The organism is Candidatus Poribacteria bacterium, from assembly GCA_028820845.1.
Lineage (GTDB): Bacteria > Poribacteria > WGA-4E > WGA-4E > WGA-3G > WGA-3G.
Genome location: JAPPII010000033.1, coordinates 1 through 57,671 on the forward strand (window position 1 = coordinate 1; position 57,671 = coordinate 57,671).

The following is a 57,671-nucleotide window of genomic DNA, read 5'->3' on the forward strand; positions in this document are numbered from 1 at the left end:
GGTCTTGCTGCTCTTGCTCATAGTGCCACACATAGTCTTTTTCAACGGTGCCGAGCTGTTCTGCTTTCGGGATATCGCCCACCTCAAGTTCAGTATTCATCACAATTTGCCCATGCCTCCCGTGCAGTCCGAACAATAACACAATATCCAACTTGACATCCTCGTATTGAATCATGTGCGGGTTATCCAATCCATAGAGCTCGAAACTGAAACCTGTAATATCGGGATTCATTTTAAACAATTCGGTGATTTGCTGGTATTTGCGAAGGATATGCTCCCACATCCTTATGTAGCGACCTCTCAAAAACGGGAACAGGCGCACTTTGAACGTGATGTATTCCATCCCGTTGTTTCTGTAACGGTACATAAAAATGTTGGTGCCGTCGTACTTGCGGAAACGGTAAATCCGTTCCGCACTCGGAAACCGGTAATTATGCCCTAATCCGAACGGATAAGCAAGTTTCGGCGTGCCGAAGATGAGCGGCTGATCAGTAGATTCACCATTGATCTTTCTTATCAGCAGCCCGCCATAGCGTTTGTCTCTACTGAAACTGATTTGTCCCTCAACGTAGTTTTGCGGGTTAAACGGGTCTGTCGCGCTAAATTGGGCATAGTCTGAATCTAAGACTTGTTGGCCCCTTTTTATTTTTTGTTGAGTCACTGCTGTCCTCCAAGGGGTCCAGTAGATTATCCATTCTAAACTTAGTGCCTGTTCGTAGTAGCGCAATTCATTGCACTCTAACCCTCATTTTCAGATGAGCAGAGAAAGTCAATCTGCACGCCTTCTCGTTCAAGTGCTTTTTGGAACGGTTCCCATTTTCTATCTAATGCCTGCAAGATAGTTGCTTTTTTAGCATGGTCCCGCTCGTATGCGATAGCGACCGCAATAAATTTTCTCTTGTCTTGCCACGATTTGAGGTTTTTCACTCGTATATGCGTAATCATTTCCCTGCCTCCATGTTAATGCTATTATACGAAGTTTTATAGGGAAATTCAAGACAAATCCAGATCACAAAGAGGCATCAATTTCGGGGGAATGCTCCTTAAAATCCGCGTCATCCGCGCAATCCGTGATAATCCGCGATTCAGACAGACACAACCGAATTTTTGTTTGATTACAAACCTAAAATAAGATAAACTACTTCTTGTATCTCATCTTAATACTGAAAAAAAATATAGCATGGAAAAGGAGACAACCCTTGGAAAAGATACGTGAACTGATGTCACTGCTGGAATCTGGGATTGAGGACTACGACGCTCAGATGAAGGCACTACAGGCAGAACGGTTAAAATACATTCGACTCTCAATAACCGAGGGGTTCGGCTCGGAGGAAAGCGATTCTCAGCAGTCGTGGCTCCTACACCTTAAGCAGCTTGAGGATTCCCTGACGACCCGCCGGAACAGCATACGACAGGCGATTCGGGAAGCAGCGGACGCTATCCAGAAGGAGGAAAACGCGTAATGTCAAGAAAATACTTGCACTGCATATTGCTGCTGATATACTTTTTTGCTGTCTGCACGGTGACGGCACAGGAGATGAATACTTCGCAAATTATTGAAGAAGCGATCCGATATCAGAATTTAGGGTTGGCGTATCTTGAAGAATCGCAACCCTCGAAAGCAGTTGAAGCGTTCACAGAACTCGTGGAACTACTCCCCGATGAGGCGATCGGATACGGTAACCTCGCCGTCGCACATCTGCGATTGCAGCAAGCCGATACCGCTGAAGAGTGGGTCAAGCGTGGAATTGCCGTTGCACCAACAGAAAGCCAGTTACACTTCATCTTATCCGAGGTCTACCAATTACAAGGGCAGACCGAATTAGCCGTAGAGGCGATGAAGGATGCTGTCCGGTTAAATCCCGACGAATTGGAGTTCCGCTACAAGTTGGTCCGGCACTACCTCGGACAACGGAACGATCCGGTAGCACAGCAAGAGGCGGTTGGGCATCTTCAAGAACTTCACACTCGGTCGCCGGTGAATATTGTCGTGCTATTGAAGTTAACGCAGGGGTTGTTGGCGCAGGAACAGTTAGAAGATGCAGCGCGTCTCAGTCAAGAATTAATGCGGCTTTTGGGGGACACGGATGCAGAAAAACTTGCATACCTCACACAAGGGATAGAGGCAATACAGCAGGTGGACTTGGCACTTGCTACGCGAAATATCCGTATTTTCGAGAACTTACACCGGGCAAGTCCGCGCTATCAACAGGGCATCGGTGAGTTGGTGACCAACATCCTTGGGCATCCCATAGAGACGTTCAGTCAAGAATTTAAGACACGCATCGCTGCCGAAAGGACTCCACCGATTGATGTGGAGTTTGTGGATGTTACGGAACAAATCGGACTTGCTGTGAAACCGCCTTCACCCCTAAAAATGCCTATGGCTGTATCGCTTGTGGACTACGATAACGACGGAGACATGGATCTGTATACAAGTGCTAACGGTTTGATGGTGTATCGGAATACTGGGGGACACTTTGAAGCTATTGAAGCATTTATAGGGGAACAAGATACCTACATTACTGCTGCTGATTTGAATAAAGATGGTATGCAGGAATTCCTCATGGAAGTTGTCAATGGAATGTTGTATTTACCGTATTCCTGGACGATGGAGCCAGGACAGAATCTGGAAGTATCTTCCATCGTTGACTATGAGCAAGCCAGACCAGAAACCGGACTACTCCACCCAGTCGATTTTGACCACGACGGCGATCTAGACATCTTTTCAGGTCAATCTCCCACCACGATGTATCGGAACAACGGCGAAGGAACTTTCACCAATGTTGGGGAACAGACCTTTGTAATAACTGATACAGAAAACGTATCTGTAGGACAAGGTGTTCCGGCTGAAGCATTCTCGGCTGATTTTGATGATGACGGGGATATAGACATTTTTGTCACGCATAGTGAGACAGGATGCACCCTCTACGACAACCTCCGACAAGGAAAACTCCACGCCGTTACGACTGAAATAGGGATTCCACAGGATGTCCATTATACCGCAGCGGTTGCTGGTGACTACGACAACGACGGTGATTTCGACCTCTTCTTGGCGACAACAGATCGCCTCCATTACTATAGGAATATGGGGGACGGAAGTTTCGTTGATGTGTTGGGTCCAGAGGCAGGTGTGGGAGGTCTACCCCCTACTTTTTTGAGAAATATAGATTACGATAACGACGGGTTTCTTGATGTCTGGGTCGGGGGCGAAAAAGGTATGTTCCTGTTTCGGAATGACGGTACTGGTGATTTTGCAGAACCTTATCCAATTCTTGACTCGACAACGCTCACAGGTGAGCTACGTCTTGAGAACGCAGTCGCCGGTGCAGTTGGGGATTACGACAACGATGGCGATCTCGATCTCTTTTTTATCAATGCCGACGGACAGTTGCGCGCACTGCAAAACAACGGTGGAAATCAGAACAATTGGATACAGGTCCGACTGGAAGGGATTACTGCCGGAAATAACAAAGTCAATAGAGACGCTATCGGATCGAAGTTGGAGGTGAAAGTCGGCGACCTGTATCAATTGCGGTATGTCTCCGAACAGGTGTCCCATTTCGGCTTGGGCGCGCATGATGCTGCAGATGTCGTCCGAGTCGTCTGGACGAATGGCGTTCCACAGAATGTCGTTGAACCGCGGGCGAGACAGCGGGTTCTGGAGAAACAGGTGCTGAAAGGTTCCTGTCCGTTCCTATATGTCTACAACGGCGAACAGTATGAATTTGTGACCGATCTGCTCTGGCGCGCCCCGTTGGGACTTGTCACTTCAATGGGGTTCGTCGCGCCTGACGAAACAAGGGACTTTGTGAAAATATCAGGGCAGAAGATGCAACCGAAGTCGGGTAAATATTCTATTCAGATTACCGAGGAATTGTGGGAGACCGCCTATTTTGATGAAGTGAAACTCATAGCCGTCGATCATCCAGCAGACACCGACATCTTCGTGGACGAACAGTATATCCCACCGCCGTTCGCGGAATTCAAAGTCTATGGGGTCGCTGAGAAAAAATACCCGAAGTCAGCAGTCAATCATCGCGGTGAAGAGGTCTCCCATGCCTTAAAAGCGTTTGATTACCGCTATGCTGTGGAACACGCACCCGGTGCCTATCAAGGCGTTGTGGAACCGCATGCTATTGTTCTTGACCTTGGAGATGTCCCTAATGATGCCCCCGTGACGCTATTCCTAACGGGCTGGATTTTTCCGACTGACACGAGTATCAATATTGCCCTATCCCAAAATCCGACGATCAACCCGAGTTTCCCTTCGGTCTCTGTGAAGGACGTAACGGGTGAATGGAAAACCGTTATTGAGATGATTGGGATACCCGCAGGCAAAAACAAAACGATTACTGTTGATTTGACCGGCAAATTCCTATCGAATGATAGACGGGTTCGGATTGAAACGGATATGCAGATTTATTGGGACATGGCGTTTTTTACTGTTGGAGCGCAATCCGTGCCGATGGAGATGACGATTTTGAATCCAGATAGTGCCGATTTACACTACCGGGGTTTCTCCGAGATGTATCGTCCGAATCCACACGCGCCACACCTGTTTGACTATCAAAAGGTAACGAAGGAACCGCAGTGGCGTGATCTCGCTGGATACTACACCCGCTACGGTGATGTTAATGCGTTGTTGCAGGAAGTCGATGATATGTACGTTATCCTGAATGCTGGAGACGAAATCACGGTAGAATTTGATGATGCGCGCCTTCCTGCCTTAAAAACGGGTTGGGTGCGCGATTTTATCCTTTACAGCGATGGATGGGATAAAGATGGCGACATTAATACCCTCACATCGCAGACGGTTAAACCGCTACCCTTTCATGGGATGTCTGCCTATCCGTATCCTGAAACTGAACACTATCCAGACGATGAAGCACATCAGGAGTATCGCCGTAAATACAACACACGACGCGTCGAACACCGACTGCCGCCGTTGGGAAATGGCATAGTAAAGTGAAGATATTTGCTTAGCTGGGTTTTGATAGTCACGAGACCCGCACCACTTCGCCTCCAATGCGGCGTAGCGGGATATACAGGCAGAGGGTCGCTATTACCAAAACGCCTGCCAGAGCCACGTAAGGGTCGGTTCCTTTTTCGTAAAGCCAGCCAGCGAGGAGGGGACCCAAAATACGTCCGAAGCTTAAAAAGGCATCCATGATGCCGATAGCCGTTCCTTGACCGATTTGGGTTTCCTTGGAAATCCACGACGAATTGGTTGGACGGATGAGTTGATTCCCGATACCGGTGATGGTAATATAAACCGTGAGCGTTGCGAAGGAGAACGCATTCGGCAAAAGTGCCAGACCGAGTGCGTTGAGGCATAGCCCGACGAGGATGATCCGCCGTTCCCCAAATTTGTTGATAAGTCTGCCGAGTAAGATACCCTGCATTGGCACAACAACTGCGCCCATAATCATGAACATCCAACCCATTTCCCTTTGTCTGTAGTCCCAACCTTTTTCAATAAAAAGCGGAAAGGTTGCCTCCAATCCGGCGAAACTGAAAGTTGAGAAAAATGCAACAAGAAAAAGGGAGTTGAACGGCGATTTGAGTGTTGTCCAACGGAATATTTCGCGTGGCGAAACCCATTCGTGGTGTTCTTCATGCCCTTCAGGAGTGTCGATTTTCTGTAGTGATTCGGGTAGTAGCGCGAGGACGAAGAGGAAGTTCACCAAGGAGAGACCACCGGCGACAAAAAAGGGGATATCATGACTGCCCATGATACCGCCGATCGCTGGTCCGAGAATGAAACCGAGTCCCATCGCGGCACCCATGAGTCCCATGCCTTTCCCGCGCTCCTCGGATGTCGTTACGTCAGCGACGTAAGCCATGACGCTCGGCAGCACTGCCGCTGAAGCGATGCCTGCAGCACTCCGCGCAATCATAAGCCATACGTAATCCTTTGCCAATCCAAACCCGATTAAGGCGAAGGCATTCCCAAGCAGTCCGAGTAAGATTGCCGGTTTTCTGCCGTATCGGTCTGATAACCTGCCCCAGATTGGCGCGAATAGCAATTGCATCCCCGAATAGATGGACATTAATATGGCGATTTGGGTGGGAGTTGCACCGATATCTTGGGCGTAATAAGCGAGATTTGGAATGATGATGCCAAACCCAAGCATCACAAGAAATTGGGTTAAAAATAGGAGAAGAAGTCTTGATTTTTTCATCTAATTGCGTGTGAAAACCGCAATAAAGCGTTCGTACCTTTCAATTCTGACAGATCGCGTTTTAATGGCATGGTCCGAGAGCAATCTAAAAATATAATATCGTCTATTATAGCAAGTCTGAGTGGCGGGTGTCAAATTAAAAGAAGCCCTTGGGCATCAGCAGTCGGTAGTCGGTGACCAAGAGGTTTAGATGAATCTGTCCGCTTTTTGGAAAATTTACTATAGAAATTTTGACCTGTTTTTGATATAATAAAATTGGTTTCATCATTATTGACAAGAGACTCAACAATCGCACTTATAAATAAATATTGGAGGAAGCATGGCAAGGGAATTTGTGCATCTACATAATCATAGCGAGTATAGCATGCTCGACGGTGCGTGTCGTATCGCCGATATGGTAAAGTGGGCGGTCGAAAATAGTGCCCCCGCTGTTGCCCTTACTGATCATGGAAACATGTTCGGGGCATGGGAATTGTATAGTAAAGCAAAGGACGCAGGTGTCAATCCAATCGTCGGATGTGAGGTGTACGTAGCACCTGGCGACCGAAAGACACGCGGGAAAGAACAGGGCGGTCCCTATCATCTTACGCTGCTTGCAGAAGATGCAACCGGTTACCAGAACCTCCTAAAATTGGTGTCGCTTGGCTATACAGAAGGTTTTTACAGCAAGCCGCGCATTGACATGGATATCCTCCGCGAATATCGTGATGGCATTATCGCACTCACAGGATGCATCCAAGGACAGGTGCCACAACTTCTTTGCTCGAATAGACGGGAAGAAGGTGTGCAGAATTTCAAGACGTTGATGGAGATAATGGGGCAACGCAACCTTTACGTTGAGGTCCAGAATCACTACATTGACAAGGAACTTGAAGCGTATCCGATAATGGTACAGCTCGCGAAAGAGTTCAATCTTCCGCTTGTGGGTACCAACGATTGTCACTATCTCCGCAAATCTGACCACATGATGCACGACGTTCTTCTCTGTATCCAAACGAAGAAAACCGTCAACGACCAGCAACGGCTGCGGTTTGAGAATCACTTCTACTTTAAAAATGTTGACGAGATGCGGGAGGTGTTGAAGAATTATCCGCCGGAAGCCATCAGCAATACGCTTGAAATCGCGAATCGGTGTAACCTTAAACTTGACTATGGCAAAAACCTGATGCCAGAATACGAGGTGCCTGACGGACACACAAATGACAGCTACCTCAAAGAGCTCTGCTATCAAGGTTTGCGCGAAAAATACGGCACGGAACTCTCCGAACCTGTTCGTCAAAGGTTGGATTACGAACTTGATGTTATTAGTAAAACCGACTATTCCGGTTACTTCCTCATTGTGTGGGATTACGTTAAATACGCTCATAAACAAGGATACCCGCTCTGTGCACGCGGATCGGCTGCCAGCAGTCTCGTGCTGTATGCGTTGGATGTCATTACCTTCAATCCGATGGATTACGACTGTCTCTTTGAGCGGTTTCTGAATCTTGAACGCATCAGTCCACCCGATATTGATATTGATTTTGCCGATCGTGCCCGTGAACACGTCATCAACTATCTTGTAAACAAATACGGCGTAGATTCAGTCGGTAAGGTCGCTACCTTTGCCACACTCGGCGCGAAAGCTGCAATCACGGATGTCGGACGCGCCCTTGAGATGCCTCTTGAGAATGTCAAGGACTTGACACAACGGATTCCAAGCACCCCGGGTATCACGATTGATGAAGCTTTGGAACAGGTCCCTGAATTTCGGCAACGCGCTGAACTCCCTGCAAATAAAGAGTTAATGGATCTTAGCAAAGCCGTTGAGGGTATGAAACGGCACGTTTCGTGCCATGCCTCAGCGATTGTCATTTCAAATGGACCCCTCACCAATTACGTCCCGTTGTTCAAAGATAAACACGACCAGGTCGCAGCACAATTTGAAGGTAAAACCGTTGAAGATGTTGGTATCGTTAAGTTTGATTCGCTCGGTGTGCGAAGTCTTACCGAGATATCCGACTGTATTCAGATGATTAAGACAACCAAGGGGACAGACCTCAAATTAGAGGATATTCCGTTTGATGATGCACCCACTTATGCATTGCTTAGCAGGGGGTTGCTTAGCGGATTGTTCCAACTGGATGCTTCGCCGGGTATGTTTCGAGTTGTGACGCAGATGCGCCCAGATACCTTTGAGGAATTTTCTACAATACCTGCACTCTATCGCCCAGGTCCGCTTGAAAGCGGCACTATGCAAGAATTCATTGATCGGAAAAACAAGTTAAAACCGGTGCAATATATACACCCCTCGCTTAAAGATGCACTCAAGAACACCTATGGGGTCTGTGTATATCAGGAGCAGGTGATGCAAATCGCGCGTGATATGGCTGGTTTTACCCTCGGAGAAGCGGACATCCTCCGCTCCGCAATGGGAAAGAAGGATCCTGAACTTCTCAAAGCACAAAGGGAGAAATTCGTTGAAGGTGCTGTCAAAAACGGCATCGCGAAACGGGAAGCAGAAGATGTATTTACGCAGTTGGAGCCTTTCGCTGGCTATGCCTTCAATAAGTCACACACCGTCGCCTACTCCATGTTCGCCTACCGGATGGCGTATTTGAAAACGCACTATCCGCATGAATTCATGGCGGCGATGATGACGGGAGAGGCGGGGGATTCGGCGAAGATTACACGGTATCGCGCAGAGTGTAAGAAACTCGCCCAGTTCCTGGACGTAGAAATCAATCTTTTACCACCGGATGTTAACAGCAGCAGGCGGGAATTCACGGTCGATGGAAACGATGTCTGCTTTGGACTGGTCGCAGTGAAAGGGGTCGGTGATGGTGCGATAGATGCGATCATTGAGGCGCGGGAACAGAGCGGTTCGTTCAAATCTTTGGAGGATTTCTGTGAACGCGTGGATCTCAAACAGGCTAATAAACGTGCTGTTGAAAGCTTAATCCTGAGTGGCGCGTTTGATTCGCTTGAAGGACATCGCGCACGGCACATGGTGAACTTGGAAAACATCATGAAAGCGGCACAGACTGCGCAAGCAGAACGCGATCGTGGGCAGATGAATCTCTTCGGTGAGGCAACAGAAGTGATGCCGATAACGCCAACGCTTACAGATGCGCCGGAATATGATCCTTTAGAGCGGCTTAAGCAAGAGAAAGAGCAGCTCGGCTTCTATGTTTCTGGACATCCACTTGAAGAGTATAGCGATATTATTGAGTATTATACAACCGCGAGTACACAGACACTCGTTGAGCACCCGATTGATGCTGAAGTTTTCGTGGCAGGGATGATAACGGAAGTTAAAAACCTGACTACGAAGAAAGGGGACCCCATGGCGGTGATTGGGTTTGAGGATCTGGAAGGATCGGTCGAAATTGTTGTTTTCCCTGAAGCGTATAAGACCGCCGGGGATCTCGTTGAAGGTCGAGTCGTTTGGATCCGCGGGAAAGTCAATCAGAACAGTAGGAATCGGAAGTCTGAGGATGAAGTGCAACGGGAACAACGTCAGATACAGGCTGAGCACATCGTGGATATTGAATCTGTCCCTGAAAAACAGACCTCTGCGCTTGAGGTGACGATCCCTGAAACGGATCTTGAGAACACCGAGAAACTGGAAGCACTCCAGAAAATTGCCCGCGCCAACAGAGGACGGAACGATCTGATTTTACGACTCATGACCCCGCGTTACGGCGAAGTCATCGCACGGTGTGCTCAGAAATACAAGGTCGCCTATAAACCGCAGGTTATTAAAGAGGTAGAGCAATTGTTTGGCGAGAATTGTATCAAACCGAGCAATCGGACGATACGCGGCGGTAAGAGCCGCGGCTCATATACAGATTTTGTTTAAAAAAAGGAAGTTACTATGCAGTATCGCACACTCGGTAAAACAGGACTCAGCGTATCGGAGATTGGTTACGGCGGTGGTAGAGTCCGTCCGGAACACGATGAGGCGACACTCGTTAAGATGCTTCACTACGCCATGGATTGCGGTCTCAATTACTTCGACACCGCACCTGACTACGGCAGCGGTTACAGCGAAACGATTATCGGTAAGGCGATTGCTGGACGACGGGAATCGTGTATCGTTGCGACTAAAACGGAGGAATACGATCCAGACGGTATCGCGACGGATGTAGAGGGCAGTCTACAACGACTCGGAACCGATTACATTGATGTCCTGCAGTTTCACGGTGGTTGGTTCTATGCCGACGATGTTGACATAATTCTCAATAAAGGGGGGTTGGACGCATATCTAAAGCTAAAGGCTGACGGAAAAGTCCGCTTTATCGGGTTTTCGGCGGATGGTCCCTCCGGCGGCGCGGAGCAGTTGATTGCCACCGGTGCGTTTGACATGATACAAACCCATTATAACCTCATGTACCAGAGCACCTGTGATGCGTTCGGCAGGCGCGGCATTATTCCTGACGCGGTTGCGCAGGAAATGGGGATTGTGCTAATGCGCTCCACGACGAGTAATGCGTTCCAGAATCTCATGAAGCACTGCTTTCCGAATGAGATGGCGAATGTTGATGTGGACAGCTTTCTGCTCAATTATTCCCTCTCGAATCCGCTAGTAAATGTTGCACTGATGAGCCTGCAGAGCATTGACGATGTGGATTGGACGAACGCTGTTTCGGACAATGTTGGTGCCCGATTGGATTTGCAGGCAGTTCATGGGAGGTAGGCGGCACCTACGGTTTTCGCGGTGGTTTCTCATCTACTGATGCCGTCTCCTTGCTTATCACCTCTATGAGATGATAGGCGTACTGTCCTACATCCTGGATCTCTGTGCCCCGGTCCTCCAGTCTGACTTTGAGGGTGTAGATGTACCCGGGTTCAAAGTCAAACCCTTGTATACTTTCATAGAAAAATTCCCACTCTTGGCTTTCCTCATTGAATTCAAGATAGCACTGCTGCTCGATGAATCCTTGGCAGGTTTCGGTATAGGGGCCGATGATGAGGGTTTCTATATGATTGTCCCGACCGCATCCCATACTGAGCGCGATGAGGAATGAGGCGATTGGAATAAACAGTTTTGTTGGAAATGGCATGTTTTTCTTCGCTTGCAGCTCTCAGCAGACGCTTGACAAGTGCGCTGGCATCAGAGTAAAAATAATACACAGTTATGGATCGTAGGTTTTAGATGTGCTGTAGAATCACTTCTTAATGTCACCCCACCGAATAGCCAATTTTCCTCGAGGTTCTACCTCCTGCGCAATCCTCAACGTCTCTACCAAACCTTTCTCCGCAGCTGTCTTCACATCTTCAGGTTCAATCGCTGCGTTGCCAATATACACTTCGTCAATTAATCCCTTGTAGGGGGACGCCCAATTATCACTGGAATTTGTGGGGTTCCGGGATCAATGGTGCGGTGGGAAGACCGCACCATAATTGGGAAAATCTGTTAAGCGGACAAGAAGTTCCGAATAACGTAGTCGAGAATCCCACCGTGTTTGTAGTATTCTACCTCCACCGGTGAGTCGATTCTGATTCGCAGCTCGGTTGTTAGGATCTCACCGTTTGCCCGAACGATTTTCATCGTTGCCATCTGTCCGGGTTCGAGGGTGTCCGCAAATCCTGTGATACTGATAATCTCACTGCCGTCGAGGTTGAGCGTCTGAACGTTTTCACCGGCTTTGAATTGCAACGGCAAAACTCCCATGCCGATAAGATTGCTCCGATGGATCCGTTCGTAACTTTCCACAACCACGGCTTTAACACCAAGGAGTTTGGGGCCCTTTGCTGCCCAGTCGCGTGAGCTACCCATACCGTAATCCTGTCCGGCGAAGATAACAGTCGGAATCCCGTTTTCACTATAATTGAGTGCTGCTTCATAGATGGTTGTTTGTGTGCCTTCGGGATGCTGAACAGTGTATCCACCTTCAACATCAGGTGTCATCAGATTCCGAACGCGGCGGTTAGCAAACGTGCCGCGACTCATCACGCGATCGTTGCCACGTCTGGAGCCATAGGTATTGAAATCTCGCTGTTCAACGCCGTGTTCTTGTAGGTACGCGCCTGCGGGACTCGCTGCAGCAATCGCGCCCGCTGGGGAGATATGGTCAGTGGTGACGGAATCTCCGAAGATGCCGAGAACGCGGGCATCTATGATGTCTGATATAGGTGCAGGTTCGCGGGCGAAACCTTCAAAGAACGGTGGATGTTGGACGTAGGTACTCCGCTCATTCCACGGATAGAGCACACCCGTCGCGCCAGCGAGTTCTTCCCATTCCGGTGCCTGATTCCCGATCGCTTCGTACATCTCCCGGAATGTCTGCCGATCGACCGCTGCGCCAATCATCTCAGCGATTTCCTGTCGTGTGGGCCAGATGTCCTTCAAATAGACGGCTTCACCGGCATCGCTATGTCCGATGGGTTCTGTTGCAAAGTCGATGTCAATCCGTCCTGCCAGTCCATAAGCGACAACGAGCGGTGGTGACATGAGAAAATTGGCTTTTATCTCAGGATGCACACGCGCCTCAAAATTCCGGTTCCCACTCAAAACACTGGCAGCAACGAGGTTCCCCGCATCAATCGCTTCTTGAACAGCATCGTCAAGGGGACCGCTGTTACCGATACAGGTTGTGCAACCGTAGCCAACGACGTTGTACCCAAGTGCTTCGAGGTAAGGCAACAAACCCGTGTTCTGTAGGTATTCAGTTACGACACGTGAACCCGGTGCTAAACTGGTTTTGACGTGATCGCGGACACGCAGCCCTTTTTCGGCAGCTTTCTTGGCGAGAAGTCCTGCGCCAATCATAACGGACGGGTTGCTTGTGTTTGTGCAACTTGTAATTGCTGAGATGACAATCGATCCGTGTGTTATGCCATCGTTATCGGTATCCGCTGCTGTCACGCCGAACCCGTCTTCTGCGACCGGACGCGTGAGCAGTTCAGTGAAGGTCTCTTTGACATCCGACAGCGCGATCCGATCTTGCGGACGTTTCGGGCCAGCGATGCTCGGTTCTATATCGCCGAGATTGATTTCAAGGACATCTGAATATTCGACTTCACCGAGACGTGGAATGCCGAACATGCCTTGTGCTTTAAGGTAGGATTCCACCAAATCGACGTGTGCTTCATCGCGTCCCGTGAGACGGAGATAGCGCATGGTCTCTGCGTCTGGCGGGAAGAATCCGATAGTCGCCCCGTATTCGGGACACATATTGGAAAGTGTTGCGCGATCGGGTAAGGAAAGTACTTCTACGCCTTCACCAAAGAATTCAACGAATTTATCGACGACTGCAGCGGCTCTGAGACGTTGCGTCACGGTCAACACGAGATCTGTCGCCGTTACGCCTTCTCGCAATTTGCCTGTAAGGTGGACGCCAAGAACTTCAGGGGTCAGGATATAAACAGGTTGCCCTAACATCGCGGCTTCTGCTTCAATGCCACCGACACCCCACCCGACGATACCTAAGCCGTTAATCATCGTGGTGTGTGAATCCGTACCGACAACGGTATCTGGATAAGCGAGGGAGTTCTCTGTCATAACGACTTTCGCGAGGTATTCCAGATTCACCTGATGCACGATGCCAATGGAGGGCGGGATGATATTGAACTTTTCAAACGCCTGCTGTCCCCATTTCAGGAACTCGTAGCGTTCTTTGTTGCGTTCAAATTCCCGTTGGGTATTGAACTGGAATGCGTCTGCTGAGCCGTAAGCATCGACTTGGATGGAGTGGTCAATAACCAAATCAACGGGGACGAGTGGCTCTATCATACGTGCATCGCCGCCGAGTGCTGCGACAGCGGAACGCATTGCGGCAATATCGACGACCAGCGGTACACCCGTGAAATCTTGTGCGACGACGCGTGCGGGTTTGAACGGAATCTCCTCGGCTTTGGGGGATTGCGCGTTCCAGTTTGCTAAGTTTGAGACATCCGTTTCAGTGATTTGGTGTCCATCGTAATTTCGCAGTAACGACTCTAATAGGATACGGAGACTGACGGGGAACTTTGCGATTGACCCGATACCGGCTTCTGATAGGGCAGGAAGTGAATAGTAGGTACACTCCTGTCCTCCGCTTTCGAGTGTTCGGCGTGTATTGAACAGATTGTGAGCAGGGTGGGGCATCTGTTAACTCCTTTGTTTTGTAGAAACTTTTCTATTATTTTAACACAAGTCGGTGTTGTATTTCAATTTTTCCCTTAAAATAAGTAGGCGAGGTTAGGAAACCTCGCCAGCAGTGTGTTTTGTCTCTATTGTACCAGTTCTCAGCGTTTAAGGGCTGCCCAACGGGTTGTCAGTTTGCCTTGGGGTTCCACTGCCAAGAACGTCTCAACGCTATCCATTATCAGATTAATTTCGTCTGCATCTAACGCACGGGAGAAGACGGCGTAATCGTCCATTAGACCGGCAAAAGTCTCGCCACCGGAACCACCAATACGATAGGTGGCATTCGCACCATCGGTTTCTTGAAAGTCCGTCTCAGCGACTACTTTACCGTCTGCGTAAATTTTGAATTTATCACCATCGCCTGTAACGGCTACGTGTATCCACTCATCCGCTCAAATTCTATTCTTCAATTACATCTTCCACAATCATGTAGGTAAGCCTCACAGTTTCATCTGTCCATGCGACTAAAATTTCGAGAGGACCTGGCGTGAAGGGGCCATCAATCTTAGCTGTTCTTCCATCAACTGTAACCTTACCCGCACTTGACGTTAAATTAATCGGCACGCCATCGAAAATAAGCGTAAGGGTAGTATTTGCCGAAATGGATTCACCACTACGTGGCGTTACATTCACAAAATGTACTGGTGCCTCTCCATATTCATAGTCGTCAGGAACACAACCATAAACAGCGAGTAAACCCGCAAGTAATGTAGATAATATCCTGAGCATATTATTTGGTTTTTCCTATCCTAATTCCACCTTAGTAACGTGGTTTGGGTTGTAATCTAATGCTGTTCCTTTTTTGATGGTTGAACAATTTTAACATAAACTCCATGCAGCTTCTCGCCGATGCTTCGCCAATCGTAATCCTGCTCCACGCGGGCGCGACCGTTTTCACCAATCCTACGACGGAGTTCCGAGTTTGTGAGCAGTCGGGTAACCGCATCAGCAAAATCGGTTGGCACATCGGCAATGAGAATCTCCTCGCTATCTCTGAGGTCTAACCCCTCCGCACCGACACTCGTAGAGACAATCGCTTTCCCCATTGCCAATCCTTCGAGGATTTTTAGACGGGTCCCACTTCCGATCCGCAACGGCACAACAAAGACCGTCGCTTCAGCGAAATAGGGTTTGATTTCCGGCACACGTCCGGTGGCAACAATGCCGTCTCGCGCTGCCAGCTTTTGCACCCGTGCCGACGGATTTCCACCGACAATCGAGAACGCCACATCGGGGAGCTTCTCCTGAATCCGAGGTAAGACTTCATCAGCGAAGAAAGCGACAGCATCCTCGTTCGGATACCAATCCATGCTCCCGATATAGATGAGATGTGCGGGTGCTTCACTGGTAAAGTCGGGATGGTAGTGTGTGATGTCCACACCGTTCGGGATTATCTCGATAGCACCTTCTGGACAGTGCTGCGCGAAAACCGCTGCGTCTATGTCGGAAGTACAGGTAACGGCATTGAACTTCGGACTCAGCAGACGTTCATAGCGTTGAAATGCGAGTTGTTGTGTCCAATAGGCGAATTTATAGAACGGGTTGGCTGTTTCGCTGCAGAGCCTGCGCCAGATGGCGGAATCGACATTTTGTTGTGAAAGCACACCGGGTAGGTGCGTTTCTGTATAGAACTGTGCTACGTGGAACATCTCATAGTGGACGAGATCAAAGGTTTCGTTTGCTAATAGTGCTTTCAGTTTCCGACGGTAGGCAGGCACATCGTAGCGTGCGACGGTGATGGGTTGTCTTTTGAGAAACGCCTTGGCAAGTGTACCTAACGATACGCGTGGGAGGGTCGACGCGTGTGGGACGAGATGGACCTGGATACCTAACTTTCTGAGTTCAGCAACCCCGTCTGCATCTGTCGGTTGGGTCTCCAAGGCGAGCAGCGTTACGTCGCTTTTTTGGGCAATCTGTTTGAGGAGGTTATAAACCCGGATACGTCCGCCATCGGTGAGTGGAAACGGCACGGTAGGGGATAGAAAGAGAATCTTCATTCTTTTAAAATCAGGTGTTTGTAACTGCTGCTTCGTTGATAGCAATTTCCTGTTTAGTTGAATCAATGCGAGCCTTCATGCCTATCGGAAGGACGAACATCGGATCCGTGTGCCCGAAATCCATATTGGTGACAATCGGCATATCGCTTAACCCGTGTTCCTCGCGAACCGCGTTACAGAGGGCATCGTCGTACGCGTGGAAGGTATTGGGATCGACACCTCCGCCGGGTCGTCCGAATAGAATGCCCGCCAATCCCTCAAGAATACCCATTGCGCCGAGGCATCTCACGAATTCTGTTAGGAACGTGGGGGGTGGTGCATCTTCAGAGGTTTCCAAGAAAAGTACAGCCCCATGAAGATCATCAGCAGAGAAATAGTCAGTCCCGCGGAGCCAGTCCAAAACTTCGACACAGCCCCCAAAGAGTAGTCCCTCAACGATACCTGCTTGCTGATGGAATCTCCAACCCGTGCAGGGGTTCAGTTTCCGGCGAATAGATTGGTTTTCGGGGTTCTCCCACGGTAAATATTCAACCGTCCATCCTGCTCGGTTCGGCGCAATAACGCCAGTCGGTTCGGCAGAGAAAAGGGTTCGGCGGACGGAATTCGCCATATATGGGAACATCCCGCCGTTTTCAGCAAAACCCGCCATAAACGAGGGACCATAAAATGAGACGATACCGGCTTTGAAACAGGCAGCGTGCGAGATAGTGGTATCCGAAAAACCCATAAAGACCTTCGGGTTGTTCCGAATCAGGTCTAAATCGAGATATGGCAGCGTCCGGATTGAATCTTCACCACCAATTGTCGAGATAATTCCGTCGATTGTCGCATCAGCGAAAGCCCCCATTAAATCGTCGGCACGCGCTTTTGGGTTCTTAGCAAGCCAATCTGGATCGCGTAAGGCGTGTTCCGTTTCGATGACCGTTACATCGAATTCTTCTTCAAACTGCTGTTTACCAATCTGGTAACGGTAGGGGACAGTACCGGGACCACCCCAAGAGAGCGAAATCGCCGCGATACGGCTACCGGGACGTAACATTTTGGGCTTAATTTTCTGCATTGGCTCTCCTGATCTGGTCTTTTACTCTGTCAATAAGAACGAGCAGGCGTTCTTTGGCTTGTTGGCGTGAACTCAAGGTCGGTGGCGGTGGCGTGAAAACGGTGCCACGCGCGCTTTGGACCCAACCTTCTGTTTCGCCATCAATCTTGACGCGAAGCCACTTGCTGTCAAGATTCAGATAGACCTTCAGCCGATTGTTCTCACTCAGGATGTCATATTTTAGGGGCGGACTGCTTATCATCCAACCCTCAGCGTCTTTGTCGGCGGATACCTGTGCCCGTCGGGACACAGGCATGTTTTCCTTCACGAATTCTTGGATGAGTTTTGCCGGTAGTTTGCCCGCTGCAAGCGATGACTCATAAACTGAATCCGTCTCAAATAGGAAGGTAAGAATTTCAAATTTTGATTGCTGATAGACGTGGAGTTTCCCTTCGGCACTCCGAATGTTGTAAGCTTGTTTATATTGGTTGTCCTTGATGAGCCAGTGTCTGTTTCTCTCTTCGGTCGATATTTCCAAATCTGTGGAAAGCCCGATTTTGTTGGCATCAAAAGCCTCTTTGAGGTCGGGTAGATAAACGCCAACTGTGTCGTCGGTTCTGACGATTGTGTAGGCAGCACCGGAGGCATCCCTGAGTCGCCACTCCTCACCGCTGAGCAGGACTTCAATTGGAGATCCGCTCGGACGGAATCGGATGTCTTTTGTTAAATCGGCGAACATCTTTTGCCAATCCGTTGCTGTTTTCAATGCCGTGTCCAAACGTTGCGCTTTCAACGTTGCGCGGTGTCCCAGTGAGGCGTTAAACACGAGTTCGCGCGCCAATTTACGACTGTTCAAATTGCTGATATATTGCGAATCGAGGCTAAACCGATAGACATCTTTGGTGTATACAATCGGTTTTGAATCGACTGTGGGTCTGCCGCGGAGTGCTGTACGTTTATGAATTTGGAGTTTCGGGACCCCTTTCTGCTCGACCGGAGGGGCTTGAAGGAGGTAGAGACAGATGCCGGCACCGATTACGATACTGAAGATAATGAGATATGTTAGGCTTTTCAGAAGTGCTTTCATGTTTGCTCCTGTTGCCGCCGTGCGTATTATTTTTTATCAATCTTCCCGTCAAGACCCCTGCTTTAGCTTGCGGGATGTAGGCGGGTGTTGGATTTGTGTGAAAAATAAACTTGACATCAATCCAAAATTGTGGTATAATTCTTGCATCAGGCTGGCAGACATGCAAAGCATTGTCGCTTGACAATGTGTCTGCCTACCCACTTTGCAGGGGTTAAAAGTCTGATGTCTGATATACCATGAAAACATACAAGTATAAGTTCGGGAATCCATCTAATTTGATACGTCTTGGCAACCTGCTTGATGATATGTGGCAAGTGCATGAATACTTCCATAAGTGGCAGCGACAACGCTATAAAGACGGTTTGCCGTATGCGAACTATAACGCGATGGCTGCACACTTGACGGAATGCAAGCGAACCACGTATCCACATTGGAACGCCTTGCCGAGTCAAGCTATGCAAGAAGAATTGAGACGTATTGATGCTGCGTATCAGCGTTTTTTCAAGAAACTTGGCGGTAGACCACACATCAAGCCGAGACATAAATTCAAGTCCTTCACGCTCAAACAATCGGGTTGGAAAATCAGAGAGAATCGACTCACGATAACCTTGCGGCATTGGGACGCTGGCAAGTGGAAACGCGATCCTGTGCCCTATACCTTTTTCAAACATCGTGAGTTTCATGGGAATATCCGTCATATCACAATCAAGCGCGATGCGTGCCATGACTATTGGCTGTGTATCACAACCGACTTTCAAGCAACCGAACCTTTGCCAACAACCGGTGAAAACGTTGGGGCAGACTTTGGTATGAAAGACGCATATTTGACACTTTCGACGGGTGAGAAGATCCAACACCCACAACCGTTGAAACAGTCTTTGAACAAACTGCGGTCTCTCAACAAAAGCCTTTCGCGTAAAGTCAAAGGGTCTAACGGTTGGTGGCGTGCCGTCCGGGACCTCGCACGCCTCTATCGCAAAGTTGCTAATCAACGCCTTGATTTTCAGTCGAAACTGGCGGCCGACTTGTGCGAGCGATTTGATACGATCGTGCTTGAAACGCTGAACCTTGACGGCATGAAACGCTTGTGGGGACGTAAGGTCTCTGACCTCGCTTTTTACCAGTTTGTTGAGATATTGAAGTTCAAGTGTTTCAAACATAAGCGTGAGTTCCGTCAAGTCGGACAGTGGACTGCCACAACAAAACCGTGTTCGGATTGTGGGCATCCCAACGAAAATCTTTCTCTCTCTGATAGACAGTGGACGTGTCCTGAATGTGGTTCACACCACGATAGAGACGTAAACGCTGCGATAAACATTTTGCAGGCAGGGATAGCTGCCTGACGGTGGAGACGGCATCAGACGGTCGACTCTTTGAGGAAACCGCACTGTCTACGAAGCCGAAGCCCCAACCTTTAGGTTGTGGGTGCTATCACTCCCTATCTGAGGCTTTAAAGCGAGTGGCTCGACTCACGAGATGCATGAGTTCGTCCACCTGCTCGTTGTGGATTCGGCGTGTGATACCTCTAAGACTTTGCGATACCGCTGCCAAACTTCCATCCCGTGCCCAAGGACTCTCACGCAGAATTTCTGCGAATTCTGCTACAGTCGCTGCGAGTTGAAATTCAGCGGATGCCGCTTCAAAGGTACGGTTCGACTGTGTTGTGGAAATTTCCTTGTTAATTTCCGAGGGACGATGGGTATCTGGATCCTTGTAGCGTATAGAGACAGTCGCCAAATGTCCTCTGGCACCTTCAGAGAGTTCAATTTCATAGAGTGCCGTGACGCTATGACCTGCGCCGATTTCTCCACCATCTGCCCTGTCATCTCGGAAGTCTTCATGGTCGAGGCGACGGTTTTCATAGCCGATCAGACGGAAACGGTTGACGACTCGTCGATTGAATTCGACTTGGACCTTTGCATCTTTGGCAATGAGTTGTAACGTTCCCGTCAGGTTCTCAACAAAGACGCGTTTCGCTTCGTTGAGGGTATCCACATAAGCGTAACTACCGTTGCCGTTATCGGCGAGTTGCTCCAAGAGGACATCGTTGAAATTCCCCATGCCGACCCCGATTGTTGTGAGCGTAATCCCTTCTGCAACATGCCCGCGAACTTTTCTGAGTATAGCATCAGCGTCCGTTGCGTCAACGTTGGCAACGCCGTCGGAGCAGAGAATCACGCGGTTGATACTGCCAATCTTTGCATCGCGCAAGGCGAGACTATACCCAAGACGAAGTCCTTCATCAACATTGGTCGAATCCTCTGGTACGAGAGAATGGATTGCTGCCAGAATTCCCTCGCGTCCCTCGATACCAGTATGTGGGAGGACAATTCGCGCTCGGGTACTGTAAGCAACAATAGCCACCTTATCCCTCGGACGGAGCTGTTCAACCAAAAGCGTTAGGGCACCTTTCACCAATTCTAACCGATTTTCGATAGCCACTGAACCGGAGACATCAATCACGAAAGTCAACAGAGCGTCCTTGCGGTTTTCTTCGGAAACCTTGCGACCTTGGATACCGATGCGCAGCAATTGGAATTGCTCACCATCTCGCGGCACTCGGAGACGTTTGCGATCTGGCGGCACTCGGAGTTGTTCGCCTCCACCAAATCGGGAGGGCACGCCCTCAATGTGAACGGCGAATGTTTCATCCCACGGTGATGGATAGTTGTAATCAAAAGCGTTAACAAATTCCTCTACCCGAACGGCTTCCGATGGCGGAAGGTATCCATCTTGGAGATAGCGTCGTGTGATGGAATAGGAGGCGGTATCAACATCCATACCGAACGTCGAAAGGTGGTCATCCCTTGTATTAATAAATTGATTCGTGCCGTAATCCTTAAAGAAAACATCATTATAGGCGACATCGTTTGGTGGTGTCAATCCGCCGTAAGAGGAATATACCCCTGCTGACTCTGCCTCCATACTATCTTCAGCATCACCACCCCCGCAGCCCGTGTAGATAAAGAGCATCAATCCGTACATCATGAAGACAACACTTAATGTGTATACTGTTTTAAATTCAGTTTTCATCAGAAATAACTCCCTTTATTCACGCTGCTGAACCTGCCTCAACTATTTTTCCGGTATTCCTATATGCAATATATAACGAGTATCGGTGGAAAATGGTTGACATTAAGTTAGTGGCAGTCCACAATTACAAATAAGGTTAGTAATCAATTATGCCGTGGTTTTGAATGTGCGATAATGCACGTCGCATGAATCAGAATCAACGGTATGAATGCCGTATGGCATTCACCGGGTATTCATGCCTTAGTGGCATGAACCGGGGCGAGTACGCCGCAGAATCGCACGACTACAAACGCGATGTGTCGTCCCTCTCTTGTTAACTTATTAGATACTTAAACGGTATCAAATCTTCAACAATTATATTTTTCCCGACTTTGGAGACTATGCCAGACTTAAATCCGATAGCAATCGAATTAAACGAACAGATTCAGACGACTACTCCTGTGGTTTTTGAACTACTCTCGGAGTTAGGGAGACGTATCTATCTACCGAAGGGCATCTTGAGTCAGACGGCAGAGGCGAATACAAAGGCAGACCGTTTCAACGCCACGCGTGCGATTGCCTTAGAAGATGGCGACCTGATGCACCTTGCTGTTTCGCGCCGACTTGTGCCAGAATTATCGTTAGAAGGGGTCTATGGATACGCACCTGTCCTCGGTCAGCCTGAATTACGAGAGGCGTGGAAAACACATCTTTTGAAAGAGAATCCATCCCTCGCGGAGGCAACATTGAGTCTGCCAATTGTGACCAGTGGCATGACGCACGGGTTTAGTCTAATCGCTGAACTCTTCGTGGATACTGGGGACGTGCTTATCCTTTCAGATAAGATTTGGGGAAATTATCGTCTCATCTTTGAGACAAAGGCGGGAGCAGCGGTTCAAACCTATCCGTTTCTCAACGCAGCAAACGGTTTCAATACACACGGCTTTCGCGACACCCTCACCAATACCACGGGTGAAAAGTTACTGGTTCTTCTGAATTTTCCGCACAATCCGACCGGCTACGCCGTTACTCAGACAGAAGCAGCACAGATTGTAGATCCTATTGTGGCGCGTGCCGATAGGGGTTGCCGTATCCTTGTTATGATTGACGATGCCTATGCGGGTTTGTGGTATGATGCGTCTGTAATGCACGAATCGCTTTTTGGAGTGTTGGTCGGATGTCATCCGAATGTCGTTCCTATAAAAATAGACGGTGCGACGAAAGAGGAGTATGCCTGGGGGTTGCGCGTGGCGTTTCTTACCTTTGGGCTTGGAATGGCAGCGATGCAACCCCTCGAACAAAAGTTAAGTGGACTCATCCGATCAAATACCTCTGGCGCATCACAAGTCTCTCAAACGCTCGTCTTGGAAGCGATGCAAACGCCCGGCTACGCTGAGCAGAAACAGCAGAACTACGAAACTCTCAAGAGACGTGCGTTGAAGGTGAAAGAAGTAGCGTCTGCTTCGCGGTATGCGAAACTTTGGGAGGTATATCCGAGTCACGCCGGTTATTTTACGTGTCTGAACCTTAAATCTGGGAACGCCGAAGTGGTTCGGCAGCGGCTGCTTGACGATCACGGCATCGGCACGATTGCGCTGGGTGAGACGGGATTACGGATTGCGTATTCGTGTCTTGAGGTGTCGGATATTGAGGCGGTTTTTGAAGTGATTGCGCGAGTGATTGAAGAGAGTGGAGGATAGGTTGCGTTCTAATGGATAGGCGCGGTTGAGAGACCGCGCCTACCAAGTGTAATATATTGATAACTATTTTCCTGTCTTCAAGGCACCCCAGGTTGTGGTAACCTTTCCACTGGGTTCGACAGGTGTCGTCGGTAACGTGCCGACGGTTTTTCGGAAATAGACATCATCTTCAACGTCGTTAGGACCCGCCCAGACCCAGTATGCCGTTGAATCGGGATCCTTCAAAGTTTGACGCATTGTATCTGCCCCGAATCCCCAGATACCACTACCGAACTGATCAAGCTGCGTTGCGTTGTCCCAACCACTGTCATCAAAATCGGGTTGTTCCCAGCCGTCGTTCCGATCAGCGAGTGGTGGACCGGCATCCGCCTTCCAAGTATCATCGGACGGGATATAGGTATCGTCGTCAAGGATGACATCAAACAACGCACCCCCACGCCCAGCGGCACCGGGTTCAGCGTCGTGAACGTAGACAGCGATAACGGCGTATCCGTCCGGCATGTCAAACTCGGTAATGCTCGCTTCCTGCCAGTTATTGCCGTCTGCAACCTCTTCCCCGTTAACAAACCCCACCCAGGAGTTGTCGCCGTTGATACGAAGTGTTGCGCTCCAAACGTTTGGAACGATTAAAGCGAATGCTAAAATCAAAATTATTGGAACAAAAAACTTTTTCATCTGATTCTCCTTTATTATGTCAGAAAACTACAAAGTTTCTCTCTTAATGCGTGCCCACGTCGTGGTGAGTTTGTCTTCAGGTTCAACGGAAAGTGTTCCGATAGTGTATCGGAAATAGATGTCGTCTTCGGCATCGTTGGGACCGCACCAGACCCAATTTGCTTCACATTCGGGGTCTTTGAGGATTTGTTCCATAATTGCAGCACCGAATCCCCAGATACCACCACCGAACTGTTCATAAATTTCGAGTTCATCTTCCCAGTCGCTGTCGTCGAAATCGACTTCCATCCAATCATCTTTCCGATCGGCGATAGGTTCACCGGTATCGCACCGCCACCCCTCTTCACCGGTTCCGATGTAATCGGGTTTATCGTTGAGGATAATGTCAGCGAGGAAACCGCCTCTACCGGCAGCACCGGGCTCGGCATCGTGTACATAGACAGCGATCTGTGCGAAGCCTTTGTCAAGCTTAAATTCGCTGACAGTCGGGACTTGCCAGTTTCCGCTTGCAGCGACCTCTTCACCATTAATGAACACAACCCAAGTGTTATCACCACTAACGCGCAATGTGCCTTTTGTTGGAGCAGCATCGACTGTTTGTATCAGGAGCGTCCCGCTTAGGAAAAGCGTCAGGGTTAGATAGAATATTGATCGGTTTTTCATGAAAACCTCCGTAAATGCACAGTTGGAAACTGTGCTGATTGTATGTTATGGCACACGGCGTGTGCCTATTACTTTGTTGTATCTGATTCAAGTGCTAACCGTCCAGCGAGGTCCGCGATGAACTGATAGGCGACGCGTCCGGAACGGCCACTTGAAGAGGCTTCCCACTCCAGTGCAGCGCGGTGCAACGCGTCCGTTGGAATGGATAGTTTGTGTTGTTGTGCGTAATGAGAGACAATCTGCAAATAGGTGTCCTGTGAAATCCGTTGAAAAGCGAGACGCAACCCAAAGCGATCGCTCAATGAGACCTTTTCCTCTGTCGCTTCACGCGGATATAGTTCGTCTTCGTCGTTCTGTGGGTAGCGATTGTCGCGGACCTGTCGAGGCATCAGGTGCCGACGGTTTGAGGTTGCATAAATGAGAACGTTGTCTGGACAGGCGGAGATCCCGCCTTCCAACATCGCTTTCAACTCCCGATACTCCGGTTCGTCTTCGCTGAAGGCGAGGTCGTCGCAGAAGAGGATATAGCGTTCGGGACGTTCCCACACCATCTCGGCAATCTCTTGTAAATGGACAAGCCCCTCTTTACTCACACCAATTAATCGAAGTCCATCGTTGGCATAACGCGCCAGCATCCCCTTTACGAGTGAAGATTTACCCGTGCCGCGATCGCCCCATAACAGCACATGGTTGGCAGGTACGTCTTGGAGAAACTGACGGGTGTTCCTATCGAGTTCCGAAGACTGTCGCTCTATTCCAATCAAGTCAGATAAGCGGACGATGTTCGGATGTTTGACAGGAATAAGGTGCCCTGATCCGTTTTGCGCTCGCCATCGGAAAGCGATATAATTATCAAAGCATTCACTTGATGCGTATGCCGTATGTGCTTCCAAACGGGTTAGCAAACCATCGGCTTTTTCAAGCAGTTGCATGAAAAATGGGAGAATGTCTGCCATCTCCTGATTTCTTTTTGACATAGTTCACCACCGACTCAAATTTTTTCCGCTACCCGCTCTGCCAACTGAGTCAGTGCAGGTGACATGTCCAATTTATCAATTCTCGCCTCAATTAGGGCAAAGTGTTGTGTCTCAGCAAATGCTGCCTTCATGGCAGTTTCAAATTCACCTTCGGTCCGGGTAACAAACGCGATCCCGCTGCCGAAGAGTTCCGGCACACGGGTATAGTTCCAATTCTCTATATCATTAAAGGATCCATCAATGAAGGGTCGAACAGTGCCATACCCCCGGTTGTTTAAAATCAACACAATCGGATTGAGCCTGTAGCGTATAGTCGTTGACAGTTCAGTGCCAGTCATTTGGAATGCGCCATCACCTACGATGACAAGCGGTCGGGCTGTAGGGTTGCCAAGCTGTGCACCGATTGCAGCGGGAACTGCAAACCCCATTGAGGTATAGTAGGCAAGTGCGATAAAATCGGTACGCGCCGGAAGTCGTAAGTCCGCAGCCCCCCAGAGGCTGTCACCAACATCAGGAATAATCGTCATGTCTTCACATATAAGCAGATTCAGGTGTTGAAATAGGCGTTGCATCGTAAGCGGTTGGTCGGGGACCATCTTAAAGGGTTCTGGCACTTCCATGACCCATTCTAAATCTATATCTCCGCGTTCTCGGAGTTGCGGAGAACACAAGTTATTGATAAAGTCCTCAAACGTGACATTTTCATACGTGGAGTAACGGACAGCGATCCTATCCGAGGTCGCATAAATACAGCGACTTCGTTCAAGTTTTGCCGTGTAAATCCCAAGGTTAACATCGGTCATGAAGGCACCAAGAATAATAACGCAATCGGAAGTCTCAACAAACATCGTAACTTCATCTCTGCTCATCGCGCCACCATAAATACCTAAGTAGAGCGGATGTGCCTCCGGCATCACTGACTTGCCCAGTAATGTCGTCACCACAGGTATCTGTTTCGCTTCTGCAAGGCTGAATAGTTTGCTTTGGCAACCGAATCTGTGGAGCTCGGCACCCGCTAAAATAATCGGATTGTGGCTCTGGTTTATAAAATCAATGGCATCGGTTAAGGCAGCGTTCAACGTTTCTGGATCACTGTCATGTCCCATCGTTGAGGGACGTTGGTAGCCTGTCGCTTCCACATCCACCATATCTCTTGGCAACTCAATGTAGCCCGGACGCTTATGCCGATAGACAGCATCTATCACTCTGTCTATCTCATTAAAGGCGGTAAAGGCGTCGTCGAGGAGTGCTGATGCAACGGTGATCTCGTCATAGATACGTTGTTGTGTATGAAAATCTCTGCCTTTATGGTGCAAAAGCGCGTCCTCACCGCGCTCTTTTATCGCTGGGCTGCCGCTGATGATAACCAGCGGCGACTTTTCAGCATAGGCAGCTGTGACAGCGTTGATCATAGATAATCCACCAACACCGTACGTTACACAGGCAGCCCCCATACCCTTTATGCGGGCATAAGCATCTGCCGCATATCCTGCCGTTTCTTCTCGTGTCGTACCGATGTGTTGAATCGGACTTTTCTCTATCAGATCGAAAAGCAGCACAACATAATCACCAGGGATGCCGAAAATGTGGTCAACTCCGTAACTTTGCAGTTTTTTCAAAAGGTACTCACCTATAGTAGGCTGTTTATTTTCCATCGGATATCCCCAAGTAAAATCATAATACCTTATCAAAAAGCAGTGTACAGGAATTTTGCAATCCTTTCAACAGTTCTAAATCCAATAAGTCAGACGCACCGTCAAGGACAGCGTAAACATCATAATCCTCGAACGCTTCTCGCGGCGTGACACCTGACAACACAGCAATAAACGTAATATCAGCACGGCGCGCGGTTTCAGCATCAGTCACGCTGTCTCCTACATAGACGCACTGTTCGGGAGTGCCACTCGTTTGGGCAACTGCCAGCAGTAACCCTTCTGGATTCGGTTTATACGCTGCGTCGCCACCGCCAACAATAACGGGGAAGGCATCTACAAGATTCTCTTTGGCGAGAATCCCTTGAATGTAAGGTCGATTCTTCTGAGAAACAATAGCGAGTTGGATATTTAGGTTCAACAATACCTGTACCGTTTCTGGCACACCTTCGTAGAATTCCGCTAACGCAACCATTGTCTCATCAGCGCGTTGAAGGAAGAATTGCGTAAATTCATCAATACGTTTAGGGTCGGTTTCTCCAGCAAGTGATATGAGTATATCGGGTAGCGATAAACCGATTGCCCGCCGAATTGTATCGTCAGAAGCGAGGGGTAGCCCCATTTGGCTGAATGCGAAGTTAACGCCGTCAATCGTGCCTCGCGCAGAGTCTACCAACGTATAGTCAAAATCGAATATAATGGTTTGAACAGGCAGCTTCAATTGGCTCAAAACTCAAGTTCGGGTATCCCGACCTCCGCTGCTGTCTCTTGAAATTGCCGCCACGTCTCGTCGTCAATAGGGATGCCTTCACGTAGGCGATCCTCGGTTTGACGTGCCTCAATTTCACCGGGGGTCAAGATTTCCTCGAATCCGGGTGCGGTCGGTGCGGCTTTCACGTGGTCAACGAGTCCGTCAACATGGTCATAGAAGTCTTCAAGCGGTGTAAAATTAGCGATGTCCAGTGCTATCATCAGCACCCCGTTCTGGAGGCGTGTGTTTCCAGAACCGCTACAGCCTGCCCCGGACAAGGCACCCCCTAAAATGTCAATCATCAAACCGAGGGCGTATCCCTTGTGTCCAGCAATCCCGCCGAGTGGTAACAATGCCCCCGGTGGGGTTTCCATCAGGTCTCTTGGGTTCTGTGTCGGTTCGCCTTCGTTGTTGATGAGCCAACCGAGTGGCACGGAATCCCCACGGTTAACCGCAACGCGAATTTTGCCTTGTGCGACAACGCTGCTCGTGATGTCGAGCAGGATTGGGTGTCCATTGCGCGTCGGTGTGGCGATTGCGATAGGATTTGTTGCGAGTCGTCCATCTCGGCCGCCAAACGGAGCGACGTAGAGCGCAGTCCCACCGGCGTTGACCATCGTGATGCCGACCATACCCGCTTCGGCTGCCATCAGCGGATAACTCCCAATCCGTCCGATGTGGTTGCAGTTGTAGACACTGATTGCGCTAATCGTGCTTGACTTCGCCTTTTCAATTGCGAGTGACATCGCCTTCTGTGCGATGACGTGTCCGAACCCCCAATTGCCGTTGATAAGGGCATGTGAAGCCGATTCACGTTCAATTTCCATCGGTGCTCCCGGTTGAATTAACCCGGATTCGATGAGTCCAATATACTGTGGGATGCGGATAACGCCGTGTGAATCGTGGCCTGCAAGGTTTGAGGCGACAAGCAACTCCGCGACAATTGATGCTTCGTGACTCGGCACACCCCGAGCTTCAAAGATGTCGGCTGTGATTTTCTGTAGCTGGTGCTGCGTGAAATTTGGCATATCGGTGTTAGCGTTTACCTCTACTTTCTACTATGCTGCGTCAAACAGCGATGGGAAGTGGCGGTACGGGTCGCCGGGTTCACGGAAGAGAATCTTTTGGCGTTCTGTGAGTTCTATATCTTCCGGTTGTGCCATGCGCTGCGATTTCCACGCAATATGTGAAACGCAATACTTGTACAACAGGGAGCGACGTTCATGCTTTCCGTTCCAAGCTGCTGTACCGTGCGTCAGTGCTTCAGTGAACAGGATTGCTGAACCTGCTGGCACGTTTGGAATGATTACACAAGGTGACGCTTCAGGCGCGTCATCTATCTGTCGTGGCAGCTTGAAATTGCTCTTATGGCTCCCCGGAATACAGCAAAATCCACCGTGTTCTGGTCCAGCATCGGTGAGGTTATAGGTTACAACAACAAATCCATTATGGATCTCGTTATCTCGGAAGGAGTAGTATTCTCCGTGCTTCGCTCTTGCTGTTGGAGAGGTCGCACCATAATCCGCGTGCAGCCGTCCGCGTGGCATGCCTTCCCGCATGTACATCCCGTAAATCCGATCCAGGCGGAAGCAGTCGCCTAAGCGGAATTGAAGTATCGGCATAATTTTCGGATGGTCAAGGAGATTACAAAACGCTTTTCCCCACTGCAGAAAACCGGGACCGTCCGGCGCACTGCCGAATCTTTGGACCCTTCCGGGTGTCGGGAGTTGTTGATCGTCGATGTGTTGGTTGAGTGTTGCAACCTCTTCTGGACTCAATACATTTTCGATGACGAGGTAGCCTTGCACGTCAAAGAGGTACTGTTGCAACTGTAAGTCACTCATACGCCTACCCTCCTGTTGTCTACAGGACTGTGAGATTGCTTGATAAAATATTTATAATCAATTTAGCATATATGGCGAGGCAGTGTCAAATAAATTTTACGCGTGTCGTGTGTGCATGCCCTATATCGTGCAGCGTGAACCCAGGTTTGTCCGTTTTTGTGCATTAAGGCGGGCAAACGATAGGGCATTTAGCGTTTAGGCGGTGGCACGCAAATTGCACAGGTCGTCATAGCAACTTGTTGTGTGAAAAGGAGACATGTCACTTATGAAACAGACACTGTTTTTTATTTTAGCGATGCTACTGGTTTTTGTCCTACCGTGGTCGAACGGTTTTACGCTGAATTATACACAGATGGGGCTACCGGAAGGGGCAATCACGCGGTTGGGGAAAGGCTATATAAACGATATAGCATACGCGCCAAACGGCACGCAACTTGCTGTGGCGACCTCTATAGGGGTCTGGCTCTATGATACCTCTACGGATACTGAACTTAACCTCCTCTCGGAAGGTCCCAATTACGTTCAGGCGATTGCATTCTCACCCGATGGCGGCATTTTGGCAAGTGGCGGCTATTTGCGAAACGGGGTCATTCGGTTATGGGATACAACTACAGGAAAACTCTATGATACCATTGATGTATCCGAAGAGGTTTTAACCCTCGCGTTTTCGCCAGATGGCACCATACTTGCCAGCAGTGGCGAATGGCCCGACTATCCGATTCGATTGTCGGATATAGCCACACGTCAACTTCGAGATACGCGCTTTGACAACACAGGTTCTCCTTACGCGCTTTCCTTCTCACCCGATGGAAAGACCCTCGTGAGTGGGGGACGGGATAACACAGTTCGGTTGTGGGATGTCCAGACTGGAGAACTTAAGAACCGGCTTAAAGGACACCGAGACGACGTTAATGCTGTTATATTTTCCCAAGATGGCGAAATGTTGGCGAGCGGTAGTGATGATGGAACAGTTCGGTTGTGGAATGTCCAGACTGGAGAGACTTTCGCTACGCTGAAAGGAAACACGAAATTCCCGGAAGGGATCACTGCCCTCGCGTTTTCACCGAATGGTACAACGTTAGCAAGCGCGACAACCGATCAGATATGGTTGTGGGATGTCCACACGAAACAGATAATACGGATTCTTGAAGGGCATACCTGGCATGTCAGCGCGCTGGCGTTTTCGCCAGATGGTGAGACTCTCGCCAGCGCAGGTTGGGATTGGACACTCCGGTTCTGGAATGCCGCTACCGGAAAACTCCGCAAGACCTTTGGTGAACATACAAGCGCAGTTAATACGGTCGCGTTTTCGCCAGATGGGAAAACACTTGCCAGTGCCAGTTGGGGATTGATTCGCTTGTGGAATACGAATGGCATCCCACTTCAATTATGGCACGCCCGGACCGGAGAACACCTCGAAAATTTCAGATACCATATTGATTATGTTTGGACCGTTGTATTTTCACCCGATGGTAAACACCTGGCAAGCAGTGGTAACGACAGCCGGCTCCGATTGTGGGAGGTTCACACTGAAAATCATGTCTTTACGCTTAGAGGGGGTGGTGATGCCGTCGCATTTTCGCCGGACGGAAAACTTATCGCAAGCGCGTACGGAGGGGATAATATGATCTCAACAATAGGTTTATGGGATGTTCACACGGGTGAACTCCTTCACGTTCTCAGCAGACATTACGCGCCGCTGACGTGTGTCGCCTTTTCCCCAGATGGTAAAACACTTGTGAGCGCGAGTCGAGATTCCGAGATTGTTTTGTGGGATATGGCTACCCTCCAACGCCGTCTGAGTATTACAACACAGCACACAGAAGCTGTCTATGCTGTCGCCTTTTCTCCTGATGGCAGTACGCTTGCGACCGGTAGTTACGATCAGACGCTTCGATTATGGGACCCACAGACCGGAGAACGTAAAGCGGCGTTGCAGTATCCAGATGCGGTGACCTCTGTCGCCTTTTCCCCTGATGGCAGAACCCTTGCTGTCACATCCGGGGAGTGGACAAACAATCACATACAGCTCTTAGATACAGAGACACTTCAACCCATTGAGACGCTGGAGGGGCATACGGAGACTATTACGGCTTTAGCGTTCTCATCTAATGGCAGAACCCTTGTGAGTAGTAGTTGTGATGGTACGACTCTCTTATGGGAAATTTCGGGTGCTGAGGTGCCGCACGATGTCAACGGCGATGGGCGTATAAATATTGAGGATTTAAGGTTCGTTGCTGCCCACCTTGGAGATATGGAAAAAGGAAACGCAGCAGATATTAACAATGATGGGGTTGTCAATATTCTTGATCTCGTCGCAGTTTCAAGGGCGATAGCGCGTTCGCGGTGAAATGAAAAAAATAGGCGCGCCTGTCAAACGCGCCTAAGAAAAGAAATGCAAACCAACACTGTATTATTCCTTAATGTAATCTGAGCGTAACTCAAACGTATGATTCACCCAACTCCCTGCGCGGACATCAAGTTCAGTCTCAATTGCTATTATATCTTCCAGTTCCTCGTAGGCAGTGGCATCTGCTTGGTTCGCAAACTCTAATTCGACAAGGCGGTGTGGATTTTCACCGTTATAGTTGTCAAAAGAGGATACCGCTTTCAGCTGCGGGGGGCTGACCAACACATCAGAAATAGAAGCAACCCACTCAAGGTAAGCTTGTTTTCCACCAAGGGGATATTCAACAAAAATAATGCCTTTAATCGGCCAATCGTCTTCACCGGTTTTCGAGTAGTCAGAGCGCTCAATGAATGTATGTGCGCTCACTCGGGACGCGTGGTTGGGGAGGTTTTCAAAAACGGCAGCGATCTCCGGACGATTCATATATGTCATCGCATCAACAAAACTGTCAAATTCAAACTCAACGAACCGGTGTGGACTCACTTCCTCGCTATTGTCATAAGATCTTATCCGATTGACCTCTTCAGGAGCTTGCAAAATTGAGGCAATGGAGGCAATCCACTGAAGATAAATATCCTTTCCACCTTCCGGGTAGTCTACTAACCAGACTAATTTCACTGGCGTTGTTTCTATATCCATCATAGTCTCATCCATCGTAGCATCTGCGGGTGTGACATCTAACACAGATCTTTGTGCTCTATCGCAGCCCACCAGTGCGACAAACGCGATAAGAACTATCAAGGACAGGTTCGCTAATCTCGAAATCATAATTTTTTCTCCTTTTGTTAATGTAAAAGTAGGTTAATAAGACTTACATTTATAGAAAATTGCCCTGTCCTATGTCCTATCTGTTAGGTTTAATTCTTTCTCTTAAGGATAGCACATTCTTAAGGATAGCACATTATTTTTTCCAAGGCAATTCATTATGCGGCGGGAACTATTCAAAATTTGCTTACGACTCCCAAATCGGTTCCGAAGTGTTCGCGCGGAAGTTTACCGTCCGAGCGAGAACAAACAGAAGGTCTGAAAGTCTGTTTAAACTCCGAAGTATTTCCATATTCACTTCAGTTTTACGTGCGAGCCGAACAACACACCGTTCACTTCGGCGGCAGACGACGCGCGCGATATGTAAAATAGCACCGGCGGCACATCCACCGGGTAAAATAAAATTCCTGAGAGGCGGAAGTTCTTCTGAAAGCGTATCTATCGCAGCTTCCATCTCTGTCGTGAAGTCCCCTGATATTCGCATTTCAGAGGATTTTGAATGTGTTGCGGGTGTTGCCAAATCCGCTCCAACTGCAAAGAGGTGATTTTGGACGCGCGACAGCAACTCCAAAAGGTCGGAATCGTCAATCAACGTCTGGGCATAACCGATATAGGCGTTGAGTTCGTCAACAGTGCCAATCGCCTCGAATTGTAGGGCATCTTTCCCTAACCTTGTGCCGCCGTACAGCGCGGTTTCTCCAGAATCACCAAATTTAGTATAGATTTTCATATCCATTTATTATATACTCTGTGAAAAAAGGAATCAACGCAAATATGAAAATTTCAGGTAAAATTAAGAAGATTAACGTCCTTGACCTACGGGTACCCACATCGGATACGCTTCTCGGTTCCGATCCGTTTCACAAAAAGCCAAACTATTCTGCAGTGCTAACCACGCTGGAGACAGACACAGGTCATCAGGGCATTTCTGTCGCTTTCACCGCCGGTGCCGGCAACGATTGGATTGCCTACGGGGTTAAGGACCTCGCACAACTTGTTGTCGGAATGGAGATGGACACGTTTGTTGCTGACCCAGGCGAATTCCATAGGCTACTCGTTGACCACCACCAATTGCGTTGGCTTGCAGATGGTGTCAATCGGATGGCAATCGGGAGCATTGTCAATGCAATGTGGGACCTCTGGGCAAAATTGGTGGGTAAACCGCTCTGGAAACTCCTTGTCGATTTACCGCCGGAGAAAATTGTACAGTGTATCGACTGGCGATATTTACAAGATGCGTTGACCCCTGATGAAGCCGTAGGGATTCTCAACGCACACTCAGAGGGGCGCGATGATCGCGAACAGTGCCTCCGGAAACAGGGACCCAAAGCATATTCCACTGCCGGATGGCTCGGTTTAACGGACGAACAGATTATCGAAACGGTGAATCAAGTAAAGGCAGCCGGACTCGACTGCTTCAAGATGAAGGTCGGACAGGATCTCGAATTTGACAAAAAACGACTCGCTTTCATTCGGGAAGCAATTGGTCCAGAGGCGCGCTTGATGCTTGATGCCAATCAGATTTGGGGTGTTGATGAAGCGATCGCTTATATGAAGGAATTAGCAGATTTTAACCCGACATGGATTGAAGAGCCAACAGCGCGCGATGATGTTCTTGGTTTTGTGAAAATTGCGCGTGCCTTAGAAAAATACGGCATCGGGGTTGCTACAGGGGAACAGGTGCCCTCCCCCGTTATCTTCAAGCAATTAATCACGAGTGGCGCGATTCAATACTGTCAGATTGACGCGACACGGTTAGGCGGGGTCAACGATGTTCTCGGAGTCATCTTAATGGCAGCGAAGTATAGCGTTCCTGTCTGTCCTCACGGGGGGGGTATCGGTTTATGCAACATGATTCAGCACTATGCCCTTTGGGATCAAATCTGTGTTGCGGCGCACTCGGATACACAAGTGGTTGAATACCTTAACTTCCTCCAAGAAGAGGTTTTCTTACATCCGATCCGAGTCCAGAACGGTGCTTATATTACGCCGACGGTTCCGGGGTGGGGGCTTGAGATGTTCCCTGACTTCATTGAGGAGCACGTCTATCCGACAGGCTCCATCTGGCAAGGGAGAGAGGCATCTGGTGGAGTAACGTTTTTGGCGTAGCCCCTTAGCGATTTTCTTTTTAAAATGGTAGGCGAGGTTTGTAACCTCGCCGGTCCTCTTATAGGAGGGCAAATCACGACTTCGCGCCTTCCGCAGATGCTTTAAACGCTTCTGCCCCCGACGCAATCCATCCACCAACACCTGTCATCAAAAACCTAACGCCTGCCTTTACGTATTTTTCGACGGTCGCGTTAGTCGTCAAAGTGCCAGCAACCCGTCCTGCCTCTTGAATGCGAGCAAGTGCAGAATCGAGTGTATTCTGGACATCTGGATGCGTAAGATTCCCAATATGCCCCATGGACGTTGCTAAGTCTGACGGCGCAACGAAGAATACGTCGATATGATCAACGGTAAGAATTTCGTCAAGGTTATTCACGGCGACGATGTCTTCAATTAGAACCATGACGAGTGTCTGTGCGTTGGCTTCTTCAAAATAGGTATCTACACCGTAGCCTTGGCGACTGGTGAACATGCCGCGGTGTCCGATAGGTGCGAATTTCGCGCCGTCCACAACGTTTTGTGCTTCTGCCTTCGTGTTAACATGTGGAACACAGATTCCCATTGAACCACAGTCCAGTGTCCGGTAGATGAGCCCTTGGTCGTTTCGATTGACGCGTGTGATGGAGGTCATACCCCAGAGGTCGCACGCACGCGTCAGGTCCCCGATGCGTGACGCATCAACAGCACCGTGTTCACCTTCCAGCCAGACACCGTCGAATCCGTTCGGGCCGAAAATATCTATATCATCGGCACTCGTTAATCCTGAAATAACGTAGGTGAGGTCGCCAGCTGCTAACTTCTCTTTAACTCGATTCGGTCTTATTTGCATAAATTTCTCCCGTTGGGTTGTTATCTTCTCTAGGAGGGATTTCCTAATCCCGACTTATGACTCGTGCCTGCTGGTTTCTTGTAGGAGGGATTTGTAATCCCGACCTCTGACTGCTGACCGCTGATAACTGACGGCTATCTTATCAAGAATCTCAATAATTGTCCATAAAAAAGTAAAGCGCGCACTTAGGCAGCACGCGCTTTACATTCAGGGCCGTAGTGGTGCTTTCATTATGGTCTATCCACTGGAGCGGAGCAGATGGACACCCATCGCACCGTTCAACAAAGGAAGTGCTGCATCGAAGATAATCCATATCAACCCACGGGTATCACTACTAACAGCAGTAAAGTCTTGACCGGCACCGCTGATGCCGAACCAGTTCCAGAGGAAGATGATCGCTGCAAACATGAATCCATAAAACAGCGTGTTCGCTGCTATGAATTCTTGAACGCTTGCGTCTTCACCGGCACGGCTCATACGAATGTAGCCAAAGATCACCCCTAATATTATGGAGATCAGAGAGAGTGGGTTGATATAGTCCCACGTGGAGCTATTCGGACTATCTGTGGTGGAAGTGTGGTAAATAGGTTCAAGGACTGTTTGGATGGCGACTATCGCCGCGATGACGATAAGCACAACGCCTATAATTCGCTTGAGGGTTTCCATGATTTTTTCCTTATCCCTGAATGGGTGTAGTTAAATCTTGTCCCAAGAAACGAAATTGGTTATAGCATTGTTATCACACGTTACAGAGATTTACCAGATTCACGCGTATTATACATTTTTTAACATTTTAAGTCAAAATTTTTTACAAAAATATAAGTTTTTTATCTTATGCTATCAAAATATGTAAACATCTTGCTAAACTGCTGACTGCTGGCTAAAAGTGTTGACGCGTTCGATGCAATGTGGTATCCTTAATGCTAACATTCCGTTCCGCTTCAACCTGTTTATCGGCGAAAAACAAATGATATGTCACCGATGCGAAAAATGGTTATATTGAAGTAAAGCTTGAGTGGACATCACAACCCAAAATTGGGTATAATACCTATATGGCACAATATGATATTAGCACGAAATACCTGTTACTTGAACATCCCAAAGTACTCATTGAATACTTCCTGGGCAGGCAGAACGTCGAAATTATAGAGCATCTGAATACGGATCAGCCAACATTCAAAACACACCGCGGGGATAGCACAACAAGAGTTCGCATTGATGGTAAAAAGACGATAGTACATCTGGAAGTGCAATCTGGCAATAGCCCGAAACCGATGTGGGCGCGGTTGGCGGCTTATTGTGGATTTCTCATCAGCGAATTTCAGATGCCAGTTTATTGTGTTGTTTTGTATCTCGGACCCACCGCAGGGAGAAACGACCCTGGATACTATGCTTATGAAACTGAAGAATTTCGTTATTTAATCCAATATAAAGTGATAAGACTCGCGGAGATAGAGGGTCAGGCTGTATTGGAGACACAGGCACCTATGTTACTCCCTTTCGCCCCGCTGATGAAACCACCTGCAGATACAAGCGCGGAGCAGTGGTTGAGAAGATGTGTTACAGCCGCTGAGAGGGCACCAGTTGAGAAAGCCGTACGAGATGACCTTGTGGCAACACTCGGCATCTTCAGTGCTTTAGCTTATGATGAAGCATTCGTGAATCAATTGATAAAGGAGGAGATTGTGCAAGAATCCACGTTTTTCCAACACCATCTTGAAAGGGCTACGAAACGTCTTGAAGCAGAAACAGAACGCCGCACGCAAGAGGCACTTGAACAAGGACTTGAACAAGGACTTGAACAAGGACTTGAACAAGGGGCGAAAAAAGGAGCGATTGAAGTTATCCTGTCATTTCTATCTTCAAAATTCCAACCCAGAGCGGTGTATGCCCTAAGACCATTACTTGAAAATATTGAAAATTTGGAACAGCTCAAGCAATTGGGAAGTGCAGCAGCAGAGGCAGAGAGCCTTGAGACATTCTTGCAAACGTTGGGGGCACAAACAAACTCTCAGAACGGAACAGATACCCCCTAAAGTTTCGTTAGTGCTATGACATAGCGGATTATGTACACGACTTTAAGTTGTGTTTTAGAAAGGAGTTATCCATGGACACCGAACAGAAATATCGTGTTGCACCGCCCGGATTTACGATGGAGCAGTGGGAAACCTTTAACAAAGATGGCATTATCTTCCTTGAGGACGCAATCTCCGATGAAGATATCCAGACCTATATTGATGCAATAGACCGAGTCGCTGCTAACAATCCGAAGTATACACCCGGCGGTTACCTCGGCATGCAGAATATCGTCGAACGCGACCCTGTATTTGCCGGGCTCATTGATCATGAGCGGCATGTTGGTTATGCGTATGACCTTTTCGGCGAACTCCTCAAACTTCACATAAGCCAATTTTTCCTGAGGCCACCGGGTGGCAAACAGTACAATCAGTGGCATCCAGATGGGGCGCGTGCGTTGCCTTATGGTGTGTTCTCACCGTATCTACCCTTGCAAATCAAGGTTGGGTATTGGCTGACGGATCTGCCGAGACCGAAGATGGGGAACCTCGTTGTGTTACCCGGAAGCCATCGGCATCAGTACATGGAGGGCTACGATACGCACGAGAGCGTTCCCGGTGAGATGGTCGTCTGTCCACGTAAAGGGACGATGACGGTGATGCATTCGAGTATCTGGCATCGTGTAGAGCCGAACGAAAGCGATGTCGTGCGTTACAATATCTTCGTCGCCTATTGTCCGTCGTGGTTGACACCAGCAGACCGTTTTCATTCCTCACCAGAGTGGTTAGAGACGCTCAACCGTGAACAGCGGATTATCATGCGGAGCTACAACAGCGCGTATCATAACGCCAAGCCACCCGCATCCGAATTTCCACTTTTCCTTGAACGCGACACGGGTGTTGAAAAGGATACAGACGCGTATCATGGACACGTCCAGCTGCATCGCCGTAAACGGTTGACGATGCATGAGAGACTTGCTGCCATGTAGAACCAGGGGCACATCGAATAATGAAAACTTTATTCCTCAAAGACATGCGGTACCGCCAAGCGAGAGTCGTGCTAACAGCACTCGGTATCACCGTGCTGATTTCACTCATCTTGCTATTAGGCGGTATCATGAACGGTATGCGTATCCAAGCGCGGCAGTACGTTGAATCAACGGGAGCAGACCTATGGATTTCCGCTGAAGGTTCCGGTGGTGCTTTTATTGGTTTCTCCCTCATTATTGAGGAATACATGGCGTTCCTGAATGCAGGGCAAGGCTTAATCCCGGACTCTGCTTCACCCTTGGTTTTTGCGCAAGCGCGCCCGAATGTGCGTGGAAAATCCACTAAATCAATTGTTGTTGGCTACAAACTCGGAAAACTCGGCGGACCCAAGCGAGCGATTGAGGGAAGGATGTTTACCCCCAGCAATTTTGAGGACTACAGACCTGAAGATCCTGTTCCTTATGAAGTGGTTGTCGATGAGAAAATGGGTTTGGAGATTGGGGAGCAGATTACCCTCGGCGATGAGAAAGTGCGAGTTGTCGGGAAAACGGAAAGTCTCATGTTCGTTTTGGACACGCCGCTCCTCTTTATGGATGTCCGCATTGCCCAAAAACTCTTACTCGGTAACACGCCACATGTTAACATGATGGTCGCCAAGGTCAATGAGAACTTTCCTGTTCCAGAAGTAGCAACGCAATACGATGAATTTGAGACGATTGAAACGCGCACCTTAAAACAGACGGTCGGAAATATCATTGAATACTATGTCGATGAACCGATGAAAGCCGTGCAGTTTTTGCGGGTGATGCTCTGGTTAGCAGCGGGTATCCTTGTCGGGATGATTACCTATGTAACCATGCTCGAAAAAACGCAGGAAATCGGCGTGTTGAAAGCGATCGGGGCTGCGAATATCTATGTCATGGCACTCCTGTTAAAACAGGTTGCGCTGATATCCGCTGTTGGCGTGATACTTGGGCTTATGCTGTCCTACATCTTTGCAGCAGCGGCACCAATTTTCGTCGCGATTCATTTTGTTGAATCGGTCGCCGTTGCGTGTATCAGTTTCGTTGTCTGTTGTGGGAGCGGTTATCTGGCGGCGCGCAAGGCAATCACGGTGGATCCAATGATTGCGTTCCGCGGTGAGATTTAAGAGGTGAACACGGTATGGCAGCAATAATAGAAGGGAACGGCTTAACAAAACGCTTCGGCACAGGCGATGCGACCGTCGTCGCCATAGATTCTGTTGACATCGCTATTCAAGAGAGCGAGTTGGTGATGATTATGGGGGATAGCGGTTGCGGAAAAACGACGCTCATCAGTCTTCTCGGCTGTATTTTAACGCCCGATGCCGGTCAGATCCGAATTGATGGTGAGTCGATTGATCCTGCAGCGCAAGATATGAGCCTAATCCGCCGCGAGAAGATTGGGTTTGTGTTTCAGTTGTTCCACCTGCTCCCCTATCTCACCGCCCTTGAGAACGTCATGATAGCGATGGACCTCGCCCGGACAAAGACTGACGCAGCAGAGAATCGGGCAATGGAACTCCTGACGCAGGTCGGTTTAAGCGAACGGTTTCACCATCGTCCCGCCCAGCTTTCCGGGGGTGAGAAACAGCGCGTCTCTTTTGCCCGTGCACTCGCCAACCGACCGAAGGTCATCTTTGCCGATGAACCGACCGCCAACTTAGACAGTCGCCAGAGCGATAACTTAATGAGCCTGATTCAAGAACTACGTCAGGAACACCAAACGACTGTCGCAATTGTAACCCACCACGAAGGATTGAGGAAGAGTGCCGATCGTATTATCCAGATGAAAGATGGAAGGATTGTTGGTGAATGAACGGACTTAGTTTTTTTTCAAATGCGGAGATATGGAAACGCCTCTCTGTTTCTGCAACGATTGCAATTTTATTTTTTTTCCTTATCCTACCGACTTCCGCCCAAGATGAATCACAATCGGGTCCCGCCGACGAAGATAAAGCCCTAAGCGAGATGGAACAATCTGATTTTCTAACAAGCGGGTTGTACGGCGGGGGTCTAACCTTTATTGACGGTGATACTTACGTTCAGTTGCAGCTTCAACCGGATATACCACTTGGAAAAATCGGTATCGGGTTAGACTTGATTTTGCTCTATAATCCTTATGCAGAAGGCACAGAACCGCAGATTCTCGCTGAAGATGGCGAATCGTGGGACAGCCCGAGTACGTGGTTAAGACTTATCCGTTACGTCCGCTATGGTCAGCCCTATGCCCCGTTCTACGTTCGCTTCGGGGAGTTAGATTATCTTACAATCGGGCACGGTTCGATTATGTCTGGTTATTCTAACTATGATCGGCGTGGAGTACGCCTGAATCTCAGAGGTGCTAAAAACCGTTCTGGAGTCGAAACAATGCTCAATGACATCGGGAACCCCTCGATTTTCGGGGGACGCGTATTCCTACGTCCATTCCAACGGGAAGAGAATAACAACTTTCTGACGCGATTTGAACTCGGTGCTACCTATCTCACCGACATCAACCCGAATTTGCAGGAGGCAGGCGAGGAACCCTTGAGCGCGATTGGACTGGATGTCGGGTTTCCTATCTTTGAGACAAGTACATTCCGGTTGGACCTCTACGACGATATCGCCTTTCTCAATACTTTGTCGGATACGGTTGAATCGGAATCAGAGACCACTGCTGTAGAAGAAAGCAGCGCGACGAATCTCGCATGGGGAAATGCTGTTGGTGTCGGGTTCGCTTTTACGCAAGCAATCTTCAAAATTGAGTACCGTGTCTTCGGAGATGGATATATCCCTTCTGTGTTCGACTATACGTATGAATCGGCGAAATCGCTATCACCAGAGCCTGATGTGCCGCAGTTTTTGGGTTTAGAGACAATGACGGAACCGAGACGTGGTTTTTTCTCGCAACTCATCTGGCAGCCCCTACCGCAAATCCATTTCCTTGGTACACTTGAGGATTATACGAATATTGAACCCAAGCTCTATATGGGTACGACTGTATCGAAATTAGTACCACGTCTCTCGCTACGAGCGTTCTATACAAAACGGGATATAGGTGCGGGCGGCGAGACGAATTTCTTTGGGGACCTTTTCGATCTCGACGAGAAGTCGGCGTTCAGTGTAGAGGCACGCTATACCGTCTTTCCACCCGTTGAAACGATTGTCTTGCGTGAGTACACCTTCCGACGCGTCGAAACCGCAGAAGGGGTCTCCCAATTTGAACCGATTCACAAAACTTCGTTCATGGTAGGCGTTAGCACAGACTTTTAGCGCGCTTAGGCATCCGATTTTACTTCCACCTTGATCTCTTCGTCTTCAACAAGCACAGGGTAAGTTCTGACATGGAGACGTGGGTCGGTTTGACATTCCCCCGTTTTCGTATCATAAGCATAACCGTGGACGGGGCAGACAGCAATACCGTTGCGAATTCTGCCTCTACCGAGAGAACCCAGCGCATGCGGGCAGGTGTTGTCCACAGCACAAAATTCACCGTTCTCGTTGAAAATAGCAATCCGTTTTCCGTTGACGGTAAACGCCTTGCCGCGTCCTTCACGGATAGCTGATGTTTTCGTGACCGTTGTCCAATCCGCCATTTTTTTACTCCTTCACGCCACCTAAAGTAATACCTTGCACAAATTCACGCTGCATCGCTAAAAACAGAATAACAATCGGCATTAGCGAGAGCAGTGTCCCCGCCATCAACATGCCGTAGTCTTGCCGATAGATACCGACGAGGTTCGCTAAGCCGATCGGTAGTGTGTATTTTGCCTCATCGCGCAAGATAATGAGGGGCCAAAGATAACCGTTCCACGAACCCAAGAAAGAATAGATAGTTAACGCACCGAGTGCTGGCTTGATAATGGGTAGCACAACCCGGTAGTAGATACCGAACTCGGAACAACCGTCAATGCGCGCTGCGTCCAACAATTCCGATGGGATCGTGACAATGAATTGGCGCATCAAAAATACGCCGAACGCGCCTACTGAGAATGGGATGATGATCGCTTTGTAACTATTGAGCCAGCCAATATCATACATCAATCCGAATAGCGGAACAAGGAGCACCTGAAAAGGCACCATCATTGAAGCGAGAAGAATACCAAACAGGATTTTTTGACCTCGAAATTGATATTTCGCAAACGCGTAACCACCGAGTGAACAGAAAAACAGCGTCAATAAGGTTGAAGCAGTGGCGATAAAAACACTGTTGATGAAATACCGATTGTATGGCACTGTCTTCCACAAATTTCGGTAGTTTGAGGTAAACTTATCCCACACTATTGATAGGTAGCCCGGCTGATGAATCGTCAACTGTAGAAGGAGTTGCGTTCCTGCACCTATTTCTATTGCAGACGGCGTTGTAAGGTCTGTTTCTACCTGTTCCATTGTGATATGCGATGATTCCAGTTCACCCGGAGTGCCGTGCAATCGCCATACCGCATCTTTCCACAGCGCACTCTCCAAAATGAAAGGACGTGTCGGTTGATAGGTAACGTTGCGAGTCGTTCCAGCATGTAGAACGGAGACGCTTAAATCGAGGTGGTGATACGAGGCATCACCGCGAACGGGCAGGATAATCCGCCGAATCTGTTCAACTGGAATGGGTGAAGAGATGCTCGCTGTCATGCGGACGGTTTTGTCATCTCGGAATTCGTAAGATATATTCGCCGCAGTCTGCGGATCGGCAGATGTTCGGAGGTTCGCGCCTCTCTCTGCTTTCCACTCGGCGCCTTCGATCTGTGGACGGTTGAAATCGAGATCTTCTATCTGAAGCCTTCCCACTGCCACTTCTCGATACACCGAGCTCCAGATCGTGTCAACGGTTTCTGGAATAATTGCTGCCTCCACCGTCTTGATGATTGAAGGTGTTGTGCCACGCCAAACTTCCTCCGGCAGTCCTGCTACCAGTTGTTGCCATAACCCCTCGACTGTTTCTGTCTGTAATTCCTCAGATGGGACGTAATTGGAGAGATGCAGGTTTGCTGCGAGATGTGTTTGCGCCTGTTTCCAAACAACCTGTGTGAGTTCTGGTGCTAACGTCTGCCAGGCCGTTTCGTCAATTGTCTCTGGTTTCTCTATTTTTCGATAAGCGTTTTCAACGGTATAAGGCGATGACGCGACGCGCGGCGGGAGACTCGGAAACCACTGAATCGGTACCGCGAAAATCTCATTTGCCGTCTTAAAAGAGGACGTCAGCAACCAGAGCATAGGTATCATCGTGCAGAAAGCTGCGCCTACCAAAAGGAGATAACCGATACCTCTGGAAATTTTTGTCGCAACCTGTTTATTTTTTTGGTTTTGGTTCATTCTATAATCCTAATTCGGATAATTCTACTGTCCGTGCCCGTTGAATGTCGTCCTGATACTTGAAGACACACCCAAGCGTTTCCGTAACAACCTCTGCATCCAGTTGCGCCTTACCGAGTGCGATGAGTGCCAATGCCCAATCCAGCGTCTCTGCTACCCCCGGTTTTTTGTAGTAATCCCCTTGCCGCCACAGCTGCATGATCCGACACAACTGCTCCGCGAGATGTTCGTCAATATCTGGCAACTTCGTCTGGACAATTGCCAGTTCTTTCTCAAGAGTCGGATAATCGATCCACTGATAAAGGCAACGGCGTTTGAGGGCTTCGTGTACCTCTCGCGTCCGATTTGAGGTGAGCACAACATGCGGGATATGTTTTGCTCGGATCGTGCCGATTTCGGGGATCGTAATCTGAAAATCGGATAGGACTTCAAGCAGGAACGCCTCAAATTCACTGTCGCTCCGATCTACCTCGTCAATGAGTAAGACCGGTGGGACATCAGCATCGCTCTGAATGGCTTCCAGCAACGGACGTTTCAGCAGAAATGCCTCACTGAACAAATCCGTTCCGATGTCTTCTTTATCACGTCCTTGTGCTTCGTCAATGCGAAGTTGCAAAATTTGCCGTGTATAGTTCCATTCATACAACGCGCTGTTTACATCCAAGCCTTCGTAACACTGCAATCGGATGAGTTTGGCGTTTGTTGAGTCCGCAAGGACTTTAGCGACTTCTGTTTTGCCGACCCCGGGTTCGCCTTCGAGAAAGATAGGCTTTTTGAGGTGGTGCGCCAGATAGAGCGTCGTCGCTAAACCCTTATCTGCGATATACGCATGTTTTTCACATACGGCTTGAACGTCTTCGATGGATGTAAACATTGTGTGATATGTAATCGGTAGCCTCCTTCACTTCTCCTGCAAAGCGCGTTCATAATCTTCTCGATAATCAATATCCCGCAATACCCGATCCGTATCTACAGTGACGTAGTGAATATCGTCACCGTATTTCTTGAAAAGTGTTCGTACGCCACTACTCCCTGAGTCTAAGGCAAGGATTTCACAAGTATATCGCTGGTGAAAGACAACCGGATGCCCGCGTTTGTAGTTGTAACTCGGAAGCGCAATTCCTTTGTCCGTTTGTTGGTAGGCATTGATAACCTGATTAATCAACTCAGAAGTAATGAAAGGCTGGTCTACTAACATCAGTGAAAATGCGTTGCTCCCTTGCAAGGATCGGATACCCACCTGTGCCGAGGTTAACATCCCTTCGCGGTAATCAGGGTTAAAAACAATTCTGACCGGGCGCGTCCGCAGTTGTTCCTTGATCTCCGCTGCGCAGTGTCCGACCACGACAATAACCTCATCAAACTTTGCACCGAGCATGCTATCCACTACGGTCTCAACGATAGTGCTTTCTCCAAACGGGAGTAGCTGCTTCGGCTCTCCCATTCGGGAGGAGAGTCCTGCTGCAAGAAGGATTCCAGATATGAAAGGAGATGATTGCTGCGCCATGTCTAATACCGAATGCCGAAAGTCTCATATTCCCCAGTGAAAGCACGTGCGTCGATGTCAATCGAATCGACTCTTGCGTAACGCGGTCCCTTTTTCAGGAACGTAACTAACGCATCTAACTGCGCCTTATCACCCTCGGCGACAACCTCGACTTTACCGTTTGGTAGATTCTTTGCATAACCGTTAACACCGAGTTGTTTCGCGTTGAGCTGCGTAAAATTACGAAAACCTACACCTTGCACCTTGCCACTGATTAGCACGTACAATTGCATTTTCTGGTTGACCTCAATCGTAAGTGTGATAGGAGTGCCAAGTTCTGGGAGCACGGCATCGTTCTTTTTATAGATGTTCTCCTCTGACGATTCAGGAAGCGGGTTCTGGAAGAGCGCGCTTGCATCAAACACCCTCAAGGCGACAATGTCATTACTCATAAACGCTTGCGGCAGCATCGCATCTTCATCTTCACTGTCCAAGTCGGGCACAATACGCGAACCCGAGTAGATCCAAGCGACCTGTTGCAACGGCTTTTTGGTTTTTACATTGAGAATAAGTTCTTCGGCGCGGACCTTTTTCATTTCGTCGCCGTCTTTCCACGCAACGGACATAATGAATGCAGTACCTGTTGGCGATGTCGGGGCATCTTTTTCTTCATCGTAGCCAGGGGGTGTGCCGACTTCAACACCGAGTTTACTTAAAGCGTCGTAGATTTCTTTCGCTGTCGCATCAACAATAATGATACTCTCATACTCCTTGCCGTCGCGTCCACAGATGAGATATTCGACTGCACCTCTTAAATGCTCATCATATTCACCGAGTGCTTTAGAAATTTCGCCAGTTAAGACGAGCTGTTTTTCCTTTTCCATCACCTTGAGATGCCCATCACCCCATCCGATACTCGACAGCGCAACAAGGCACACAGTTAAACAGATTTTGATTCCCACCTTCAAAATACTGGGTTTTACCTTCCTCATGAGATCCTCCTTTTTCATAGTTGTTGGTTTTAATAGTTTTCAGTCGTCAGTTAACCGACAACCATTAAAAAGTATACCGCAAACCGTTAAAAATTTCCACATCATGTTTTCGGATAGTGGTAGGCGGTTCGCTGTCGTATCGAAAATTAATGCGCAACGGAAACGCCAATTTTGTCGTCAAACGGAACGTCACGCTCCCTTCAAAGAGGATACGATAGTCTTGAAAACGCCGAACATGGAATTGATAATAACCCGTTGCGCTGGTCGTAATCCGTTCGTCTAATTGCCATGTCCAATTGATATAGTTTGTTGCCCGCACGATACGCGTTGTGATTTCGCCGAGTGTTTTGTCATTAATACGTTCATGTTCCCACATTGCCCCGACACCGAGATATACCTTAAATCTGGGATTGGATGGATATAGTGCCAGCCTTGTACCGCCGCCTGCTAAATTTCGGTCATTCAATAAAATGGATTCGTTGAATTGTTTTTGAACGAACGATTCAACAAAGAGATGCTGCGTCAAACGTCGTATAATTCGCGTATGTGCCATGCCTTTATTTACAAAAAACGCGCCCTTCCGCCTACCTTCTTGGAGGCTTCCAAAGACAAAACCGTGATAAGTTTTTGACAGATAATCTGATCGAAACCGTGTCCGCGCCGTAAACAGATCTGTGTTTCCCGTGCGATAGGTTAAATCCATCGTGATGCTGTTATACCAACCCGGTTCCAATTGCATCTGCTTTGTCGTTTCATCCGTAAAAATATTAACTTGGGCTGCGAGGGGAGAACAGAAGGTCAGACATAAGACAAAACAGGTGTGAATAATCCACGGATGGCGGCACTGAATGCTGAATCTACGCAAAAATGCGTTGCTTTTTTGACTTTTTTTAATATTTCTTGACATTTTTCAACATTTATTGTATACTTTGTAATTGGCAGCCTTTTTTATGAGAGGTGCGCCGACGGTGATACCAACACCGATCGACGCGGCACTGCCATAACGTCCCTATGACAGCGCTAACCTAATTGTATCATAAAATCCACTTATTTTGTGATACAATTAGGTTAGCACCTTATACACAAAAGGATTGCCGAGAACGCACACCTCACCGTTTGCCTTCCCAAAGCAATCCCCAGAAAACAACGGACAAAAACTGATGAAATTGCCTTTATGATAGACGATTGCTATCGTCGCGCGCTGACCCGTGGGATTCTTGTCGTGCCCCTCTGTCTCACAGGTTGCACCTCCGCGCAAGATCACCTATAAAATCCTATCCACTTCAATACCCTAAGGAAGGTAATCAATAACTTTATGAAAACGCTTTACATCAACCTATCGCTTCTCGCGATTATGTTTTGCAGTTGGCTTCACATCGCTGATGCACAGACTGTGAACATACCGGATACTGGTTTAGAAGCAGCAATCCGCGCCCAGCTCGGCAAAGAAAAAGGATCCATCACGCAAGCAGACATGAGAAGTTTGACAACCCTATTCGCTCACGAACAGAGAATCAGGGACCTCACTGGTCTGCAACATGCGACTCACTTAAAGAGACTGCATCTCAATGGCAATTCGATTACGGATGTAACACCGCTTTTGAAACTAACGAGCCTGCGGTTCTTAGATCTCACGGATAATGAAATTCAGAATGTCCATCCACTTGCGAGGTTGAGAAACCTAAGGACGTTATCTCTTGACTCCAATCCAATAACCATAAATCTTCCGCTAACCCTAACTGAACCGATGGTGATTAAGGGTGGAGAATTCGCTGTCTTCAGCCGCGACCGAGGTCGTTCTATTCTCGGAAACGTGACCACAATCTATCAAGATTGGTCCGCGTTTACAGGAGCGAATCCTGTGCTTACCAAGTCCCTTAGAAGTAGCAGTAGTGATGGAGGCGGTGGTGAAGGCGGCACTGGCGACTTGCTGGCGCGCGTCAACGAAACATTTGATAGTTTTAGAACCGAAGGTTTCGGTGGTACGATTGAACTGATTGCACACCCCAACACAAACACCAAATTCGGCGATCTCGTTATTAGCGAAATCATGTGGGGAAGGCATGAAAACATGGCAGATAACCAGTGGGTAGAACTTTACAGTCCGAAGCAAGACATCACACTTAATAGGAATCGTTATGCTTTGCTACTCACAGGTAAATATCTGGAGAGGGATGTCATTCCCGCAACAGAGTTTTATGGTGGATGGAGCGTGATAGATAGAGTCCGGAATGCGACGGCGGAGAAGAATGTATCATGGGAATTGCCGGGACTTAGCAAAGGCATACAACCCGATCAACCGTCAGTCTCCATGTACCGAGAAATACAATACGCGACAGGAGAGGTACCTGATGGCAGCCTTGCAAGGAGTTGGAAAGCCTCAAGCAATCGAGAAAACTTGACATTTCCAAATTACGGTACACCGGGGGCGAAAGATGGTACGAAAGTGCTACGCGCTGCCTCCCAACTGCCGCTAACGTACTGGGTAACCGCGCTGTCTGGTCGGCTTTATCGTCTTGCGGGTGCGGAAGTGGAGATGTTAACACCCAATGTCCAGAATATAACGAGTCTTGCCGTAGATGCAATAAACGCGAAAGTCTACTTCACAGAGAAAACAAGTGATAGAACCGGAAAAATCCATAGCGTGGACTTTGACGGTTCAAATCTTACAACTCTCGCCACTATCCAGTCGGGGGTCCCTGTGGACCTGACTATTGACCCTGAGGGCAAAAGACTATATTGGACAGATTCACTTGGACGGGTTCGACGTGCAAACCTTAACGGTAAACACATTAGGAACCTGATCCAAAACCTGAATTCACCCAAACGCATCGCGTTGCATACGGCTGATGGCAAGATGTACTATACGGAAGCGAACAGTATCTGGCGTGCAAATCTCGATGGTAGTACCCCAGAAGCAGTGGTTACAGGCTTGGTGAAACTTGGGGATATTGTTATTGCAAGCGGCAAGATGTATTGGAAACAAGAAATAGCTGCTGGACGTGGTGCTGTAAAACGCGCTGACCTTGATGGCTCGGATATTGAAGCGGTCGTCTCAATCCAAGGTATTCCTTTTGGTATTGCTATTGATAGTGAAGATGATAAGTTATACTGGACGAATTCGCTTGGGAGTATCCAGCGCGCCAACCTTGATGGTTTAAGAATACAAAAAATCGTCACCGGTTTAGACCCATCTGAAGACTTTGCATTGGCCACCGGATCTTTGACAACTCTGGCTGCGCCGAGAAATGGATCACTTGGATCAACAACCTCTGAGGTAACCCAACTCCTCGCCAACTATCCAAATCCGTTCAATCCAGAGACCTGGATGCCTTACGATTTGGCACAAGACACGGATGTTCATATCTATATCTATAACTTAAAAGGAGAATCCATTCGGGAGTTATCTCTCGGCTTCCAGACGGCTGGAACGTATAGAACTCCGTCGCGCGCTGCGTATTGGGATGGACGGAACACTTTGGGTGAACCAGTCGCAAGTGGTGTCTATTTTTATACCCTTCAGGCAGGGGCTGTTAAAGTCACTCGTCGAATGGTGATTCTCAAATAGAGTTATCGTACATCTGTTTTCTTTGTAGCATAGGAAACCGTTAGCCTGTGCACAAAACGTCTCATTAAGTTATGGGATCCACTATAATTGGAGAAAAAGAATGTTGTCAAGATTAATATTTTCCTTAGTTTTAGTTTTAATGTTCGCCTCTTTTGCCGAACCAGCACCCGCCCAAGGATTGCGGAACAGTGCTCCCCTCAACACCGGCGTGGATGTTTACGATAACAGTCCGAGGAATCAACTGATGAGAAAAAATGGATTTGTTGTTCACGTGAAGAGCGACGGTGATAGTGAGGATCCTGCTCCTAATGGAACAGTTGATGCTGAGGTTATTACCGTAACAACACTCCGCGGTAACGCAAACTTTCCGAATTTGGAAGAACTCTTGCGGTTTGGTGGCACGATTGAACTTTCACTCAACATTGGTGAAAAAGGGTCGTCAAACCATACTATCGTATCAGATACAGAGGCCCCAGCCGGTATTGTTGATGATCCTAACACTAATTTCAATGAAGTAAATCTTGCTAGTCAGAAAGCCATTTCAGATGCAGTGCTTGCTCAGTTTAAGCACAGACTCGTCATCAGTGAAATTATGTGGGGACTTGATGGATCAGATGACTCGAAACAGTGGATCGAAATTTACAACAATGGGGACGCTCTAAAAGGTCGCGATGATCTGAGGCTTCGTTTCTACTTCAACCGGAGAGTCAACAACTTAGGCAAAACTTACACTCAGGAATACGACAATGGCTTTACAGAAGAACGTTTAGTTATTGACATGGTTAGCCTCATCAATCGCTTTGGGAGTAGATGGGATCCGCCCGGTAGCAGTGGTCGGACGATTGCTTCTGAAGATGGGAGGCATCCCGTAGAAAATCTCGTCTCCATGTATCGGAAGACAGATATTCTTTTTGGTTGGCGTTATAAAGACAATGCGGCGTTCGGTGATGGGAGTGAGGCGGATTCTTGGGAAGCATCCGTTGGACGGACCAATATGGACGGTCCTTTCGTTGGAACGCCCGGAACTGTCCATAAACCTTATGTCGGTACAGCCTTCAGGTACGATAAAACCCCAGCGTCCATCCCTGCTGAAGGGGTTATCATCAACGAGTTTCGGAACGATACCTCCGCTGCTAACATCGATTGGGTTGAACTCCACAATAACACGGACACCGATATTTCCATCAGAGGTTGGCAATTAAGAGTATTTGGTGAACGCAAATTGAATGGCGGCATATACATCGGTAGTCCGATAGGTGCCCAGTTTCCTGATGAGAATCTCGCGAAGATTCCAGCAGGCGGTTACCTTTTGATTGTCAATCGTCATCCCTCAGAAACACCTTTGGCGGGTGGGATTGACATCACAAATAGTGACGACTTCCCGCACGGTGCAACGCATCAGTTTTACGTTGACAGCAGATTAAATCTGCCAAACACAGGCAAATACCTTCTTTACCTCCGAAAAAGGGATTCTTCGTCTGATTCTTTCGCCGATAAAATTGTAGACTTTGCTGGGAACCGTCGGACCTCGTGGGGGAGTACGGACCTTGCACCCTTGGTCGGCTGGGAAGCACCATCGGGAGAGAATCTGGATCCCATCTTCCAAGGCACTCTCGCCTCCAGTAGTAAATCCTATGGTCGCGACGCTCAGAAGTCAAGAACCGATTATAGACTTCACCAGGAGGATTGGAAAGAATTTGGCAGTGAATCCGGTGGGCTCGGTTATGACCCCGGTGTGGATTTGGCAATCGCTCCCGGCACTCCCGGTTATCCGAACGACGCTGTCAAGGGAAATATTGCTGATGTTACCGGTAGCGTCGTTATCAGCGAGATTATGTATGATGCCGGACCTCGGGCCAGACTCGTCCAATGGATTGAACTCTATAACACCTCTATGACTACAGCTGCTAACCTGGATGGTTGGAAGTTAGAGCTCCGTAATGGAGGCGAGGGTGATGTATCCTCTGTTGATGCTGCCTTCACATTTGATGCTGCGAAAAGAAATACGGTTATCTTACCGAACCAAACCCTACTGCTTGTCTCCGACAGGAGCAGCGCAAGCGACGTGCCTAACAACCGAGTCTATAACCTCTATCGAAACCACCGCGATGCGTTAGGTTTGAAAAATCGCGGCAGTACGCTCCTGAGCACTGAAGGTTTCTACCTCAAACTTACGGATAAAGATGGTAAGTTCGTAGACGAGGCGGGCAACGTCATGCTCGATGGTCCGAGACGCATCCTCCAATGGACCCTACCCGAAGTTAATGGAGATAAGCGGTATTCAATCTTACGTCAATTCGGAAACCGTCAATTTGATGGCAACGCAGATGCCGCCGATCCCGGCACTATGCAGTCGGCTTGGCGTGCTGCTCAGAGTGCCTTAACCTACTACGGACATCGCGATGATGTTGGTTCGCCTGGACACCGTGTCGGAAGCGCATTACCGGTCTCACTCTCCAGTTTCCATCCAGTTCGCGACAAAGGAACAGGAGCAGTTGTTATCACATGGACAACCGAGTCTGAGTTGAACAATGCCGGATTCAACATCCTGCGGAGTGAGACGAAGAATGGTGCGTTCCAGGTCATCAACGTCAAAGGCATTATTGCGGGTCATGGGACTACCAGTGAAAAGCATGTGTATACGTACACAGATACAACTGCGAAACCCAACGTTGTTTACTACTACCAGATTGAGGATGTCTCTCTTGATGGCAAACGCACGACCTTGGCAACCACGCATCTGCGGGAGGATGTCAGTGCGGGGGGTAAACTCACGACGCGTTGGAGTGAGCTAAAATCGTTTGGCAAATAGGTCAGACACAAAGGTTGTTCAGGGATGTAATAATTGAACTAACCTAAAACCAAATAGGGATCCCCGGCTTCGGTTGTGGGATCCCTGTTTTTTTATGAGAAAGTCGCTAGCAGAGCTCGCTCCTACAAGAAGAAGATTGCGCAAAAAATCGAAATTATCAGAAAACTGAACGACCTTGGACAAAGCATTCTATAATTGGACAAAATCGTTCTATGGTGGTAAAATCAATAAAACACAAGATAGAAAGGCAGAAAATGCAACGAATCCTCATAGATACCGATCCAGGCGTAGACGACGCTTATGCAATTCTCCTCGCCATGCGTTCGCCTGAATTGTGCGTAGAAACAATAACGACCGTCTGCGGAAATATCTCAGTCGAACAAGCAACGCAAAATCTGTTCACGATTCTCGGATCGCTTGATTTAGACGAATTTCCTATTATTGCCCAAGGCGAAGCTGCACCGCTCGTAAAACCCCTCGTGAATGCAGCACATGTCCACGGTGATGACGGCTTAGGAAATACCAGTCATCTGCAAGATACCGATGGCAACCCACGCTACTCCCCTGCAAATACCACTCTCTCATCCATGTCAGGTGTAGATCTCATTCTTGGGACAGCGGCGCAGTATCCAGATGAACTTATCATTGTAGCACTCGGTCCGCTGACGAATCTCGCCAAAGCAATCCGTAAGGATGCCGCTAAAATGCGAAGGCTTCAGAAAATTATTGTGATGGGTGGTGTTTTTGAGGACTACGGCAATGTCACAACAACAGCGGAATTCAACATCTTCGTCGATCCGCATGCAGCCCAAGAAGTCTTTCAATTTGGGGTGCCTGTTCACATCTTCCCACTTGATGCGACACACCAAGTTGTCCTGATGGGCGAACGGTTGCGCGCCGAAATTGAGGGACGGCAGGATAAAGTTTCACACTTCCTCTGGGATGCGACACAAGCCTGCATGGAATTTTATCGTCAACACGTCGGATTCTGGGGATTTCATATCCACGATGCCCTTCCCATTGCCGTGTTAACGTCTCCAGACTATTTTGAGAGTGTTGATGCCTATGTACAGGTCGAAACCGAAGGCGATTTGACCAACGGTATGACGGTTGCCGATTTACGTCCTGAACGCCAACGTCACAATCCAAATGCACAGGTCTGTGTTAAAGTAGATGCCGAGGCGTTTTTGGATAACTTTTTCCAGCGGCTTCGGTGAAATCCGATGGATCCATATCGTTTATATCGAAAGTGTTTCCTTCAAACACGACACCTTGATTGGTTTTACCGCGCGTGAACACTGCATTCCCATCGGTCTGGAAGCGGTTATTATAGAAACGGATATTGCGAATCCCGTCGCTCACGCAGTCAACTACAGCGGGATTTCCATCGGTGGATGCTGCTGTATGGATTCTGTTCGCGAAGAAGGTTGTATCCCTGATACCGCCGTTTGCACCCGTTGACCAGAGATGGATGCCGCCATAACTGTTTTTTCTACCGTCGTTTACACTCAGGTTGTAACGGAGGATGTTCCCGTAAAAAGGTCGCGCACCCTCGAATTGTGCCAGTAGGTACCCCGCGCCATCATTATTGTGGGAATAGTTATACTGAACGGTTGAATTTGTTACACCTCCATCCAGATCGAATCCACCCCCGTCTTTACTGCTACCGGTGCGATTGTGATGCGATTCGTTGAACTGAATCAGAACACGGTTCGCGTCCCATACCCATATACCGACAGGTCCCCCACCTGCGTAGTCGTTTAGTCTGCCGTTTTCATAAGCGCAGCAATATTCGATAGTCGCACTATCTACCTGTGCAAGAATAATACCGTTCCCTGAATGGCTGCCCTTGCCGGGGATCCCCGCGTTCCTATAGGCACTACAATTGCCGACATAGAAATCAGCGTGTGCGTAACCCGCTCGCGCTGGGTTCCATGCGCCGGTACAGCTGATGCCTGCATCTCCGTTGTCATGGCTTGTGGTATGCGTAATCCGAACATTACGGAATCCGCTCCAACTCCCGTCTGTGGGTTCTGCCGTGAAACAGATCCCAGAATCCCTGAAGCCGCTGACATTTACCCGATGAATCCGAATATCCGTGAATTTGGCATCCCTGAGTAAGGTGTTGATGAACAAAATGCCAGAGCCTGTGTTCTCTGATGCCCCAGCACCGATGAAATTCAAGTCCTGTAGATGGATGCCGCCGCTGTTTTTCACTACCAAACCAGAACCGACACCTGCGTCAATCGTCGCAGAACCTTCTCCATAGGAACCGATTTTTACAGCACCTACTTTCCGTCTGCTACAGGGTCTGATTTCAGTGAGGGAGAGATTTCCCACGAAGGTCTGATTCGCTTGAAACCGGACCGAATCGCCCGGCAACAACTCGGTAGTATTTACGCGTTTGATACTTCGCCACGGCTGCGTTTTACACAAACCGGAGTTTGAATCCTTACCGTGTAGGTTGACGTAGTAATCCATAACCGATGTTTGCCGGACGCTAAAACGTGTGTATTCCACCGAGCGGGTGATTCGGAATATAGCGGAGATCGTTGTACGGATCACGCTGGAGCATTAGCGGTACATCCAGTTTTGGGAGTTTCAACTCCGCAAATTTGACCCGCTGGGCATCGGTGAGTTCTAAGGCAATCTCTTCAATCAATTCATTAATCTCGTTCATAAAGATCTCGCGCTGCTTCAAAAACTTGCGTGCCTCGTCTCGGAATGCGTTGAGTTCCCGCCGCGTCCGCATGTCCGAGAATCCGCTTTCATATCGATCGTAATACCGATTTGTTAGCCCAGCGCGAAACACCTGATAGTCCGCCTCTAACTGTTTCTTCTCAAAGTCATAGTCATCAACAATATCGCGAATCAGTTTCAGTTTAGGATGGATAGTCTGTTGTTGTACCGTTGTGAGTTGCAGTACGGTTGTACTTTTGGAGACATCAATGAGTTTAGCACCTCCGCATGCTTGCAACAGACCAGAGAGGAATAGAATGAGGAACATCCAAACGCTTCTCATGATCAATTCTCCATTTGTAAGATACGTGCTTACGAAGCACTCCCGTTGGGCCACGCTTTGACCATATCCTCCCATTGCTGAGTGCCGTCGTCGCCTAAATCGTAAAAATATCCGTATTTCAGTTTAAGATATGCGATATAAGGTTTAATAGACAGGGGACTTCCTGTTGCGCGTTCAACGATTTCGGGTGCCGTATACTTTGATCCGTGTTGGTAAAGATTCTCTTTCAACCAATTGTGAAGTGTACTGAACTTGCCCTCCCTCTTAATTTCAGCTGGAATCTCAGGATGTGCTTTAAAGGCAGAGACGTAAAATTGTGAGGCTAAGATATTGCCCAATGTGTACCCCTGAAATCCGCCACCGATGAGGCTGTAGTACCAGTGCACATCTTGCAAAACACCGTCCTTGTCATCTGGTGGCACGATGCCGAAATCTGCTTCAAACCGTTCGCGCCACGCATTGCGGATGTCTCGGATCTCAAGTTTTCCTTCTAACAGTGCCAATTCAAGATCGAAGCGCAGCATAACATGGAGGTTATATGTTACCTCGTCGGCATTTGTGCGGATGAGAGAGCATTCTACTTTGTTGATGGCACGATTGAATGTGTCCCGAGATACAGTACCGAGCTGCTCAGGAAAAACGCTTTGGAGTTTCGGATAGTAGTGATACCAAAACCCGCGACTCCGCCCGACCAGATTCTCCCAGAGTCTCGACTGACTTTCATGGACACCGGAGGAGGTGCCGCGAGCGAGAGGGGTCCCCTCGAAATCCATTTGAATGCCTTGCTCATACAGTGCGTGTCCAGTCTCATGGAGCGTGCTGAACAGCGCATCACCGAGAAAATTCTCCTTTGTTCGCGTTGTAATCCGGACATCGCCGAGTGAGAACTTCGTCATGAATGGGTGGTGTGTTTTGTCCTGCCGCCCGCGATTCATATCGTAACCAAACTGCTCAGCAACTTCTAATCCAAATTCGAGTTGTTTTTCTTCTGGAAAGTATTGATGCAAACACGAATCATCGGCGGGTTCCTGTGATGTGATCGCAGCAACAATTGGAACGAGTTCTTCACGGAGTTCGGCGAAGATACGACTCACCTCTGTCGCTTTCATCCCGTACTCGCTCGCTTCAATGAGTGGATCTGCGATATGATCATAGCCCGGAAAGAAGTTTGCTGCCTGTCTGCTGTAATCCAGCGTTTTTTCCAAGTAGGGACGGACCCGCTCAAAGTCGTCTGCCGGACGTGCCTCGGTCCATACCTGGAAAGATTCCGCACTATGATTTGCCACCTCAGCCGTGAATTCTGCGGGTATTTTAATGGCGCGTTCATATTTTCGGCGTGTGACGCGGATGAGGCTCGCTTCGTCGGAATCGTAAGAGAGACTTTTTTCGTAAGGTTCGAGTGCATCAAGCAATTTCCCGATGACGGGATCAGTGAATTTTTCGTGTGACAAACGACTAAGCGTTGCCATTTGGCGACCGCGCGCCGCAGCACCGCCAGGGGGCATATAGGTGGATTGGTCCCAATGGAGCAATCCTGCAGCGGACGATATATCGTTTATCTCAAGCAGCCGGGTTTTAAGTTCCTCAAATTTCGCTTCCACAATAATATTCTCCTCGCTTGTAATCTAATACCATTTCTAAAAGTTTATCTCGCATTAACCGAACC

At 48.6% G+C, this 57,671-nt stretch carries 47 protein-coding genes; 16 read left to right on the forward strand and 31 right to left on the reverse strand.

What is annotated here, in order from left to right:
- Positions 1 to 661, reverse strand: a 661-nt coding sequence (locus tag OXN25_08020) for a hypothetical protein (protein ID MDE0424796.1), incomplete at its 3' end; no start/stop codon positions are given.
- 77 nt (positions 662 to 738) lie between these two features.
- Complete coding sequence (locus tag OXN25_08025; GenBank protein ID MDE0424797.1) at positions 739 to 945, reverse strand: hypothetical protein; 207 nt, start codon at positions 943 to 945, stop codon at positions 739 to 741.
- 254 nt (positions 946 to 1,199) lie between these two features.
- Between OXN25_08025 and OXN25_08030 the strand changes: the two genes are divergently transcribed.
- Together OXN25_08030 and OXN25_08035 are read left to right on the forward strand one after the other, a co-directional pair.
- Positions 1,200 to 1,463, forward strand: a complete 264-nt coding sequence (locus tag OXN25_08030) for a hypothetical protein (GenBank protein MDE0424798.1) — start codon at positions 1,200 to 1,202, stop codon at positions 1,461 to 1,463.
- The gene (locus OXN25_08035; protein ID MDE0424799.1) at positions 1,463 to 4,972 is read left to right on the forward strand and encodes an FG-GAP-like repeat-containing protein; all 3,510 of its coding nucleotides are present in this window, start codon (positions 1,463 to 1,465) and stop codon (positions 4,970 to 4,972) included. Before OXN25_08030 ends, OXN25_08035 begins: the two co-directional genes overlap by 1 nt.
- A 28-nt stretch (positions 4,973 to 5,000) precedes the next feature.
- On the opposite strand, the gene OXN25_08040 is transcribed toward OXN25_08035, so the two are convergent.
- On the reverse strand, positions 5,001 to 6,185 hold the full coding sequence (locus OXN25_08040) for an MFS transporter (protein MDE0424800.1): 1,185 nt from the start codon (positions 6,183 to 6,185) through the stop codon (positions 5,001 to 5,003).
- Positions 6,186 to 6,504: 319 nt separating this feature from the next.
- Here OXN25_08040 and dnaE point away from each other — a divergent pair, with 319 nt between their 5' ends.
- Positions 6,505 to 10,026 carry a DNA polymerase III subunit alpha gene (gene dnaE / locus OXN25_08045; protein ID MDE0424801.1) on the forward strand — a complete coding sequence of 1,174 codons (3,522 nt, stop codon included), beginning with the start codon at positions 6,505 to 6,507 and terminating at the stop codon, positions 10,024 to 10,026.
- Between the two features lie 15 nt (positions 10,027 to 10,041).
- A complete protein-coding gene (locus OXN25_08050; protein MDE0424802.1) occupies positions 10,042 to 10,863 on the forward strand; it encodes an aldo/keto reductase in 822 nt (273 codons plus the stop codon).
- A gap of 7 nt (positions 10,864 to 10,870) precedes the next feature.
- Here the strand turns inward: OXN25_08050 and OXN25_08055 are convergent, their stop codons facing one another.
- The 7 genes from OXN25_08055 to OXN25_08085 form a co-directional block, all read right to left on the reverse strand.
- The gene (locus OXN25_08055) at positions 10,871 to 11,230 is read right to left on the reverse strand and encodes a DUF4377 domain-containing protein (GenBank protein MDE0424803.1); all 360 of its coding nucleotides are present in this window, start codon (positions 11,228 to 11,230) and stop codon (positions 10,871 to 10,873) included.
- 353 nt (positions 11,231 to 11,583) lie between these two features.
- Entirely contained in the window at positions 11,584 to 14,256 is a 2,673-nt protein-coding gene (gene acnA / locus OXN25_08060) for an aconitate hydratase AcnA (protein ID MDE0424804.1), read from the reverse strand.
- Positions 14,257 to 14,396: 140 nt separating this feature from the next.
- The gene (locus OXN25_08065) at positions 14,397 to 14,678 is read right to left on the reverse strand and encodes a hypothetical protein (GenBank protein ID MDE0424805.1); all 282 of its coding nucleotides are present in this window, start codon (positions 14,676 to 14,678) and stop codon (positions 14,397 to 14,399) included.
- Between the two features lie 19 nt (positions 14,679 to 14,697).
- Positions 14,698 to 15,027 (reverse strand): hypothetical protein, encoded by a 330-nt coding sequence (locus OXN25_08070; protein ID MDE0424806.1) that lies wholly within the window; start codon positions 15,025 to 15,027, stop codon positions 14,698 to 14,700.
- A gap of 56 nt (positions 15,028 to 15,083) precedes the next feature.
- Positions 15,084 to 16,295, reverse strand: a complete 1,212-nt coding sequence (locus tag OXN25_08075) for a glycosyltransferase family 4 protein (protein ID MDE0424807.1) — start codon at positions 16,293 to 16,295, stop codon at positions 15,084 to 15,086.
- Positions 16,296 to 16,305: 10 nt separating this feature from the next.
- Entirely contained in the window at positions 16,306 to 17,355 is a 1,050-nt protein-coding gene (locus OXN25_08080) for an LD-carboxypeptidase (protein ID MDE0424808.1), read from the reverse strand.
- A complete protein-coding gene (locus OXN25_08085) occupies positions 17,342 to 18,421 on the reverse strand; it encodes a hypothetical protein (protein ID MDE0424809.1) in 1,080 nt (359 codons plus the stop codon). The genes OXN25_08080 and OXN25_08085 overlap by 14 nt, the downstream gene beginning before the upstream one ends.
- Before the next feature lie 236 nt (positions 18,422 to 18,657).
- Between OXN25_08085 and OXN25_08090 the strand changes: the two genes are divergently transcribed.
- Positions 18,658 to 19,764, forward strand: a complete 1,107-nt coding sequence (locus OXN25_08090) for an RNA-guided endonuclease TnpB family protein (protein MDE0424810.1) — start codon at positions 18,658 to 18,660, stop codon at positions 19,762 to 19,764.
- 88 nt (positions 19,765 to 19,852) lie between these two features.
- Here the strand turns inward: OXN25_08090 and OXN25_08095 are convergent, their stop codons facing one another.
- A complete protein-coding gene (locus OXN25_08095) occupies positions 19,853 to 21,454 on the reverse strand; it encodes a von Willebrand factor type A domain-containing protein (protein MDE0424811.1) in 1,602 nt (533 codons plus the stop codon).
- 380 nt (positions 21,455 to 21,834) lie between these two features.
- Here OXN25_08095 and OXN25_08100 point away from each other — a divergent pair, with 380 nt between their 5' ends.
- Complete coding sequence (locus OXN25_08100) at positions 21,835 to 23,133, forward strand: aminotransferase class I/II-fold pyridoxal phosphate-dependent enzyme (GenBank protein ID MDE0424812.1); 1,299 nt, start codon at positions 21,835 to 21,837, stop codon at positions 23,131 to 23,133.
- A 63-nt stretch (positions 23,134 to 23,196) separates the two neighbouring features.
- Here OXN25_08100 and OXN25_08105 read toward each other — a convergent pair whose 3' ends face one another.
- The 7 genes from OXN25_08105 to OXN25_08135 all read right to left on the reverse strand — a co-directional run bounded on the left by OXN25_08105 (position 23,197) and on the right by OXN25_08135 (position 29,695).
- Positions 23,197 to 23,808 (reverse strand): hypothetical protein, encoded by a 612-nt coding sequence (locus OXN25_08105; protein MDE0424813.1) that lies wholly within the window; start codon positions 23,806 to 23,808, stop codon positions 23,197 to 23,199.
- A gap of 27 nt (positions 23,809 to 23,835) precedes the next feature.
- Entirely contained in the window at positions 23,836 to 24,471 is a 636-nt protein-coding gene (locus OXN25_08110) for a hypothetical protein (protein MDE0424814.1), read from the reverse strand.
- Positions 24,472 to 24,539: 68 nt separating this feature from the next.
- Positions 24,540 to 25,448 carry an ATP-binding protein gene (locus OXN25_08115; protein MDE0424815.1) on the reverse strand — a complete coding sequence of 303 codons (909 nt, stop codon included), beginning with the start codon at positions 25,446 to 25,448 and terminating at the stop codon, positions 24,540 to 24,542.
- 14 nt (positions 25,449 to 25,462) lie between these two features.
- Entirely contained in the window at positions 25,463 to 27,103 is a 1,641-nt protein-coding gene (locus OXN25_08120) for a thiamine pyrophosphate-binding protein (GenBank protein MDE0424816.1), read from the reverse strand.
- Between the two features lie 19 nt (positions 27,104 to 27,122).
- Entirely contained in the window at positions 27,123 to 27,830 is a 708-nt protein-coding gene (locus tag OXN25_08125; GenBank protein ID MDE0424817.1) for an HAD-IA family hydrolase, read from the reverse strand.
- A complete protein-coding gene (locus tag OXN25_08130; GenBank protein ID MDE0424818.1) occupies positions 27,827 to 28,879 on the reverse strand; it encodes an Ldh family oxidoreductase in 1,053 nt (350 codons plus the stop codon). Before OXN25_08130 ends, OXN25_08125 begins: the two co-directional genes overlap by 4 nt.
- A 30-nt stretch (positions 28,880 to 28,909) precedes the next feature.
- Positions 28,910 to 29,695, reverse strand: coding sequence for a phytanoyl-CoA dioxygenase family protein (locus OXN25_08135; GenBank protein MDE0424819.1), 786 nt, complete (start codon positions 29,693 to 29,695; stop codon positions 28,910 to 28,912).
- A gap of 265 nt (positions 29,696 to 29,960) precedes the next feature.
- On the opposite strand from OXN25_08135, the gene OXN25_08140 reads away from it, so the two are divergent.
- On the forward strand, positions 29,961 to 32,045 hold the full coding sequence (locus tag OXN25_08140) for a dockerin type I domain-containing protein (protein ID MDE0424820.1): 2,085 nt from the start codon (positions 29,961 to 29,963) through the stop codon (positions 32,043 to 32,045).
- Positions 32,046 to 32,108: 63 nt separating this feature from the next.
- Here the strand turns inward: OXN25_08140 and OXN25_08145 are convergent, their stop codons facing one another.
- Both OXN25_08145 and OXN25_08150 read right to left on the reverse strand, forming a co-directional pair.
- Complete coding sequence (locus OXN25_08145; GenBank protein MDE0424821.1) at positions 32,109 to 32,873, reverse strand: hypothetical protein; 765 nt, start codon at positions 32,871 to 32,873, stop codon at positions 32,109 to 32,111.
- 184 nt (positions 32,874 to 33,057) lie between these two features.
- Positions 33,058 to 33,600 carry a cob(I)yrinic acid a,c-diamide adenosyltransferase gene (locus OXN25_08150; GenBank protein ID MDE0424822.1) on the reverse strand — a complete coding sequence of 181 codons (543 nt, stop codon included), beginning with the start codon at positions 33,598 to 33,600 and terminating at the stop codon, positions 33,058 to 33,060.
- A gap of 44 nt (positions 33,601 to 33,644) precedes the next feature.
- Between OXN25_08150 and OXN25_08155 the strand changes: the two genes are divergently transcribed.
- Complete coding sequence (locus tag OXN25_08155) at positions 33,645 to 34,979, forward strand: mandelate racemase/muconate lactonizing enzyme domain-containing protein (GenBank protein ID MDE0424823.1); 1,335 nt, start codon at positions 33,645 to 33,647, stop codon at positions 34,977 to 34,979.
- A gap of 73 nt (positions 34,980 to 35,052) precedes the next feature.
- Here the strand turns inward: OXN25_08155 and OXN25_08160 are convergent, their stop codons facing one another.
- Positions 35,053 to 35,808, reverse strand: a complete 756-nt coding sequence (locus OXN25_08160; GenBank protein MDE0424824.1) for an aldolase/citrate lyase family protein — start codon at positions 35,806 to 35,808, stop codon at positions 35,053 to 35,055.
- A 237-nt stretch (positions 35,809 to 36,045) separates the two neighbouring features.
- Positions 36,046 to 36,474: a hypothetical protein gene (locus OXN25_08165; protein MDE0424825.1), complete on the reverse strand. Its 429-nt coding sequence runs from the start codon at positions 36,472 to 36,474 to the stop codon at positions 36,046 to 36,048.
- Between the two features lie 386 nt (positions 36,475 to 36,860).
- Between OXN25_08165 and OXN25_08170 the strand changes: the two genes are divergently transcribed.
- The 5 genes from OXN25_08170 to OXN25_08190 all read left to right on the forward strand — a co-directional run bounded on the left by OXN25_08170 (position 36,861) and on the right by OXN25_08190 (position 42,088).
- Positions 36,861 to 37,844, forward strand: coding sequence for a hypothetical protein (locus tag OXN25_08170; GenBank protein ID MDE0424826.1), 984 nt, complete (start codon positions 36,861 to 36,863; stop codon positions 37,842 to 37,844).
- A 71-nt stretch (positions 37,845 to 37,915) separates the two neighbouring features.
- Positions 37,916 to 38,812, forward strand: coding sequence for a phytanoyl-CoA dioxygenase family protein (locus tag OXN25_08175; protein MDE0424827.1), 897 nt, complete (start codon positions 37,916 to 37,918; stop codon positions 38,810 to 38,812).
- Positions 38,813 to 38,832: 20 nt separating this feature from the next.
- Positions 38,833 to 39,963 (forward strand): ABC transporter permease, encoded by a 1,131-nt coding sequence (locus OXN25_08180; GenBank protein ID MDE0424828.1) that lies wholly within the window; start codon positions 38,833 to 38,835, stop codon positions 39,961 to 39,963.
- A 14-nt stretch (positions 39,964 to 39,977) separates the two neighbouring features.
- On the forward strand, positions 39,978 to 40,652 hold the full coding sequence (locus OXN25_08185) for an ABC transporter ATP-binding protein (GenBank protein MDE0424829.1): 675 nt from the start codon (positions 39,978 to 39,980) through the stop codon (positions 40,650 to 40,652).
- Positions 40,649 to 42,088, forward strand: a complete 1,440-nt coding sequence (locus OXN25_08190; protein MDE0424830.1) for a hypothetical protein — start codon at positions 40,649 to 40,651, stop codon at positions 42,086 to 42,088. Before OXN25_08185 ends, OXN25_08190 begins: the two co-directional genes overlap by 4 nt.
- Before the next feature lie 5 nt (positions 42,089 to 42,093).
- Here the strand turns inward: OXN25_08190 and OXN25_08195 are convergent, their stop codons facing one another.
- The 6 genes from OXN25_08195 to OXN25_08220 all read right to left on the reverse strand — a co-directional run bounded on the left by OXN25_08195 (position 42,094) and on the right by OXN25_08220 (position 47,468).
- On the reverse strand, positions 42,094 to 42,411 hold the full coding sequence (locus tag OXN25_08195) for a Rieske (2Fe-2S) protein (protein ID MDE0424831.1): 318 nt from the start codon (positions 42,409 to 42,411) through the stop codon (positions 42,094 to 42,096).
- Positions 42,412 to 42,415: 4 nt separating this feature from the next.
- Positions 42,416 to 44,125: an ABC transporter permease subunit gene (locus OXN25_08200; protein MDE0424832.1), complete on the reverse strand. Its 1,710-nt coding sequence runs from the start codon at positions 44,123 to 44,125 to the stop codon at positions 42,416 to 42,418.
- 1 nt (position 44,126) lies between these two features.
- Positions 44,127 to 44,999, reverse strand: a complete 873-nt coding sequence (locus OXN25_08205; protein MDE0424833.1) for a MoxR family ATPase — start codon at positions 44,997 to 44,999, stop codon at positions 44,127 to 44,129.
- 27 nt (positions 45,000 to 45,026) lie between these two features.
- Positions 45,027 to 45,632 (reverse strand): nucleotidyltransferase family protein, encoded by a 606-nt coding sequence (locus OXN25_08210; GenBank protein MDE0424834.1) that lies wholly within the window; start codon positions 45,630 to 45,632, stop codon positions 45,027 to 45,029.
- A 2-nt stretch (positions 45,633 to 45,634) separates the two neighbouring features.
- A complete protein-coding gene (gene yccX, locus OXN25_08215; GenBank protein MDE0424835.1) occupies positions 45,635 to 46,603 on the reverse strand; it encodes an acylphosphatase in 969 nt (322 codons plus the stop codon).
- Between the two features lie 64 nt (positions 46,604 to 46,667).
- Positions 46,668 to 47,468 carry a DUF481 domain-containing protein gene (locus OXN25_08220; GenBank protein ID MDE0424836.1) on the reverse strand — a complete coding sequence of 267 codons (801 nt, stop codon included), beginning with the start codon at positions 47,466 to 47,468 and terminating at the stop codon, positions 46,668 to 46,670.
- 450 nt (positions 47,469 to 47,918) lie between these two features.
- Here OXN25_08220 and OXN25_08225 point away from each other — a divergent pair, with 450 nt between their 5' ends.
- From OXN25_08225 to OXN25_08235, 3 genes are all read left to right on the forward strand, one after another.
- Entirely contained in the window at positions 47,919 to 50,171 is a 2,253-nt protein-coding gene (locus tag OXN25_08225) for a leucine-rich repeat domain-containing protein (GenBank protein ID MDE0424837.1), read from the forward strand.
- Between the two features lie 100 nt (positions 50,172 to 50,271).
- Positions 50,272 to 52,983 (forward strand): lamin tail domain-containing protein, encoded by a 2,712-nt coding sequence (locus OXN25_08230; GenBank protein MDE0424838.1) that lies wholly within the window; start codon positions 50,272 to 50,274, stop codon positions 52,981 to 52,983.
- A 254-nt stretch (positions 52,984 to 53,237) separates the two neighbouring features.
- Complete coding sequence (locus OXN25_08235; GenBank protein ID MDE0424839.1) at positions 53,238 to 54,200, forward strand: nucleoside hydrolase; 963 nt, start codon at positions 53,238 to 53,240, stop codon at positions 54,198 to 54,200.
- Here OXN25_08235 and OXN25_08240 read toward each other — a convergent pair.
- Genes OXN25_08240 through OXN25_08250 form a run of 3 tightly spaced genes read right to left on the reverse strand, consistent with a single transcriptional unit; the run spans position 54,148 to position 57,606 of the window.
- Positions 54,148 to 55,464: a hypothetical protein gene (locus OXN25_08240; protein ID MDE0424840.1), complete on the reverse strand. Its 1,317-nt coding sequence runs from the start codon at positions 55,462 to 55,464 to the stop codon at positions 54,148 to 54,150. The genes OXN25_08235 and OXN25_08240 overlap by 53 nt on opposite strands.
- A 19-nt stretch (positions 55,465 to 55,483) precedes the next feature.
- Positions 55,484 to 56,005: a hypothetical protein gene (locus OXN25_08245; protein MDE0424841.1), complete on the reverse strand. Its 522-nt coding sequence runs from the start codon at positions 56,003 to 56,005 to the stop codon at positions 55,484 to 55,486.
- Positions 56,006 to 56,034: 29 nt separating this feature from the next.
- Entirely contained in the window at positions 56,035 to 57,606 is a 1,572-nt protein-coding gene (locus OXN25_08250; protein MDE0424842.1) for a carboxypeptidase M32, read from the reverse strand.
- Positions 57,607 to 57,671 lie beyond the last annotated feature (65 nt).

What these genes read in the sequence shown, in the direction of transcription:
- OXN25_08160 (MDE0424824.1), bottom strand. Translation starts at nt 35,808, where the DNA reads ATGCAAATAAGACCGAATCGAGTTAAAGAGAAGTTAGCAGCTGGCGAC.
- OXN25_08050 (MDE0424802.1), top strand. Translation starts at nt 10,042, where the DNA reads ATGCAGTATCGCACACTCGGTAAAACAGGACTCAGCGTATCGGAGATT.
- OXN25_08095 (MDE0424811.1), bottom strand. Translation starts at nt 21,454, where the DNA reads ATGAAAACTGAATTTAAAACAGTATACACATTAAGTGTTGTCTTCATG.
- OXN25_08230 (MDE0424838.1), top strand. Translation starts at nt 50,272, where the DNA reads ATGTTGTCAAGATTAATATTTTCCTTAGTTTTAGTTTTAATGTTCGCC.
- OXN25_08145 (MDE0424821.1), bottom strand. Translation starts at nt 32,873, where the DNA reads ATGATTTCGAGATTAGCGAACCTGTCCTTGATAGTTCTTATCGCGTTT.
- OXN25_08150 (MDE0424822.1), bottom strand. Translation starts at nt 33,600, where the DNA reads ATGAAAATCTATACTAAATTTGGTGATTCTGGAGAAACCGCGCTGTAC.
- yccX (MDE0424835.1), bottom strand. Translation starts at nt 46,603, where the DNA reads ATGAGGAAGGTAAAACCCAGTATTTTGAAGGTGGGAATCAAAATCTGT.
- OXN25_08100 (MDE0424812.1), top strand. Translation starts at nt 21,835, where the DNA reads ATGCCAGACTTAAATCCGATAGCAATCGAATTAAACGAACAGATTCAG.
- OXN25_08175 (MDE0424827.1), top strand. Translation starts at nt 37,916, where the DNA reads ATGGACACCGAACAGAAATATCGTGTTGCACCGCCCGGATTTACGATG.
- OXN25_08190 (MDE0424830.1), top strand. Translation starts at nt 40,649, where the DNA reads ATGAACGGACTTAGTTTTTTTTCAAATGCGGAGATATGGAAACGCCTC.
- OXN25_08080 (MDE0424808.1), bottom strand. Translation starts at nt 17,355, where the DNA reads ATGCAGAAAATTAAGCCCAAAATGTTACGTCCCGGTAGCCGTATCGCG.
- OXN25_08110 (MDE0424814.1), bottom strand. Translation starts at nt 24,471, where the DNA reads ATGAAAAACCGATCAATATTCTATCTAACCCTGACGCTTTTCCTAAGC.
- OXN25_08120 (MDE0424816.1), bottom strand. Translation starts at nt 27,103, where the DNA reads ATGGAAAATAAACAGCCTACTATAGGTGAGTACCTTTTGAAAAAACTG.
- OXN25_08035 (MDE0424799.1), top strand. Translation starts at nt 1,463, where the DNA reads ATGTCAAGAAAATACTTGCACTGCATATTGCTGCTGATATACTTTTTT.
- dnaE (MDE0424801.1), top strand. Translation starts at nt 6,505, where the DNA reads ATGGCAAGGGAATTTGTGCATCTACATAATCATAGCGAGTATAGCATG.
- acnA (MDE0424804.1), bottom strand. Translation starts at nt 14,256, where the DNA reads ATGCCCCACCCTGCTCACAATCTGTTCAATACACGCCGAACACTCGAA.
- OXN25_08195 (MDE0424831.1), bottom strand. Translation starts at nt 42,411, where the DNA reads ATGGCGGATTGGACAACGGTCACGAAAACATCAGCTATCCGTGAAGGA.
- OXN25_08070 (MDE0424806.1), bottom strand. Translation starts at nt 15,027, where the DNA reads ATGCTCAGGATATTATCTACATTACTTGCGGGTTTACTCGCTGTTTAT.
- OXN25_08055 (MDE0424803.1), bottom strand. Translation starts at nt 11,230, where the DNA reads ATGCCATTTCCAACAAAACTGTTTATTCCAATCGCCTCATTCCTCATC.
- OXN25_08155 (MDE0424823.1), top strand. Translation starts at nt 33,645, where the DNA reads ATGAAAATTTCAGGTAAAATTAAGAAGATTAACGTCCTTGACCTACGG.
- OXN25_08180 (MDE0424828.1), top strand. Translation starts at nt 38,833, where the DNA reads ATGAAAACTTTATTCCTCAAAGACATGCGGTACCGCCAAGCGAGAGTC.
- OXN25_08115 (MDE0424815.1), bottom strand. Translation starts at nt 25,448, where the DNA reads ATGTCAAAAAGAAATCAGGAGATGGCAGACATTCTCCCATTTTTCATG.
- OXN25_08075 (MDE0424807.1), bottom strand. Translation starts at nt 16,295, where the DNA reads ATGAAGATTCTCTTTCTATCCCCTACCGTGCCGTTTCCACTCACCGAT.
- OXN25_08140 (MDE0424820.1), top strand. Translation starts at nt 29,961, where the DNA reads ATGAAACAGACACTGTTTTTTATTTTAGCGATGCTACTGGTTTTTGTC.
- OXN25_08225 (MDE0424837.1), top strand. Translation starts at nt 47,919, where the DNA reads ATGAAAACGCTTTACATCAACCTATCGCTTCTCGCGATTATGTTTTGC.
- OXN25_08200 (MDE0424832.1), bottom strand. Translation starts at nt 44,125, where the DNA reads ATGAACCAAAACCAAAAAAATAAACAGGTTGCGACAAAAATTTCCAGA.
- OXN25_08130 (MDE0424818.1), bottom strand. Translation starts at nt 28,879, where the DNA reads ATGCCAAATTTCACGCAGCACCAGCTACAGAAAATCACAGCCGACATC.
- OXN25_08210 (MDE0424834.1), bottom strand. Translation starts at nt 45,632, where the DNA reads ATGGCGCAGCAATCATCTCCTTTCATATCTGGAATCCTTCTTGCAGCA.
- OXN25_08240 (MDE0424840.1), bottom strand. Translation starts at nt 55,464, where the DNA reads ATGGATTACTACGTCAACCTACACGGTAAGGATTCAAACTCCGGTTTG.
- OXN25_08245 (MDE0424841.1), bottom strand. Translation starts at nt 56,005, where the DNA reads ATGAGAAGCGTTTGGATGTTCCTCATTCTATTCCTCTCTGGTCTGTTG.
- OXN25_08185 (MDE0424829.1), top strand. Translation starts at nt 39,978, where the DNA reads ATGGCAGCAATAATAGAAGGGAACGGCTTAACAAAACGCTTCGGCACA.
- OXN25_08090 (MDE0424810.1), top strand. Translation starts at nt 18,658, where the DNA reads ATGAAAACATACAAGTATAAGTTCGGGAATCCATCTAATTTGATACGT.
- OXN25_08105 (MDE0424813.1), bottom strand. Translation starts at nt 23,808, where the DNA reads ATGAAAAAGTTTTTTGTTCCAATAATTTTGATTTTAGCATTCGCTTTA.
- OXN25_08235 (MDE0424839.1), top strand. Translation starts at nt 53,238, where the DNA reads ATGCAACGAATCCTCATAGATACCGATCCAGGCGTAGACGACGCTTAT.
- OXN25_08165 (MDE0424825.1), bottom strand. Translation starts at nt 36,474, where the DNA reads ATGGAAACCCTCAAGCGAATTATAGGCGTTGTGCTTATCGTCATCGCG.
- OXN25_08040 (MDE0424800.1), bottom strand. Translation starts at nt 6,185, where the DNA reads ATGAAAAAATCAAGACTTCTTCTCCTATTTTTAACCCAATTTCTTGTG.
- OXN25_08085 (MDE0424809.1), bottom strand. Translation starts at nt 18,421, where the DNA reads ATGAAAGCACTTCTGAAAAGCCTAACATATCTCATTATCTTCAGTATC.
- OXN25_08025 (MDE0424797.1), bottom strand. Translation starts at nt 945, where the DNA reads ATGATTACGCATATACGAGTGAAAAACCTCAAATCGTGGCAAGACAAG.
- OXN25_08170 (MDE0424826.1), top strand. Translation starts at nt 36,861, where the DNA reads ATGGCACAATATGATATTAGCACGAAATACCTGTTACTTGAACATCCC.
- OXN25_08205 (MDE0424833.1), bottom strand. Translation starts at nt 44,999, where the DNA reads ATGTTTACATCCATCGAAGACGTTCAAGCCGTATGTGAAAAACATGCG.
- OXN25_08135 (MDE0424819.1), bottom strand. Translation starts at nt 29,695, where the DNA reads ATGAGTGACTTACAGTTGCAACAGTACCTCTTTGACGTGCAAGGCTAC.